The 42,217-nt window shown below is 69.4% G+C and carries 38 protein-coding genes and 1 pseudogene; 13 read left to right on the plus strand and 26 right to left on the minus strand.

Features of this window, described 5'->3' with window-relative positions:
• The first annotated feature begins 1,120 nt into the window (after positions 1-1,120).
• The 3 genes from ACFYWS_RS26005 (at position 1,121) to ACFYWS_RS26015 (ending at position 3,559) form a co-directional block, all read left to right on the plus strand.
• Positions 1,121-2,062 (plus strand): RNA-binding protein, encoded by a 942-nt coding sequence (locus ACFYWS_RS26005; RefSeq protein ID WP_389280505.1) that lies wholly within the window; start codon positions 1,121-1,123, stop codon positions 2,060-2,062.
• Between the two features lie 279 nt (positions 2,063-2,341).
• Positions 2,342-3,133, plus strand: a complete 792-nt coding sequence (locus ACFYWS_RS26010) for a TnsA-like heteromeric transposase endonuclease subunit (RefSeq protein ID WP_389280506.1) — start codon at positions 2,342-2,344, stop codon at positions 3,131-3,133.
• 93 nt (positions 3,134-3,226) lie between these two features.
• Positions 3,227-3,559 carry a hypothetical protein gene (locus ACFYWS_RS26015; protein ID WP_389280507.1) on the plus strand — a complete coding sequence of 111 codons (333 nt, stop codon included), beginning with the start codon at positions 3,227-3,229 and terminating at the stop codon, positions 3,557-3,559.
• 423 nt (positions 3,560-3,982) lie between these two features.
• Here the strand turns inward: ACFYWS_RS26015 and ACFYWS_RS26020 are convergent, their stop codons facing one another.
• The 3 genes from ACFYWS_RS26020 to ACFYWS_RS26030 form a co-directional block, all read right to left on the minus strand.
• Positions 3,983-5,602 (minus strand): glycosyltransferase, encoded by a 1,620-nt coding sequence (locus ACFYWS_RS26020; RefSeq protein WP_389280508.1) that lies wholly within the window; start codon positions 5,600-5,602, stop codon positions 3,983-3,985.
• On the minus strand, positions 5,599-5,769 hold the full coding sequence (locus tag ACFYWS_RS26025; RefSeq protein ID WP_389280509.1) for a hypothetical protein: 171 nt from the start codon (positions 5,767-5,769) through the stop codon (positions 5,599-5,601). The genes ACFYWS_RS26020 and ACFYWS_RS26025 overlap by 4 nt, the downstream gene beginning before the upstream one ends.
• Before the next feature lie 172 nt (positions 5,770-5,941).
• A complete protein-coding gene (locus ACFYWS_RS26030; RefSeq protein ID WP_389280560.1) occupies positions 5,942-7,276 on the minus strand; it encodes a UDP-glucose dehydrogenase family protein in 1,335 nt (444 codons plus the stop codon).
• Positions 7,277-7,960: 684 nt separating this feature from the next.
• Between ACFYWS_RS26030 and ACFYWS_RS26035 the strand changes: the two genes are divergently transcribed.
• Positions 7,961-8,158, plus strand: a complete 198-nt coding sequence (locus ACFYWS_RS26035) for a hypothetical protein (protein ID WP_389280510.1) — start codon at positions 7,961-7,963, stop codon at positions 8,156-8,158.
• Between the two features lie 160 nt (positions 8,159-8,318).
• Positions 8,319-9,212 (plus strand): haloalkane dehalogenase, encoded by an 894-nt coding sequence (locus ACFYWS_RS26040; protein ID WP_389280511.1) that lies wholly within the window; start codon positions 8,319-8,321, stop codon positions 9,210-9,212.
• A gap of 103 nt (positions 9,213-9,315) precedes the next feature.
• Here ACFYWS_RS26040 and ACFYWS_RS26045 read toward each other — a convergent pair whose 3' ends face one another.
• Together ACFYWS_RS26045 and ACFYWS_RS26050 are read right to left on the minus strand one after the other, a co-directional pair.
• Positions 9,316-10,326 (minus strand): esterase/lipase family protein, encoded by a 1,011-nt coding sequence (locus ACFYWS_RS26045; RefSeq protein ID WP_389280512.1) that lies wholly within the window; start codon positions 10,324-10,326, stop codon positions 9,316-9,318.
• Positions 10,327-10,728: 402 nt separating this feature from the next.
• Positions 10,729-12,540, minus strand: a complete 1,812-nt coding sequence (locus ACFYWS_RS26050) for a CocE/NonD family hydrolase (RefSeq protein WP_389280513.1) — start codon at positions 12,538-12,540, stop codon at positions 10,729-10,731.
• A gap of 334 nt (positions 12,541-12,874) precedes the next feature.
• On the opposite strand from ACFYWS_RS26050, the gene ACFYWS_RS26055 reads away from it, so the two are divergent.
• The 3 genes and pseudogenes from ACFYWS_RS26055 to ACFYWS_RS26065 form a co-directional block, all read left to right on the plus strand.
• Positions 12,875-13,114 (plus strand): hypothetical protein, encoded by a 240-nt coding sequence (locus ACFYWS_RS26055; protein ID WP_389280514.1) that lies wholly within the window; start codon positions 12,875-12,877, stop codon positions 13,112-13,114.
• 21 nt (positions 13,115-13,135) lie between these two features.
• A complete protein-coding gene (locus ACFYWS_RS26060; RefSeq protein WP_389280515.1) occupies positions 13,136-13,993 on the plus strand; it encodes a PucR family transcriptional regulator in 858 nt (285 codons plus the stop codon).
• 26 nt (positions 13,994-14,019) lie between these two features.
• Positions 14,020-14,306, plus strand: a pseudogene (locus tag ACFYWS_RS26065) (transposase); the annotation flags it as partial.
• A gap of 296 nt (positions 14,307-14,602) precedes the next feature.
• Here ACFYWS_RS26065 and ACFYWS_RS26070 read toward each other — a convergent pair.
• The 10 genes from ACFYWS_RS26070 to ACFYWS_RS26115 all read right to left on the minus strand — a co-directional run bounded on the left by ACFYWS_RS26070 (position 14,603) and on the right by ACFYWS_RS26115 (position 27,277).
• On the minus strand, positions 14,603-16,198 hold the full coding sequence (locus ACFYWS_RS26070; RefSeq protein ID WP_389280516.1) for a flavin monoamine oxidase family protein: 1,596 nt from the start codon (positions 16,196-16,198) through the stop codon (positions 14,603-14,605).
• A 47-nt stretch (positions 16,199-16,245) separates the two neighbouring features.
• Positions 16,246-17,754: an APC family permease gene (locus ACFYWS_RS26075; RefSeq protein ID WP_389280517.1), complete on the minus strand. Its 1,509-nt coding sequence runs from the start codon at positions 17,752-17,754 to the stop codon at positions 16,246-16,248.
• A 538-nt stretch (positions 17,755-18,292) separates the two neighbouring features.
• Positions 18,293-18,775, minus strand: coding sequence for an RICIN domain-containing protein (locus ACFYWS_RS26080; RefSeq protein WP_389280518.1), 483 nt, complete (start codon positions 18,773-18,775; stop codon positions 18,293-18,295).
• 79 nt (positions 18,776-18,854) lie between these two features.
• Entirely contained in the window at positions 18,855-19,232 is a 378-nt protein-coding gene (locus tag ACFYWS_RS26085) for a family 20 glycosylhydrolase (protein WP_389280519.1), read from the minus strand.
• A gap of 160 nt (positions 19,233-19,392) precedes the next feature.
• Entirely contained in the window at positions 19,393-20,301 is a 909-nt protein-coding gene (locus tag ACFYWS_RS26090; protein ID WP_389280520.1) for an EamA family transporter, read from the minus strand.
• 3 nt (positions 20,302-20,304) lie between these two features.
• Positions 20,305-22,731, minus strand: a complete 2,427-nt coding sequence (locus tag ACFYWS_RS26095; RefSeq protein WP_389280521.1) for an Ig domain-containing protein — start codon at positions 22,729-22,731, stop codon at positions 20,305-20,307.
• Between the two features lie 100 nt (positions 22,732-22,831).
• On the minus strand, positions 22,832-24,151 hold the full coding sequence (locus ACFYWS_RS26100; RefSeq protein WP_389280522.1) for a Gfo/Idh/MocA family protein: 1,320 nt from the start codon (positions 24,149-24,151) through the stop codon (positions 22,832-22,834).
• 14 nt (positions 24,152-24,165) lie between these two features.
• Positions 24,166-25,014, minus strand: coding sequence for a carbohydrate ABC transporter permease (locus ACFYWS_RS26105; RefSeq protein ID WP_389280523.1), 849 nt, complete (start codon positions 25,012-25,014; stop codon positions 24,166-24,168).
• Positions 25,014-25,979: a carbohydrate ABC transporter permease gene (locus ACFYWS_RS26110; protein WP_389280524.1), complete on the minus strand. Its 966-nt coding sequence runs from the start codon at positions 25,977-25,979 to the stop codon at positions 25,014-25,016. Before ACFYWS_RS26110 ends, ACFYWS_RS26105 begins: the two co-directional genes overlap by 1 nt.
• Entirely contained in the window at positions 25,976-27,277 is a 1,302-nt protein-coding gene (locus ACFYWS_RS26115; RefSeq protein ID WP_389280525.1) for an ABC transporter substrate-binding protein, read from the minus strand. Before ACFYWS_RS26115 ends, ACFYWS_RS26110 begins: the two co-directional genes overlap by 4 nt.
• A gap of 187 nt (positions 27,278-27,464) precedes the next feature.
• Here ACFYWS_RS26115 and ACFYWS_RS26120 point away from each other — a divergent pair, with 187 nt between their 5' ends.
• Entirely contained in the window at positions 27,465-28,523 is a 1,059-nt protein-coding gene (locus tag ACFYWS_RS26120) for an ROK family protein (RefSeq protein WP_389280526.1), read from the plus strand.
• A gap of 69 nt (positions 28,524-28,592) precedes the next feature.
• On the opposite strand, the gene ACFYWS_RS26125 is transcribed toward ACFYWS_RS26120, so the two are convergent.
• Together ACFYWS_RS26125 and ACFYWS_RS26130 are read right to left on the minus strand one after the other, a co-directional pair.
• A complete protein-coding gene (locus ACFYWS_RS26125; protein WP_389280527.1) occupies positions 28,593-29,522 on the minus strand; it encodes a D-isomer specific 2-hydroxyacid dehydrogenase family protein in 930 nt (309 codons plus the stop codon).
• Positions 29,523-29,551: 29 nt separating this feature from the next.
• Positions 29,552-30,301: an IclR family transcriptional regulator gene (locus ACFYWS_RS26130; RefSeq protein ID WP_389280528.1), complete on the minus strand. Its 750-nt coding sequence runs from the start codon at positions 30,299-30,301 to the stop codon at positions 29,552-29,554.
• A gap of 137 nt (positions 30,302-30,438) precedes the next feature.
• Between ACFYWS_RS26130 and ACFYWS_RS26135 the strand changes: the two genes are divergently transcribed.
• Positions 30,439-31,803 (plus strand): MFS transporter, encoded by a 1,365-nt coding sequence (locus tag ACFYWS_RS26135; RefSeq protein WP_389280529.1) that lies wholly within the window; start codon positions 30,439-30,441, stop codon positions 31,801-31,803.
• A gap of 259 nt (positions 31,804-32,062) precedes the next feature.
• Here the strand turns inward: ACFYWS_RS26135 and ACFYWS_RS26140 are convergent, their stop codons facing one another.
• From ACFYWS_RS26140 to ACFYWS_RS26160, 5 genes are read right to left on the minus strand one after another with little or no spacing between them, the layout of a single operon-like run.
• Entirely contained in the window at positions 32,063-32,785 is a 723-nt protein-coding gene (locus ACFYWS_RS26140; RefSeq protein ID WP_389280530.1) for a FadR/GntR family transcriptional regulator, read from the minus strand.
• Between the two features lie 37 nt (positions 32,786-32,822).
• Entirely contained in the window at positions 32,823-33,449 is a 627-nt protein-coding gene (locus ACFYWS_RS26145) for a bifunctional 4-hydroxy-2-oxoglutarate aldolase/2-dehydro-3-deoxy-phosphogluconate aldolase (RefSeq protein WP_389280531.1), read from the minus strand.
• Between the two features lie 45 nt (positions 33,450-33,494).
• On the minus strand, positions 33,495-34,439 hold the full coding sequence (locus ACFYWS_RS26150) for a sugar kinase (protein WP_389280532.1): 945 nt from the start codon (positions 34,437-34,439) through the stop codon (positions 33,495-33,497).
• On the minus strand, positions 34,436-35,377 hold the full coding sequence (locus tag ACFYWS_RS26155; protein WP_389280533.1) for a dihydrodipicolinate synthase family protein: 942 nt from the start codon (positions 35,375-35,377) through the stop codon (positions 34,436-34,438). The genes ACFYWS_RS26150 and ACFYWS_RS26155 overlap by 4 nt, the downstream gene beginning before the upstream one ends.
• Before the next feature lie 9 nt (positions 35,378-35,386).
• Positions 35,387-37,144: an IlvD/Edd family dehydratase gene (locus tag ACFYWS_RS26160; protein ID WP_389280534.1), complete on the minus strand. Its 1,758-nt coding sequence runs from the start codon at positions 37,142-37,144 to the stop codon at positions 35,387-35,389.
• Positions 37,145-37,352: 208 nt separating this feature from the next.
• On the opposite strand from ACFYWS_RS26160, the gene ACFYWS_RS26165 reads away from it, so the two are divergent.
• Positions 37,353-38,657, plus strand: coding sequence for an MFS transporter (locus tag ACFYWS_RS26165; protein ID WP_389280535.1), 1,305 nt, complete (start codon positions 37,353-37,355; stop codon positions 38,655-38,657).
• 63 nt (positions 38,658-38,720) lie between these two features.
• Positions 38,721-39,128 carry a helix-turn-helix domain-containing protein gene (locus ACFYWS_RS26170; RefSeq protein WP_389280536.1) on the plus strand — a complete coding sequence of 136 codons (408 nt, stop codon included), beginning with the start codon at positions 38,721-38,723 and terminating at the stop codon, positions 39,126-39,128.
• 189 nt (positions 39,129-39,317) lie between these two features.
• On the opposite strand, the gene ACFYWS_RS26175 is transcribed toward ACFYWS_RS26170, so the two are convergent.
• Together ACFYWS_RS26175 and ACFYWS_RS26180 are read right to left on the minus strand one after the other, a co-directional pair.
• Positions 39,318-39,524: a hypothetical protein gene (locus ACFYWS_RS26175; protein ID WP_389280537.1), complete on the minus strand. Its 207-nt coding sequence runs from the start codon at positions 39,522-39,524 to the stop codon at positions 39,318-39,320.
• A gap of 55 nt (positions 39,525-39,579) precedes the next feature.
• Positions 39,580-40,476, minus strand: coding sequence for a DMT family transporter (locus ACFYWS_RS26180; RefSeq protein WP_389280538.1), 897 nt, complete (start codon positions 40,474-40,476; stop codon positions 39,580-39,582).
• Positions 40,477-40,594: 118 nt separating this feature from the next.
• On the opposite strand from ACFYWS_RS26180, the gene ACFYWS_RS26185 reads away from it, so the two are divergent.
• A complete protein-coding gene (locus ACFYWS_RS26185; protein ID WP_389280539.1) occupies positions 40,595-41,152 on the plus strand; it encodes a CGNR zinc finger domain-containing protein in 558 nt (185 codons plus the stop codon).
• Positions 41,153-41,251: 99 nt separating this feature from the next.
• Here the strand turns inward: ACFYWS_RS26185 and ACFYWS_RS26190 are convergent, their stop codons facing one another.
• Positions 41,252-41,830: an ATP-binding protein gene (locus ACFYWS_RS26190; protein ID WP_389280540.1), complete on the minus strand. Its 579-nt coding sequence runs from the start codon at positions 41,828-41,830 to the stop codon at positions 41,252-41,254.
• Positions 41,827-41,982 carry a hypothetical protein gene (locus tag ACFYWS_RS26195; protein ID WP_389280541.1) on the minus strand — a complete coding sequence of 52 codons (156 nt, stop codon included), beginning with the start codon at positions 41,980-41,982 and terminating at the stop codon, positions 41,827-41,829. Before ACFYWS_RS26195 ends, ACFYWS_RS26190 begins: the two co-directional genes overlap by 4 nt.
• Between the last annotated feature and the right edge of the window lie 235 nt (positions 41,983-42,217).

Consider the following 42,217-nt stretch of genomic DNA (forward strand, 5'->3'; position numbering starts at 1 on the left):
CAACGGCCTCCCCCGCGTGTTGGGGCGGGCGGTCCAAATTTGCACCGCCCCGCACAACCACGAGGGTCAGGCGTTTACAGCGGATCCGACACAACCACTCCCCATAGAACGGCACGGTGGGGAACGTCAGGCTGCAGCTCGGGACTGTCGGGGACAGGACCTGCAAAGGGGGCCCCGCACAGCGAGACCCCCTGCATGATGTTCGGCCGGGCCTGCTGCCACAGACGACCGGCATGTTGTTCGTTGTTCCCTCGGACCATCAGAAGGAACTGCTCAGAGCGCGAGCTTTCCCTCCTTCGAGGAGCCCACACTCACGTTGGCCATGCTGCCCACGCGGATGCTCGTTGAAGCCTGCGTCCAGGAACAATGCGCACGATGCCGGAGAGCGCCTACAACAGGATATCGGTTGTTACCGACGAGTTGTATCAACGTCCCTGGCTGGGGGCATCGCAGTGGAACGGGAGGCCGTCCTGCCAGGCGGCCCCGGACCATCAGGAGCTGTCTATGCGAGTACACCCTCCTCGGGCGCGCGGACACACCCCAGCGCCGCGGCCACCCCGATCGGGCTGGAACACAGCCATCGCAGGGTTCTTCATCGTCACTGCGGCGCTGACCGCTTCCGTCCTCACTCTGGTGCTAGCACCAAGTGAGCCGACGGTTGTTGCGGTGGCCGGCGCAATCGCGACCGCAGGCATCACAGCGGGCGCGGGCATCTTCAACCGAGAGTGACAACAGCCGACTCGGCACTGTCACCTCGAGAGACCGGAGCATCAAGAGCAGGTCCTGCCTTCGCGGCAGGACCTGCATTCATTTGCCATACCTCCAACTCTCCCGACCGGTTCCCAACCAGATGCCTCCGGCTCCGCGGCCACTGCTACCAGAGGGAGGTACCTGAGCCGAAGCTCAGGAGTTGTCACCAGCGGGGCCGGCTGAGCTGGTGAATGGGGACGACCGAGGCAGCCTGGTTGTCACACGCGAGGGATCCGACTTGTCACAGGCGCTCATTCGGCAGTCTTTCTGTCACCAGAAAGAGCTGTCGGGCCGTGCAGCGGAAACCGGGAACCGCGAGTTCGGCTCGGGACCTACGCTGGCGCTACCTTCCATCTTGTCTAGGAGTAGCGTGCCGCCTGCCTTCGTTCACCGGATCACGAAGTATGCCCCCGCCGACCGTGACGAGCACGGCAGCTACCGGGGCGCGGAGGAGGCGGTCAGCGACCACGGGCCGGTCGAGGCCGCTTACCTGGAGGCGATCTCCGCGTTCGCGGAAGCTGCGGGCATCGACCGACTGGAGATCCGTGAGCCCTCCGTCACCGGGCTCGTCCACTTCGGTGCCCAGCCGGCGGTCGAGGGACACGATCTCAGCGGGCTCTTCCCGGCTGACCTCGCCGGTTACCACGACGGGGCCGAGGTTTCCCTGGCGATGGCGCTGGAGCTGATCCGCGTCATGCTCCGTGAACAGGGCGCCTGGTGCCGGCTGGAGGCAGAGGACGTTTTCGCCGTGCACGTCGGATGGGACCAGTACGTGTACGTGGGCAGCGACAAGCCCTGCACAGACGCCGTGGCCCGTACACGAGAACTCGGCCTCTTCGCGGAACGGCTGTCGGCGTCACCTTACGCCGCGGAACCAGAGGTGACAGAAGCCGCCGACGAAGGGTTCTGGGCGTCGGTGTGTACCGAGCTGGTAGCGCGGCAAGGTCTGCTCCTGGAGGAAACCCACATCGTCAACGCCACCCGCTGGCACCGTCTCACCACGAATAACCTCAACGCGGTGCGAGCCCGTCTCGGCCCACGCGCCCTGCTGACCGTCTGGCCCGACCTGCAACCCGATGTCGTCGCGGTCCTGACCGCGCTGCCGTCCGAATGGCACATCGAGTTCGTCTGGGAGACGAAGGACGGAACGATCAGAGACATGATCGTCGATGAGACCCAGTACGAGGAGCTCGCTGCCTTGGTAGCCGACGCGCGAGCGGCCCGCGCTCTTTCCTTCTACGCCGACGAACGCAGTCCACTGCTCCAAGCCGTTCTACCCGATAGCGACGGCGTGTTGCGCGCACGATGGTGACCCGGTTCATGAGCCGAAGCTAAGAAGTTGTCCCGGCACCGGCTGAGCTGGCGAAGGGGACGTCGAGGCAGCCTGGTTGCCACATTCAAGGCATCCGACTTGTCACAGACGCTCATTCAGCAGTCTTTCTGCCAGCAGAAACGAAGATCGGGAGCCTGAGGTTCTCTACGGCGCTTCCATGGGCCCATGGCCGCTACACGTGCTGGGTCGGGAAGGGTAGTCAAAACAGCTGCCACCGGGTCTGTCTGGTCGCATCGGTGCAGGTGGGAGGACCTTTTCGTGGCGACGGACGTCGACGCGGGAAGGTCCGGTCTGAACATGGGCGACGGCTGGACGAGACGGTGGGCGGTCTCGTGGCGGGCCGGCGGGGACGATGCGTCTCGCTCGGTGCACGATCTCGCGCAGGAGCCGGTGCTCACAAGCGGCCCGATGCGGCACTTCACCTGGCGCCGGGACCAACGGCACCGTCCTGGCCTGCAGTTCCTGACCAGTACCGGCCAGCACCACGGCGCGGAGAGCCTGGAGGAGAGCCGGGTTCTGCTGGCCCTGACCTTCGCCGGCGACGTGGTCGACGTCGTCTCGCAGCCACTGAAGATCTCCTTCGCCACCTGCGGGAAGCGCCGCGCCCACACCCCTGACTACCTCACGGTGACCCGCCGCGCCGTCTGGCTGATCGACGTACGCCCCGAGCCGTTGATCAAGGAGGCGGACCGGGAGTCGTTCGCCGCGGCCGCCGAGGTCGCCTGCGGCTGGCGCTACGCGGTGGCTGCTCGCTGGCGGAAGCACACCTTCGCAGGGCTGGACGCGATGGCGTCGCAACGCCGGTTGAGGTCCGATCCGCTGGGGCTTCGGCCGGTGCTGCTCGCCGAGGCCGCGGGCGGGCGAAGGTTCGGTGAGCTCGTGGCGGCGACGGGCTGCGAGCCGGTGGCCCGGGCCCATCCGCTGTACCTGCTGTGGTCGAGGCAGTTGGGCGTCGACCTGGCCGCCCCGCTGCAGGACCGCTCGCTCGTCATGCGCTCCGGTGTGAGGTCCGGGGAGATGCTTGACGGTTTGGTCCTGAGACTTGCTTGACGGTGTCTCGCGTGATGCTTGACGGTTCCAGGTGATGGTTGACGGTCAGCGAGAGTCAGCGACGTAGCGGGTGACGCGGCCACCTTTGCGTGGGTGAGTGGAGATCTCGACCTCGCCATCGAGGACGCGGAAGCAGGTCTCTTCGATGATCACGGTGACGGTCTTGCCCGCGTGCGCGATGCCGGGACGGAGCTTCTGGCGGGCAACGGCGAAGGTGCCGTCGGCTCCGACACGTCGGATTGCCCGCAGCGGCTGAGACGGGGGCGGCGGCAGTGGGGCCGTGGCGATCCGCGCGCCGGTGAGTTTCGCGCGACGCTGGTGCGGGATCGGTGGGGCTCCTGGTCAAGACCCTGCCTGCGTTCTTCGACGCCTTCGGCGGCGCGAGCTTCGACGACTTCCTTCACGCGTACCGCGCGGGCGCCGTGAACCCGCACCTGGACCTGGACCTGGTCACGCAAACCCTCCAGGCACGCGACACCATGCGTGCCGCACGCCCCCACATCCAGCAGCTCCTCGATGAACGCGACTCCTCGCCGGAGCAGCTCATCCGCTGGGGCGGCACCGACAACGCCGACCTGTGCTTCCTCGTCCCCCAGCCCGAACCACAGAACTGGTCCGTCCTGACTGTGATCAGCCGCAGCCAGGAATCCGACTTCCACGAGGACCCATCGAGGGGTACCTGCTGCGGGTGCCGCGCGTCGAACTGGTCAGGGACGTCTTCCCCGATGAAGAGTCCGGCTACGTACCTGACCCCACGGCGTGAGCGGAGGCTCCGCCTCACGCCGACGCACCCCCTGCCCGGTCATCTCGATGCTTCCGCCCCGGCGACAGGTGAGCCGGGGCGAAGGCTCAGGGAGCTGACGCGATGGGTGGCCAGTGCTGTTGAGGCTGCCTCGTACTGGCCTCGTCCCAGACGCCCGGCGTGGGCTGTACAACTGCCAGCGGTGTGCCGGGCGTTGAGACAGACGGTTGCGGCGTCGGGGTGCCTCCTGCGAGGGAGACTTCGGCCCCGTTCTGCCGGGTGCCCCAGCCCGTCTTGGCGCAGGTGACGATCCCATACCAGCGGAGCCAGCGGAACCATGTCCAGGCCATGATGATCGCCAGGGGCATCATCAGCCAGGTCAGCAGGCGGGAGCGGATGCGTTCGTCGGTGCGGATGATGCCGAGGTAGCGCAGTCCCTGGGCCCAGCCGAGCAGGAAGGGGATCCAGAGCATGCTCAGCGGCGGCCTGTTGTCGTAGGCGACGGGCTCCACCACCAGCAGCCAGATGGTGACCAGCTGGGTGAGGACCATCTGGGTCCAGCGCATGGCGTGGAGCCAGAAGGCGGGTCGGGCCATCGACAGGTAGCGCATCCGCCAGATCGAGCGGATCGTCGATCCGCGCATCCAGCGCAGGTACATACGGCCGAAGTGGTTCCAGCGCTCCGGCATGGCCGTGAACACGATGGCGGTGCTCTGCTGGACCGTGAGTCCTCGCTCCTGGGCGTACAGGGTGAGCATGCTGTCGTCGCTGAATGCGACGCCGCGACCCATGAACGTCTCGTTGAGGTAGGAGCCGAGGTTGTCGCGGACCACGGCGGCCCGATAGGCCGCGAGCGGACCGGAGTTGACCATGACGGCGCCGACGGCGGACTGGCCGGAGCGGTCCACCATTTGCGAGGTCACGAACCACAGGTCGGTCGTGCGGGCCAGCAGCTGACTGCTGCGCCAGTACAGAACCGCCCTACGGTGCTCGCGCTTGGCGCGACGGATCGCCTTGCGCGAGCCGCGGCTCCGCGGCGGGGTGAAGACAGGGCGGCTGGGGCCCTTGTTGTTGGTGGCGATGACGATGCCGGCGACCGACTGCACGCGCCGTTTCGAGAACGGTTTGAGGATCTCCTCGACCGCTCGGGGGTCAAGGTAGGAGTCGGAGTCCACGGTGATGTAGACGTCGGCGTGCGGGCTGGCTTCGACTCCGTGGCCCTGGGCGTGGCGCTTGCCTCCGTTGGGCATGCGCTGCCATGTCGTCTCGACGCCGGCCTGGTGGGCGGCCTGGAGCCACCAGTCGCGGACGTCGGCGTAGTCGGTGGTGGTGGAGCCGTCGTCGACCACGTGGACGCTGTCGGGGCGGCGGGTCTGCTGCAGGAAGGACTCGAGGCCGAGTTTCAGGTAGCCGGGGTCCTCGTTGTAGGTGGGCATCAGGATGGACACGTGCAGCCGGTCCAGGCGCTCGCGTGCCTTGGCGGGCACGCGCATGGGACGGTCCAGGTGGTAGAGCGTGACCTGGATGGCGAAGAGTAGGAAGGTGCCGAGCCAGACGAAGGACAGGCGGCCGGTGGTCTTGGAGTCCCAGGTGGAGACCGTGAGGGCGTGGTGGGCGGTCCAGACGGTCAGCAGGGCGAGGCCGCAGATGGCGATCAGGACCGTGCCGGACCGGTGCTGCCTGGCGGACAGCACCGGCACCTGGCTACGGCGGCGTCTGCGGCTCATTCCTCGCCCACGGTCTGACGCCTCCGGAAGCCCACGCGGGTGACGAGGATCCCCGCGAGAACAAGGCCGGCAGCGGCGGCGAACATCCACCAGCCGGTGTAGATGGTGACGCCTGCGACCGTGAGACCACCGGCGCCGGTTGCGGCAAGCTGCTGTCCATCGGACATGACGGAACTCCCCCCAGGAGTACGAGACTGTCTCGGTACGTCGAACAATTGGATGCGGGTGCTGCAGGGTTCTATGCGCGTTGCTCTGCGACGAGGCTCTGCACATAGAGCACCCCGGGGGCAACACAACTACTGGTCGCCCTCGGGAAGTTGGGTTCAGGATTCGCCGGGCTCAGGGGCGGCCGAGAGCGCGGTACTCCCAGCCGGCTTCGCGCCACCGCACCGGGTCCAGCGCGTGACGACCGTCGACCACGCGCCGGTGCGCGACCACGGCCCCCAGGACCTGCGGATCGATGAGCCGGAACTCGTTCCACTCGGTGAGCAGGGCGACGACGTCCGCTCCCGCCGCTGCCGTGAGGGCGTCGGCGCAGTAGGCGAGTTCGGGGTGGCTGCGCCGGGCGTTGTCGAGGGCGGCCGGGTCCACCACGGTCACCTGCGCTCCGAGCCGGTGCAGGCTACTCGCGACATCGAGGGCCGGAGCGTCGCGGATGTCGTCGGAGTTGGGCTTGAAGGACGCGCCCAGCACCGTGATCCGCGCCCCGCGCAGCTCCCCGCCCACCAGCTCGGCGATCAGATCCACAGTGCGCGAGCGCCGCCGCTTGTTGATGTCGTCGACTTCCCGGAGGAAGGAGACGGCCTGGCCGACGCCGAGTTCCTCGGCCCGGTGCGCGAACGCACGGATGTCCTTGGGCAGGCACCCACCGCCGAATCCCAGGCCCGGCTTGAGGAAGCGACCGCCAATCCGTTCGTCGTGGGCCAACGCCTCGGCCAGCCGCGCGACATCGCCGCCTGCCGCCTCGCAGACCTCAGCCATGGCGTTGATGTAGGAAATCTTGGTGGCGAGGAAGGAGTTGGCGGCGACCTTGACCAGCTCGGCGGTCGCCAGGTCGGTGACCACCACCGGTACCCCCTGGGCAATCACCGGCGCGAACGCGGCGCGCAGCCGCGTCTCGGCCCAGTCGGAGGCCACGCCGAAGACGAGCCGGTCGGGACGCAGCGTGTCGTCCACGGCGAATCCCTCGCGAAGAAACTCGGGATTCCAGGCCAGTTCGACGTCGGTGCCGGCGGGGGCAACGCGCTGGACGATCTCGGTGAGCCGTGCAGCGGTGCCTACCGGCACGGTGGACTTGCCGACCACGAGCGCGGGCTGGCGCAGGTGCGCCGCCAGTTCAGTCACGGCACTTTCGACGTAGCGCAGGTCCGCGGCGTCCGACCCCTGCTGCTGGGGCGTGCCGACGCAGATGAAGTGGATGTCACCGAACTCACCGGCCTCATGAAAGCTGGTGGAGAAGCGCAGGCGCCCGGAGTCCAGCGCCTTGCTCAACAGTTCGGGAAGGCCCGGCTCGAAGAAAGGCACCTGGCCCGAGTTCAGCTTGGCGACCTTGACCGCATCCGTGTCCACGCCGAGGACGTCGAAGCCCAAGGCGGCCATGCACACGGCATGAGTTGCGCCAAGGTAACCGGTCCCCACGACCGTGATACGCGGAACCGGATCACTCCGCTCCAACGTCCCCGCTGCCCTCACAGGGCTCAATGCAGCACCGACCTGCACGTGTAACTCCCCCGCCGTCTCCACTGTTTGCAGGAGGGGCCCGGCGACACGACGCCGCGACCACCGTGTAGCACCCAAGCTCCGCGAGCGGATCGGATACCCCGGCAGCCACCCCGTGCGACGCACCCCTATGCGTCGCACGGAAGCCAGACAGCTGCATGCCCGAAACCCGGTAGTCACCCCGGCAGGCAGCACTTGCCCCCCATTGTTGAACGAGTAACAAGGTAGCCCACTCCAGCCTCTTGTGAAGAATTTGCGAACATGCGTGATCAAAATGTAACCATGGAGGTGTGGGCTGCCTCGATCTGCGTTGCCCTGGGTACGGAGGCTTCAGAGCCAGATCGCGATGCCGCCCACCTCTGCAGGTGCGAGCGGGCCATTACCGCTCTTGCCGCAGGCCGAACCGGACTCTTCGAGCATGCGGTAGCACACCCGCCCCCGTTCCAAGCCGACCCAGGTCGAGCTTGCTGGGGAGCGGCGAGCCCTTCGTGCGCCCCCTCCCCCATGCTCGCGGTACTCCAGCAGAACATTCCAGCCCATCAGGCCGTGACGTTTGCGAGGGCACCCCGCGATGCATCCGATCATCCACCCCTACGGGCACGTGGTCTTCCAGGCCGGCCGGGGGACGTGCACACCGCCATGGTGAACGGAAGGGTCGTCAAGTACGACGGCACCCTGCTCGGAGAGCGGCTCGCCGCCGCCCGTACCGCCACCACCGCGACGGTCGAACACTTCCGTTCCGCGATGGGCGAGGAGGAGTGGCGGCAGGTATGGGAGCCCCAGCTCCCGGCCGCCGAGCGGACCCCGAACCCCTACCTCGACGAGGTCTGGGACTGACACCGCCCGGCGCCCGGCAGAGCCTCACCTCAATGGTCGCGCCCGGTACGTCACCCGGCTCTGATCCATTGCAGACAGCCGACGCCAGTGCAAGGGTCCATTCATTCTCAAATGCCAGATATCGACCTCCTGAGCCCCCGGAAAGGAAGGGAAAGCTGACATGTCATCGAACCCGGCCGGAACAGCCGACACCGCCACCGACCCGCACCCCCGCAAGACCATCACGGCTGACGGCGTGAGCATGAGCTACGTCGACACCGACTCCGGTGATCGCGCCGTGGTGTTCCTGCACGGCAATCCGACCTCGTCGTACCTGTGGCGCAACGTCATCTCCAGCCTCGCCCCCACCCACCGCTACCTGGCCCCGGACCTGGCCGGGATGGGAGCCTCCGGTCCCACGCCGAACGGCGCCTACCGGTTCACCGATCATGTCCGCTACCTCGACGCCTGGTTCGACGCGGTCCTGCCCGAGGGGAACGTCACCCTCGTCATGCACGACTGGGGCGCCGCCCTGGGCCTGGACTGGGCGCGGCGCAACCCGGCGCGGGTCGACGGCCTGGCCTACATGGAAGGCGTCATCCAGGGACGCCGCTGGGCGGACTTCCCGCCGGGCGGCGACGCGACGTTTCGTGCCGTGCGCAGCGACCAGGGCGAGGAGATCGTCCTGGACAACAACCTCTTCGTCGAGAAGATGCTCCCGATGGGCACCATGCGTGAACTCGACGAGCGGGAAATGGCCGCCTACCGGGCGCCGTTCACCACTCGCGAGTCGCGGATGCCCATGCTCACCTGGGCGCGGGAAATGCCCTTCGACGGAGAGCCGCAGGACGTCGCGGCGATCGTCAAGGACAACGGGGCATGGGCTTCGCAGAGTCCGGTGCCCAAACTGCTGATCGCAGGAGACCCCGGCGCGGTCATGACCGGGCCCGCCCTGGAGTACGCACGTACCTGGCCCAACCAGCAAGCGGTCAGCGTCAGGGGAGCCCACTTCCTCCCAGAAGACTCCCCCCAGGACATCGGCAAGGCTCTCCAGGAGTTCCTCGACCGGCTGTAGACCGGGATCCCACGGGCGGCCAGGTACGCATGTGCCGCCCTGCGCCTGCACAGCCGTAGCGGCCCGCCGGACAAACCGGCGGGCCGCTACGGCGATTCGGGGGTCACACAGCGGGGCCGTAGTTGGCGCAGACGGGCTTGAAGTCGGGGTCGTTCGGGCCCAGGACGTTCTCGATGTTCTCGAGTGTCGGCCCGTCGAGTGCCACTCCCATATGGCCGACGCTGTTATCGGGGCACTGGTCCTGGAGCAGGATGTTGGTCACGTTGTCGCCGCGCAGGAAGGAGTTCGTGTGCGGCGTGACGACCGTGTCGTGCTTGGTCTGGATCACGACATAGTTGACGCCGCGCACGGTGTCCCCGTCCTTCCACAGCTCTTTCTGGAAGTCCGACTCGACTTCCTGCTGCTTGAGTCCGGCCAGTCCGGCGAAGTCGAGGAAGTTGTTGACGAGCCCGAGCCCGTTCAGACCCTTGAAGAGGGTGACGAGGCCGGAGAGGGTGGTGCCGTGGTTGCTGGGCGCCATGCCCACCAGGGTGTGCACCTTGGCGCCGCCGCCCAGCCGCTTGATGTAGTAGTTCGGCATCATGCCGCCCTCCGAGTGGCCGACCACATCGACCTTCTTGGCATCGGTCGACGCGAGGACCCTGTCGACGAAGGCGCTCATGCTCTTCGCCGACTCACCGATGTCGGTCATCCCGCCACTGCGGCCCAACGACAGAGCGTGCATGCCGTAGTTGAACGCGTAGACGCAGTAGCCCTCGTTGGCGAGCCGGGGGGCCAACGCCGCCCAGTTCGCACCCATGTTGGCGCCGGCCCCGTGGGAGAGCACCACCGGGTAGGGGTGCTTTGCGCTCGGCTTGCAGGTCCAGTCGTTGGCGCCGGCCACGGCGTTCGGGCTGAACAGGTGGTTGTGCACCACTGTGCCGAGGTCGCCCACGGGGTACTTGGTGTCGGCCGACGCTGAGGCCTTTGTCGATGTCTCGTCCGGGGCGGGGGCGGCCTGGGCCGTTGCGGCCGTGGCGAGAGAGCCTGCCCCCAGACACAGCGCCGTGAGGGCTGCCGCGGCCCCGCGATGCGCGGAGGTACGGGACTGGCGGGGGACGCGCTGAATCTTCATTCTCTTCTCCAAGGCAAGTGAGCAGGCCGATCCGGGGGGGATGGCGATCCGTGCCGGGCCGCCTGGTGACGGAGGGGGCGGGTGTGCCTGGTTGGGGTGGTTTACGGGGTGAGTTCCGGTGAGCGGAGGGTGCTCCGGTGGCGCCCTCACCGGGGCCGTCGCGCTGCGGTGTGACAGGGCCCCGGGGCCTGTCCGCCCGTCAGCTCTACGACGGGTTGAGTCACCTGCGAAAGGTGGTGTCGCAGCGCACCGGGCCTTGCTTCCTGGCGGCCGGAGCCGCGCCACCGACCACGCGTCTCCGGCCCTTCGCCCTCGCGGCCTGTTGCGTCCGAGGCATCCCCTGCCGCCTCGGCGCCTCGGCGCCACGAGCGCGAAGTCGCATGCGCTCAGCAGATTCCCGGTTCAGCGCACGGAGCCGCTGACCACCGGGATGCTCAGGACGCCGGTGTCGTTGGGCGTGCTGGTGACGGTGACCGGCTTGACACCCCTGTTGCCGTAGTAGGCGTTGTCGCTCGCCGCGATCACGAAGCTCAGCCGATGGCCCTTCTCGTAGCGGTGGGCGATGCCCGGCAGCTTCACGGTGAAGGGCTTGGTGACGTCGGGGATCCTGGCCGGGGCGACGAGCCGCTGGACCAGCGTCCGGGTGCCGTCCGGCGCCACATCGTAGATCTTGGCGAAGAGGACGAGTTTGTCGGCGCTGTTCCCGGAGTTCTGTACCTTCTCGGTCGCCGGCGAGGTCACCTTCAGGGTGGCCTCGGGCGCCCCGACCACCTCGGCGGGGCCGCTCAGGGGGCGTGAGGTCCAGGCCAGATGGGTTCCGGCGGCGTCGTGGGGCGCACGGTCGGGCAGGCCGATGGCACGGGTCAGCGGGCTCTCGGAGTGACTCGTGGAAAGGAACGGCCGGTTGCGGTACTCCCGGCTGCCGCTCTTGACCGCGGAGCGGCTCCCGACCAGGGCCCCGTCGCCGGACAGGTAGAGCTTCTGGGCCGCGCCTACGGGGAAGGCGCTGGAAGTTCCGTACGTGGAACTGGGCTTGGCCCAGTCGCGGTAGTAGGCGAAGGCCGGGCCTGTGTCGGTGCCGGGGCGGTTTTGGAGGTAGCGGTCGAACCAGGACAGGATGCGCCGGCCGACGTAACTCGTCTCCAGGTTCCCCTTGCCGATGTTCAGCTCACCGGAGGCAGGGTTGCTGATGCCGCCGCTGTGCCCCCAGGACTGCCAGATCATCTTGGTGGGCGTGCCCTGCTTGCGCAGCATCTCGTAGTTCGCGGACGCCTCGTTGAGGTTGAAGAGGCTGTCCGCCTGCCCCTGGACGAACAGCGTCGGCGCCTTGACCCCGGACATGTAGGACGCGGGCGACACGCTGCGGGCGTAGTTGACGGCCGTCTTGGTCTCTGCGGCGGGGTAGCGGTTGGAGGTGAGCAGCCGCATGGTCTGGCAGGGCTTCGCGGCGAAGTGCAGGCAGCCGGCACCACCGATGCGGCTCAGATCGAAGCTGGGGTTGAGGAGCCCCCCGGCCTCGCCCATGAGGAAGAAGCCGCCCGCCCACTGGTACTTGAAGGCGCCCACCGTGTCGGAGCTGACGCCCTGACCGTGGCCGTCCTGCCGCGCCGCGTTGGGGGCCAGTGAGTACGACAGGTCGTTCCAGGTGATGAAGGGCACCAGCGCGTCGACACGGTGGTCGTGGGCAGCCGTGGCCATCTGGATGGATCCGCCGTACGAGGCGCCGATCATGCCCACGCGGGGGTCGTCGCTTCCGTCCTTGGTGACGTAGTCGATCGTCGTGCCGTCGCGGGCGGCCCGGTCGCCGGCCAGGAAGTCGATGAGCTGGCTCGCGGCCTTTCCGTCGACAGCCGGGTCGTTGAGTGAGATCGGGCAGCCCGATCTGCCGAATCCGAGTCCGGAATAGGCCAGAGCGACGTAGCCGCGCGCTGCGAACGCTTTGGCGATCGCGTTGGTGGCGCCGTCGGACTTGCTGCCGCCGAAGCCGTTGGTGGTCAGGACGGCCGGGGCCGGGTTCTTGGCATCGGTTCCGGCGGGCCGGTAGAGATCGGCATCAACGGTGCAGCTGTGGCCGCCCGCGTCGACGGTGAAGGTCAGTGGCGTGACGCTGAAGTCCGGCTGCGTCCCCGATGCGCTCGCGGGACTGGCGAAGAGCAGCGGCGCCAGCAGGGCGGTTCCGGCGGCCAGCGTGCCGGCCTTCCGGTATGGGGGCATCTCGAACTCCGATTCGTGCGCGGTCGCCAGGGCGGTGGATGTCCTCTCCCGCCAGGGCATCCACCGAGCCGCGCGACACGATCGCCGCACGGCCGGATCAGAGAATGTCCGTCGGAGCGGCACGGCGTCGTTGGAACGGCCAACACGACAGCGCCGCGATCTTTGTTCCCTGGCACAAACGGCTAGGGGCTGTCTACGCTCCCGTCATGCCCCCCCCACTTCCCCCAGCCCACTCGAAGCGCCGCTGCCCCCGGAGCTGCGCGAGCCGAGTCTGCGTCTGCTCAAGCGGCTTGATGAGCTCGCGGCGGCGCTCACCGCCCGGGCCAGGGCAGCGGTGAAGGAGTTCGCGGCGCTGGCGGAACTCCCGCTGGAGAATCTGTGCGCGATGTGCACGGCACACCTGTCAGGCATCTACCGCTACCTCGCTGGTCTTGCCCCCTTGGACCTGGAGACCGCGCGGGCCGACGGGCGCCGTCGAGCCGAGCAAGGGATGCCGCTGCCGGTGGTGTTGCATGGCTACCGGATCGGCGCCTTGTTCATCTGGGAGTCGCTGCGTGATGAGGCAGATCTCTAGGAGCCCGGCACCGCCTCGGCGTTGCTCGAACACGTCACCACCATCTGGCTGGCGCTGGACCGGTACGCCGAAGCGGTCCAGAACAGCTATCGCGAGACGGTTGCCGAGCGGGCCCGGGCTCAGGGGCGTGAGCGCGAGCGGTTGCTGGCCATCCTGTTCGGCGAGCATGTCCAGAATCCCGCCCTGCTGCTCGACAGCGCCGACGCCTTGGACCTCCCGCGGCGCGCCACCTTCTGCGTCGTCGCGTCCGACGGCGCTGAGGAAGCCGCCGGAAGCGACGGACGGTACGACCCGCCCAGCGTGCAACTGCGTCTGCGCGAGCAGGGCATCGACTCGGTGTGGCGCAGATCCTCACAGGAATGCCTGGGGATCATCCCGCTGGGACCGGACCGGCTGGCCACCGGCAGCATGGCGGACTGCCTGCAGTCCGCGCTGCTCGGCCGCATCGGCATCAGCCCCGCCTTCGGAGAGATCGTGCACACCGGGCGCGCGGTCCTCAAGGCCCGCCTGGCACGAGCCTGCCTGCCCGCCGATGAGAGCGGGCCGTCCCACTACGGCGACCGGCCACTCGGGCTGCTCATCGCCAACGCACCCGAGACCGCCGACGAGATCGCCACCCGGATCCTGGCGCCCGTCCTGGCCCAGCCACCAGAGGACTGCGCGCTGCTCCTGGACACCGCGCGCGCCTGGTACGGCGCGCGCGGTTCGATCAGGGATGCGGCGCAGACCTTGTACTGCCACCCCAACACTGTGCGCTATCGCCTGAAGCGCCTGGAGTCGCTCACCGGCCTGGCCCTCGACGACCCCCACGCCACCACCAACCTCCTCGTCGCCCTGGAGGCCTTCAGCCTCCGCCCGCCGACGTCAGGCGATGCATAGCGGGCTGGAGCGACGAGGCGTAGGTGGTCGATGCCGAGTCCTGCCCGCAGGACGGCAGGATGACGATCGCCGTGGCCCACCAGTACTGCGACACGTTGGGCGGACAGGACAACTGCCAGGTCCCTGTGAGCGTCCAGGCGGTCACCGGCGCCGCATCCTGTCGGCTGCAGTGGCGGCTGTTCCTCAATGAGGAGTGGGCCCCAGGATGCTGGGCGGCGTCACCGGAGCAAGGTGCCCGAGGAGTTCCGAAATGGGAGAAGTGTCTTCTTGCGCTGGACATCCTGGACGACTGTCGGGATGGGGTCTGGCGCCGGAGCTCCCGCGGGCCGTGAACTCTCACTTTCTGGTCCTACTGGCCACTGGCTCTCCGCCCTGCCCGCAGGCACCTCGATCACCGAACTCGTCCGGCTGGCAAAGATCTGCCGGCGGATGGACTCTTCCTGACCGAGCAGCGACTCTCCGAAAGCCCGTACGTCGGCCTGTCGCTCCAGAAGGTCCAGGACGCCATCCGGGACCTGCTGAACTGCTGGAGGGTCCGATGCACCACCTGTCACCGCCCCTCCCCGCAGCCCTACACCGCCACAAACGCTATCGATCCGGAACGGTGTCCTACGGGGCGAGTTTCCCGATGACCTCCCGGGCGGCGCGCTCCCCTTCGGTCGCGCCGCCCTCCATGAAGCCCTGGAAGTCGTAGCTGCAGTGCTCGCCGCCGATGTGGAGGTTGCCTTGTGGGGTGCCTTCGTAGCCGGCGTAGCGGTGCAGGTAGCCGACGGGCCAGTACGAGTAGGCGCCGAGGGCGTAGGGGTTCTTGTGCCAAGCGGAGAGCTGGGCTCGGCCGGTCCAGGCTGCCTTGGTGCCGGGGAAGACCTGGTCGACCTGTTGCAGGTAACGGCTGGAGAGGTCGCGCACGTAGGGGTCCGTCTCGAAGCCGAACGGGCCTGCGGGGCTGAGGGACTTGGCGAGGGTGCCGCCGCCGTACTGGATGAGGATGCCGCCGGTGCCCGGCTGGATCTTGGTGGTGTCCCACGTCTGCTGGAAGTCGGCGTCGGTGAAGCAGTCGCCCGCGCTCACGCCTGGCCAGGCGCCGGTGCCGCGCCAGGGGCGGCTGCTGAACTGCATGTTGAGCTTGGTGCAGTGGCCCATGCGGGCGTCGCGCAGGAGGTTGGTCATGCGGGGGTCGAGGCCTGCCCTGCTGAGGTCGAGCCGCTGGAGGACCGACAGCGGGACACACAGGATTGTGTGGTCGGCGGTGGCGGTGCGGGTGGCGCCGGCTTCGGTGTAGGTGAGGGTCTGGGTGCCGTCCGCGTTGGCGCGTACGGCGGTCAGGGCACAGCCGTGGCGCAGGGTGCCGTCGGGCAGGAAGTCGGCGATGGTGTGCGGGAGTTGGTCGTTGCCGCCGGTGATGTGGTAGCGCTCGTTGGACAGGCCCCAGATGTTGAAGTGCCCGGGATTGGTCTGGTAGCCCATGAGCAGGACGAGGGCGAGCGCGGACTGGTCGGTGGTGTCGGCGCCGTACTCGACGTTGTAGGCGACGTCGAACCAGCGGCCGAGCGGTGAGCCGTGCCCGCCGGGGACGCGTGATTCGATCCATTCATGGATCGACATGTTGTCGAGCGCTGTGCCGGTGGGGGTGGTCTGGTTCCAGAAGACCTCGCCCGCCTCCGACAGGTCGCGGCGCAGGAGTTGGTAGACGGCCTTGAAGTCGTCGTCGGCCTGGGCGCGCGGGTAGTAGGCGCCGTTGAACCAGAGGATCTCCTGCGCGCCGTTCGGGCCGCCGCCGAGGAAGTCCTCGACGGGGAGGTCGAAGCGGCGGCACAGCTCCAGGATCTTCTTGTGGCTGGTGTCGATCAGCTCGCCGCCGATCTCGGAGCTCTGGCCGTACGCCCAGTGGCCGCGCTGGGTGTACATGCGGCCGCCGACCCGGTCCGGGCTGGCCTCGTAGAGCGTGCAGTTCAGGCCCGCGTCGTGGAGCGTGAGGGCGGCGGTGAGGCCAGAGATGCCGGCTCCTACGACGGCTATGCGGGGTGCGCCCTTGCTGGTCGCTGCGCGGGCGCGGGGCGCGGCAGACAGACCGGCGCCGATCGTGAGGCTCGCGGCGGCCGCCCCTTTGAGTACCGCTCTTCGGCCCGGTGCCGCTGCGGCGGCGCCCAGGAGTTCGGCGACAGGGACTCCGCGTCGCTGGGCCTCGCCATGCTCTGCGGCCAATCGTTGTAAGGCGTGCATGGGATGCGTACGAGACATGGGAGATCCCCTCAGACGGTTGCGGACGATGGCTCGGTTTCGGTCGTGCGCTCGGCCGCGTCCTCCAGGACGATCCGGCCGATGATCGCGTAGCGGTCGGGCCGCCTGCCCTTCAAGTACAGGCCGAGGCCGAGCCCTCCGAAGAAGACCAGGCCGACGATCCAGGGAATGGCCTTGAAGAAGAGGGAGCCCGCTGCCGTGCCCGCCGCGGTGTCCATGTTGATAACGAGCAGGACGACGACGGCGATCATGCCGATGCCGCCGAGCAGCGGTGCGAGGAAGGTCGTGAACCAGTGCCGGTCCTCGGGGTGGTTCTTGCGGAAGTAGCCGATGACGGCGAACGAGCAGAGGGTCTGCACGATGAGGATCGCCATCGTGCCCAGGATCGCGAGCAGCGTGTAGAGGTGGATGTACGGGTCCTGACCCGTCAGCCAGAAGGAGGCGACCAGCGCGACGGCGATCGCGGACTGGACGTAGGAGGCGATGTACGGGGAGCCGTGCCTGGGGTGCGTACGGCCCAGGCCTCGGTGGAGGAATCCCTCGCGCCCGATCGCGTACAGATAACGCGACGCGCACTGGTGGAAGGCCATGCCGCAGGCGAACGAGCCGGTGATCAACAGCCATTGGAAGGTGTCGACCGCCCAGGCGCCGATGAAGCTGTGGGCCGGGTCGAAGAACAGGTCGAGCGGACTCGTGGACTGCGAGACCTTCACCGACCCGGCCAGGCCGTTGCCCGCAATCGTCATCCAGGAGACGTAGATGTAGAACAGGCCGACGCCGACGACCGAGACGAGGGTCGCGCGCGGGATGACCTTCTTCGGGTTACGGGATTCCTCCCCGTACATGGCGGTGGACTCGAAGCCGACCCAGGACCAGAAGGCGAAGAAGAGGCCCAGCCCGGCCGAGGTGCCGGTGAAGGCGTTCCTCGGGTCGATCGGCTCGACGGGAATGCCGTCGGGGCCGCCGCCGTGGATCAGTACGGCGGTGGCGACGGCGAAGAGGACCGCGATCTCGGCAATCAGCATCACGCCGAGCGCCTTCGCGGTGAGGTTGATGTCGAAGTACGACAGGACGGCGGTGGCGGCGAGCATCGCGGCCGCGTAGAGGATCCAGGGCAGGTCGGCACCGAGCTGGTCATGGACGGTGGTCTTCGCGAAGTACGCGAAGACGCCCACGATCGAGGCTTCGAAGACGACATAGGCGAGCACAGCGAGCATTCCCGATGCCATGCCCGCGATGCGGCCCAGACCGTGCGAGATGTAACCGTAGAAGGCGCCCGCGGCAGTGATCCGCTTGGCCATGGCGACGTACCCGACCGAGAACACGGTCAGGACGAGCGTGGCGAACAGATACCCCGCGGGCGCTCCGGTGCCGTTGCCCGCGCCCACGGCAATGGGGAGGTTACCGGTCATCGCCGTGATGGGCGCCGCGGTGGCGACCGCCATGAAGACGACGCCGACGAGGCCGACGGAGTTCGCCTTGAGGCGGTGGACCTCGGGTGTGGTTCGTTGCTCTGGCATGGCGGGCACCCTGCCGCGGAGTGACGCACGCCACAACCCGGCAGAAAGTCGCGCAATTGGTGGGCGGGCACGACGAGTTGTCGGGCCACAGGCAGATGAGATCGTTCCCGTCACCGATTGGAGATGGCTCCGGCACATGTGCGCAAGCAGCGTCCGCCCCATGGAAAGTCAGGGCATGCAGGCGGCATCCACGACGCGACCGGCGAAGCCGACTCGGTGCGCCGATAGATCGGCGGCACCCAACAGTTCGCCGCCGTTGTCAGGCTACTGACCACCGGGGAGGACCTGAGCAAGCACGAGGGCCAGCCCCGAGCTGGCGATCTCCTGCAGCGGTTCGAGCTGACCTCGGCGGTCCGCAAGCACGTCGCTACCTTCTCCGGTGGCATGCGCCGCAAGCTCAGCCGTGCGACGTCCCCTTCGAAGTGCATCCGGATCGCAGCGAGCGGAGCCCCGGGGCGAGTGCCCCAGAGCTCCTTGCTGGTGCTGCTCCCGCCGTGCCGGTGCCCTCAGTCGTGAGTCAGGCACCCGTGGGCAGCCGTCAGGAGCCGAATGACAGCAACTGGGTCTGGTCTGCTCCCTGTGGTGTGGTCATCGGGTTCGCGGAACCCTTGCCTTCGAAGCTCAGCGCGAGGCCGCTGTGGCGATTGACCAGGCGGTACTTGCCGGTGGGCTGGGAGGCGCCGCCCTTGGCAGGGCACTTCACGACCTTCTGGAAGTACCACTGCGCGGCCGGTGAGGGCTTTCCGTGCGCCGGGCCCAGCGTCGCCTGTGCGCCCCAGGCGCGGCCCTTCTTGCCGTCCGCGACGTGCAGCCGCTGCCCGGTCTTGACGGCGGTGCCGTTGCCGGTGTCGCCGCCGGCGACCTCCAGGCACTTGTCTCCGATCGTGACCTTCCCGGCCGCGGGTGCTTCGGCGCCGTTGGCGGTCGGCAGGACCACAAGGCCCGCCGCCGCCACGGTGAGTGCGGACGCGACCGCGCGGCCCGCCCTTCTGCCCGTTCTGCTGCCTGTTCTTCGCTTCACCGTTCCTCCAGGGAAACTCGTGAAATGGGGGGGTGCGTCGAACTGCCCTGCGCGCTCTCGTGTGTGGGGTGGGGGGCGCTCAGATCTTGATGTGGGTCACGAGTCCGTCGATGAACTCGGCCCAGTCAGCGCGGGTCGCCGGCTTGCCGGCGACTCCGGGCCGCGTCTGCCACGGCAACGTACCGCTCTCTCGCCGGTACTCGACGCCGAGAGCGTCGAGCCTGGCCAGGTGCGGGCGCAGCCGAGTAAGGAAGTCGTCGAAGTCCCGTTCGCCCTCGCACCACAGCGCCTCCGCGATCGCGCACAGGCGTGGGAAGACGTAGTAGTCGACGGTGCGGGGCGAGTCCATGTGCTCGGTCCAGACGTTGGCCTGTCCGGCCAGGGCCCCGGCTTCACCCCCGGCACCACCCGCCACGACATCGACATCACGGACATCGCCGCCACCGCCCTCAAGCACGAGGGCGTAGCCGTACCGGACGACCTCGACGGCACCCCGTCGACGAGAATTAGGACGGGTCCGGCCTCCTGACTCGGCGGCGCACCGCCAGGCCCGGATGGGGATCGGTCAGCCGCGTGCAGTCCGGATCTGTGCCGGGACGCGACGCCAGGAGGTCGGGCTACCGCAGGTGCCCGACTCCCGGTGCGGTACGCGGCGGATCTCGGGTCCGGGACGGCATCGTCACCAGGGCGATGCCCACCAACGCGCCGCACAGCAGGGCCAGTTCGGCAAGGCTCGGCGCGTCCCGGTTGCCGAGTGCCCAGTCGCCGAGCCGTACCAGGAACGGCACGGCCAGCTGCACTGCCGCCGTGAACACGGGACCGCGCCGCAGGATCAGCCGGTGCTGGACCACGTAGGCGGGCGCGTACACGACCCCGCCGAGCAGGGCGATGCCCGCCCACTGGCCGGGAGTTGCGGCGGGCACGGTCAGCGCGAAGGGCACGAGCAGCACCGTCGCCGCGCCGAGCAGCGCGGGCAGCGTCACGGCGGGCGGCACCTCGCCGAGCCGCGCGCGGTAGACGAACCCGTACCCGGCGAAGGCCAGCGTCGCCGCCAGTGCCAGGCCGATGCCGAGCGCGTCCGGCCGACCGCCGCCCGTGCCCAGCGCGTAGCCGGCCGCGGCGGCCGTCGCCAGGGCCGCTCCGGCCGCCTGCCGGAGCGTGGCGCGCTGCCCGAACAGCAGCGCGCCGAGCGCCAGTGACAGGCAGGGCAGCAGCGCGACCACGAGGTTGGTCAGCGAGGTGCCGATCCGCTCGATGGCCGTCAGGGTGCCGAGCGCGTACGCGGCGAACCCGAGCAGGGCGAGCACCACCACCAGGGCGATACTCCCCGGAGTGCGGGCGAGCGCGCACAGGCCCGCCCGGTGCGCGGGCCGCAGCGCCGCGCACCCGGCGAGCACCACGGCGCACACCCCCATGCGGCCCGCCGCCACGAGCAGCGGGTCGCTGTGCGTCACCAGCGCCCCGGAGAGCAGCCAGCTGCCGGCGAGCAATACGACGAGCGCCGCCGACAGCAGCACGGGCTTCATGAGTCAGCCGACGCTGAGGCGGTAGTCGCGCTCCGCGTCAGGCTGCCCTTCGGCGCTGTGCGCGGTCACGGTGAAGGAGGACGTGCCGGGACGCTTCGGCGTGCCGGTGATGCCACCGGTGTCCCGGTTCAGGCGCAGCCCGTCCGGCAGGGCGCCCGCCGTGACCTCGTAGCGGACGGTGGCCGGGGTGTTGGTGGTCAGCCGTGTCTCGTACAACTCGCGGACCTGTGCAGTGGGCAGCGCGGTGTCCGAAAGGGCGGGGGTGGGGACGGCGACGCGCTGCGGCACGCCGACCGGGGCGCCGCTCGCGTCGAGCCGCTGCAGGGACCACTCCTTGCCCTCGGTGACCACGCCCAGGTGCCAGTTGGTGGTCTTGTCCCGCAGCAGCGCCCTCTGCTCCTCGGTGAACGCGCCCAGGTTGCGGGCGCTCTCCCACTGCTTGATGGCATCGAGGATCTTCAGGCTCGCTTCGCCGCCGCGGTTCAAGTCGCCGTACGAGGCCTGGAAGCCGACTCCCGCGTTGAGTCCCGCGCCACGGGCGAGCTTGCCCTCGATGCTCATCAGGCCCTCGGTTGACTTGAGACTGACCCAACCGAGCATCCCCGGAAGGAAGTTGTCCTTGTAGAACTGGTTGTTGATGAAGACCTGGTCCATGCTGGTGACGCCGACCTCGCCCCAGCTGGCGCGGGTCAGCGCGTCCCAGGTGTTGGACGTCATGCGGCTGGTCTCGGTGATGAAGCCGTCCTTGCGCCTGGTCTGCTCGTACGTGCCGTTGACTAGGCGGGCCTGCCCGTACGAGCCCCAGCCGGACTGCGATGCGGACTCCACACCGTCGTAGGAGTTGGCGCGCATACTGGTGTTGTTCCAGGCGTCGGCCAGGCGACCGCTGATCTCGTCGATGATGCCGATGCCGCCGATGGCCCCGCCGTAGCCGTTGGCGATGACGCGGGCCGCGCTGTCACCGGAGGTGTGCGCGGCGGCCTTGGAGCCCCACTGCGCGCGGCGCAGGCCGGTCAGCTGCCACTCGTCGCCGACCTTGACGGCGTCGGTGTAGCCGATGAACTCGTCGTCGATCCGCAGGAGTTTGTTGTACAGGCCGGCCGCGAGCAGTGTGTCGTCGTCCAGATACAAGGTGGTGTCGGCGGCGCCGAGCGGGCGGGTCAGGCGGGCCCGGCCGCCGAGGGCGATGCGCCGGTCGGCGGGGGCGGTGACGTAGGCGTCGTCGGTGGAGACGAAGTCGGAGATGGTGTGCACGCCGAGGTGGACGCCGTTGTCCTCGGCCAGCTTCACGGCCGCCGCGGCTCCCGCGTCGCTGCCGCCGAGGCTCCCGTTGAACTGGTAGTGGCCGGTGGTCTTCCAGGGCCCCACCGCGTTCGGCAGGCTGTAGAGGTGGTCGATGCCCGCGGTCTTGGCGAGGCGGGCGGACTGCGGGATGTTGCCGGTGTTCAGGTCGCTCAGGACCAGGAACGACTGACTGCTGGCCTGCGCCGTCTTCTGCCACTGGCCGTTCTGCGTCGGGTACGGCAGCCCTTCGCCCGCGGCGATGTCGGAGAGCACCGTCGGGGTGAGCGCGGGCGCGGCGCCGAACAGGGCGATCCTCGATCCGGTGATCTTCCCCCGGCCGTCGGGGAGCGGGCCGACGGGGATGCGGTAGCCGTCCAGGTTCTGCCGCGTCCGCTCCTTGGTGTAGTCGTAGGTGAAGGCGCGCAGCACCGACCCCCAGGGCGTCTTGCCCGCGGCGCTCCACTCCTCGTGCGGGGCGACCTGGAGGCGGCTGGGGTTGTCGGCGACCTCGCTCTCCCATCCGAAGTCCTGGTACTCCTGGGGCCAGGCGCCCTCGGTACGGTCGGTCAGCGGGCGTAGCCCGATCGCGAAGTCGTCGTCGCGGACCACGCCGACGCTCTCGCCGATGGTCTGCTTCACGTCCGTGGCGAGCGGGCCCCAGAGCAGGGTCTGGACGTCGCCGCCGTCCGGGCCTTTGACGCGGACCGCCTCCAGGGTCGTGTATCCGCCCTTCGCGACCGCCTTGACGTCGACCGCCGTACCGGCATCGGTATTGGTGAAGCGCAGCACGGACTTGTCGGCGCCGACCGCCGCGACGCGGGTGGGACGTATCTGCTGGCCGTCCACGACCAGGCTTACCAGGGAGGCCGCCTTGCCGTCGGCGGCGTGGTCGCGCCCGGTGCGGGCGTCGGTGAGCGAGACGACGGTGCCGGTGCGGTCGAGGCCGATGACGAGATAGCCGGCGTTCAGTACATACGCGGCGTCGGCGGCCTTGTGGGCTGGGTGCACGGCGGTATCGCCGGACGGCACAAGGGTCTTGGCCGGCGTCTCGTCGGCGGCCTGTGCTGGTGCCGTGGCGGTGACTGTCAGGCCAAGAGCGAGCGCGCCGGCGCCGAGGGCGGTGAGGCGGGTGTGGTCGAGTCTCATGGAATGGCTCCCTGATGCACGGGTCGGTGGCGGGACGCCCGTCCGGGCGGGCGGGCGATGGTGCGGGGAGGTACAGGTGGCGGGGTCCGGGGGTGGGGCCTTACAGCCGTACGACCTGTCCCGTGAGCCGGGCCCGTTCCGCCGCGAAGACGACGCGGTGGGTGTCCCGGCTCTCCTCGGCGCCGGTAAGGAGCAGTTCGGGGCGGCCCTCGTGGAGCGCGCGCAGGAACGCGGCGATCAGGCCGTCGTCGCCGCCGCCGTGGCCCTCGGCGGCCGAGGCCCCGCCGTTGTCGGTGTCGATGACGGTGCGTTCGTCGGTGGCGAAGTCGTGGATCTCGATGGTGCGTCCATCGCCGGTGAGCTGGCCGCGGGTGCCGAAGATCTTGGTGTGCCGGTTCTCCTGGGGCGTGAACGCGGTCAGGGTGAACGAGGCGGTGACGCCGCCCGCGTACTCGAGGTTGACCACTTGGTGGTCGACGACGTCGTTGTCGCTGCGGTACACGCACCGCCCGTACGGCCCGTGGGTCAGCGCGTCGACCACGGCTTCCTCGGTCAGTTCGTCGGCGGCGATCCGCGTGAAGTAGCGCTTGACGCCGCCCTCGCGCAGCCCGGTCCGGTAAAGTTTCTGCGCCGCGTACGGGCAGCTGCCAGAGGCGGCGAGCGGGCAGGTGACGCAGCGGTCGGTGGCACCGGCCGGCGCGTTCTCGGGGCGGAAGTGGCTGAGCGAGCCGAAGGAGGAGACGGCTCGCACGGGCCTCCCCACGATGTGGCTGAGCCAGTCGATGTCGTGGCAGGACTTGGTGAGCAGGGTGAACGACGACTCGTCGGTGCGCCGCCAGTTACCGCGGACGAAGGAGTGGGCGAAGTGCCAGTAGCCGATCGGCTCCAGGTGCTGCACGGAGACGATGCCGCCGATCCGTCCGGCGTCGAGCAGCTGCTTGAGGCGGACGGTGTACGGCGTGTAGCGCATCACGTGGCAGACGGTCAGCGTCACGCCCGCCGCCTCGGCTACGGCGGCGATCCGGTCGACGTCCTTGACGGAGGTGGCCATCGGCTTCTCCAGGAGGATGTCGTAGCCGCGTGCGGCGAACGCCTCGGCGGCAGCCAGGTGTTCGGCGTCCTGGACGGCGATGACGACGGCGTCGGCGAGCCGCGGCCGGGCTGCCATCTCCCGCCAGTCGGCGAAAAGACCACCCTCGGGGACCTGGTGCCCTTCGGCCAGGGCCTGGCGGGGGCGCGGGCGAGGCTCGGCGACGGCGGTGATCCGTACAGGGATGTCACCGGCCGCGGCGAGGTCCGCGTATCCGGTACCGCGCGCGCCCGCACCGGCGAGGGCGAGGGTGACGGGGCGGTCGAGCGGACGGCCGACGTGCGTGCGCAGGTTGCTGAACTCGGCAGCACCTACGGGTACTTGAGTCATGGTACGGGTCACGGTCATCCCTTGACGGCACCTCCGGTGAGGCCCTTGACGAAGTGCTTCTGGAGGGCGAGGTAGAAGATCAGGACGGGCAGAGCTGCGAGGAACATCAGGCCGAAGACCTGGCCGTAGTCGGACTGGTGCTCACCGATGGCCCGGTAGACGCCGACGGTCACGGTGGTGCCGCCTGCCGGGCCGAGGATGATCAGCGGGTTGAGGAAGTCGTTCCAGATCCACACGCCGAGGAAGATCAGTACGGAGGCGGTGGCGGGCCGCAGGAGCGGGAAGACCACCTGCCAGAACGTGCGCCAGCGCCCGGCGCCGTCGAGCTGCGCGCTCTCCTCGAGCTCCAGCGGGATGGTGCGGATGAACCCGGAGAAGACGAAGACGCCGAAGGGGACGTAATAGCCCACGTTGAAGGCGACGATTCCCTGAATGGTCGTCATCATCCCGGTCAGCCGCAGCACTTCGGTGACCGGGACGAGGATCACCTGCGGCGGGATCATCAGTCCGGCGAGCAGCACCAGCAGGCAGACGCGGGCGAAGCGGTTGCGGGAACGGGCCAGGTAGTGGCCGAGCAGCGCGGAGACGACGGTCAGTACGACGATCGACAGGAACGTGATGGTGACGGAGTTGATCAGACCGTTCCAGAACAGCTGGTCCGGCCGGTCAAGGGCGGCGGCGAGATTGTCCAGGGTGGGCGGCCACGGCGGCGCCGCCGGGCTGCCGTCGATCTTGTCGCCGGGCTTGAAGACATTGGTGAGGACCAGGTAGAGCGGCAGGAAGAACGCGGCGGTGACGGCGAGCGCCACCACTGGACGTATCCAAGGAGCCCGTTCCGCACGGGAGTTGGCGGTGTCGGACATCAGAAGTCGACCTCCCGGCGCTGCAGGAACTTCAGGGCGAAGCTGGAGATGGCGGCGACGAACACCAGCATGAGCAGGGCCATCGCTGAGGCCTCGCCGGTGCGGTTGGCGGTGAAGCCGGTCTGGATCACGTCGAAGGCGAGGGTGGCGGTGGTGCCGGTGCCGGGTCCGCCGTTGGTGAGGACCTGGATGTGGTCGTACGCCTTGAAACCGGTGATCAGCAGCATGACGGTGTTGATGGTGAGGGCGGGCGCGAGCATCGGCCAGGTGACCTTGCGGAAACGCAGCCAGGCCCCGGCCCCGTCGATCTGCGCGGCCTCGTGCAGCTCCTGCGGCACGCCCTGGAGCCCCGCGAGGTAGACGACCGCGCAGAAGCCGAGCATCTGCCAGCTGATGATGAAGCCCACCGAATACAGGGCGAGGTCGGGGTCGGAGAGCCAGCCGGGCGGCGAGGCGACGCCCAGGGACCGCAGCAGTGTGTTGACGAGCCCGTCGTCGGTGAGCATGGCCTGCCATACGACGGAGACGACGACCGAGGAGAGCACCACCGGCACGAAGAACACGCCCCGCAGCGCCGTGTAGAGGCGCCCGCGCTTGTCGAGGAGCACGGCGACGGCGAGCCCCGCCGCGTTGGGAACGATCACGATGATCAAGGTGAGGACCGTGGTGACCTCGAGCGCGGTCAGGAACGTGTCGTCGGTGAGCAGCCGCGTGTAGTTGTCGAGGCCGACGAAGTCGGTGCCGGGGGCGAACTGGTTGGCGTTGGTGAGGCTGTAGCCGAGGCTGAGCAGCACGGGGGCCGCGACGAAGCAGGCGTAGAACAGCAGGCCGGGCGCGCCGAAGCCGAGGAAGTGGCGCACGGCGGGCCAGGAGGAGCGGCGGGTGGGCGCCGCCCCGGCCGAGGCGCGGTGGGAGGCCGTTCCCGAACCGGCCGCAGGTGCGGGGGACTTGGTGACCGTACTCACTTGGTGTCGGCCTTCGCCCACTCGTCGTCCAGGTCCTTGATGACCTCGGCAGCGCCCTTGCGTCCGGCGATGATGTCCTGGGCGAACGCGTAGGACTTGTCGACCATGCCCGGCAGCAGGGAGTCGTCGCCGGTCTCCACGAGGAAGGCGTTGACGATCCCGTCGGCCTTCACCGCGTCCTCGTAGACCTTGGCGGTGGCCTGGTAGACGGGGCCCATACCGGCGGGGGGTGTGTAGCCCTTCTCCGCGATGATCGCGCCGTCGGCCTTCACCACGGCGTCCAGATTCTTCTTGTCCGCGTTGAAGGCGAGCGCGAACTTCTTGGCCAGGTACACGTGTCGGGACTTGGCGCTCACCGACATGCCGCCGCCGGTGTACGAGGGCACGGCGAGCGAGCCGTCGTCGGTCGGGAACGGGAAGACGCCGATGTCGTCCTTCATGTCGCTCTTGTCGGCGGCCGTGGCGAACCAGGTGCCCATCGGGTACATGGCGCCCTTGCCGGACAGGAACGCCTTCTCCGTGGCGGCGTAGTCCCGCGACAGGCCGCCCTTGTCGACGTAGCCCTTGTCGACGAGCCCGGCGAACTTGGCGGTGGCGTTCTTGAACAGCGGGTCGGAGAACTTCACCTTGCCCGCGCGCCGCTGCGCCATCCAGTCGGGGGTCTTTTTGTAGACGTCGGTTCCCACGAGCGCGGTCCACAGGTACGAGGCCGCGAACGCGTCCTTGCCGCCGCCACCGACGGCGAACGGGTCGATACCGGCCTTCTTCAATCGGGCGGAATCGGCGAGGAGTTCCTTGTAGGTGCGGGGCGGGGCGTCGATGCCCGCCTTCTTGAACTTCGCCTTGCTGTAGTACACGAGGGGCGTCGGCTGCGTGTTGTACGGCAGTTGGTAGACCTTCCCGCCGATGGGGTTGGAGCGCGGGAACGTGTAGTCCTTCAACTCGGCGGCGTTGAACGGGGCGAGCTGCCCGGACTCGGCGAACCCGGAGGGCGACACGGCGATCATCACGTCGGGGAACTGGCCGGATGCGAGCAGCTGCTTGGCGTATCCGGTGCGGTCCGCGCTCGGCGCCACCAGCTTCTTGACGTGGACGCCGGGCACCTTCTTCTCGGCGCGTGCGATCGCGGCGTCCCAGTACGCGGCGTCGAGGTTCGGGGTCTCGAAGGTGAGGAACGTGAGGGTGGCCTTGCCGTCCTTGCCCTCGTCGGAGGAGGAGGCGCTGCCCGCAGGGCTGCACGCCGTGGCGGCGAGCCCAACTACCAGCAAAGGCAGGGTGGTTCGGAAGATACGGTTCACGGCGATGCACGCTCGATTCGGCGGACGTCAAACGACAGGCGGAACACAGCGAGTTATTTTTGCTACCTTCTGAAATAACGCGGCTCGATAGTCCACCCGGGCCACCACCACGTCAAGGGGGTCGTTCACCATCGCTGCGACATCCGGGGGCGACTCGTCCCTGCTCCGGCGCTACAACCAGGCCGCGGTGCTGCGCGCCCTGCACACCGCCGGAGCGCCGGGTCTGACCCTGACCGAGCTGGTCAGGACCACCAAGGTTGCCCGCGCCACCGTCGAGAACGCGCTGGCAGGACTCGTCGAGCAGAACCTGGCAGCGGAGGTCCTGCCCGATGCGGACGCCTCGCGCCAGGTCGGCCGCCCCGCCAAGCGCTACCGCTTCCACGCCGCGGCTGCCCGCGTCCTGGGCCTGGACGTCGGCGTCCACAAGGTCCTGGCCGTGGTGGCCGACCTCAGCGGCACCGTGCTCGGCGTGCGGCGCACCGCGGTCAGCCCGGAACTCTCCCCCGAGCACCGCATCGCCGCCGCCCGCGCCCTGGGTCACCGTGCCCTGCGCGGCGCGGGCGAAGGACCGTTGCGCGCGGTCGGTGTCGGCACCACGGGCATCGTCGCCGCCGACCACACCGTCGCCATCAGCTCACAGTTGCCGGGCTGGGCGGGCACCGATCTGGCCGCACCCTTCCAAGAGGGCTTCGGCGTACCGGTCGTGGCCGGCAACGACTCGAAACTCGCCGCCCTCGGCGAGCGTTGGCGCGGCAGCGCCCGGACCATGCGCGACGTGGTCTACGTCCATGTGGGGCGCCGGATCTCCACCGGGATCGTGCTCGGCGGCACGGTGCTGCACGGCACGCACGGCGCAGCGGGCGAGATCGGCCAGCTGCCAGGCTCCGGCTGGCACAGCGCCCATGAGCGGCTGCTGGCGCGCTGGGGCACGCCGGAGGCGCTGTTCGCGGCGGTCCGGGCGCGCGACACGTCCGCGGCGCAGGCCCTGGACGCGTTCACCGCGGACCTCGTGCAGGGCATCGCGCCGGTGGTGCTCACCGTGGACCCGGAGGCCGTGGTGATCGGTGGCGGCCTGTCCCGTGCGGGCGACCTGCTGCTCGAGCCGCTGCGTGCGCGCCTGGCCGAAGTGTGCCTGTTCCCCGTCGCGGTCGTCGGCTCCGAACTGGGCGACGAGGCGGTGGCTCACGGCGCGGTCCGGCTCGCCCTGGACACCGTCGAGGCGCGGCTGTTCAGGGTGGTGGACTGACGGGCCCGAAGGGGCATCGCCGGGCCCCTTTTCGCGGTCGGGCCGTTGGCCGAGCAGGACGAATGCCCGTCAGAATCCATGACCGGCGCGGACCACGCCCTCCAGTTCTGCTGTCGGCCGCCCCTCGGCCAGCAGCGTCACGTTCGCCGTGACGCGCTCGGCGAGACCGCGCCAGTAGGAGGAGCGCGGGTTGGCGCAGTGGGGGGTGATCAGAACGTTCTCCATGTCCCACAGGGGGTGCCCCGCCGGGAGCGGTTCCGGGTCGGTGACGTCGAGGGCGGCGCCGCCGATCGTGCCGGTCTTCACCGCCTGCACCAGATCGTCGGTTGCCACCAGGCTGCCGCGTGCGACATTGACCAGCCACGCGTCCTGGCGCATCAGCGCGAACTCGTGCGCGCCGAACATGCCGCGTGTGCTGGGCGTCGCCGGGGCAGCTACCACCACGAAGTCCGCCTCGGGCAGCACGTCCCGGAAAGCGGCGCGCGGCACGGTGCGTTCGGCGCCGGTGACCGGGCCGCTGTCGGAGACCGCGAGAATCCGGCAGCCGAACGGCTCAAGCAGCCGGATCAGTGACCGCCCGATGCCGCCGCAGCCGACCAGCGCGACCGTCGAACCAGTGAACTCCTGTGTGAGGTTGGGGCTCCAGGCCCGCGCCCGCGCAAGCCGGTGCAGCCCGCGCGCGGCTGCCAGCATCAGGGCGAGGGCGTGCTCGGCGACTGCCTCGCCGTACGAGCCGGTGGCCGCGGTGAAGACGGCCGGCTCATGGATGACGCCCGCGTCCGCCCAGCGCTCGACGCCCGCGTGCGGCAACTGCACCCACCGGATGCCGTCATGGATCATGTTCCTCACCTCGTCCGGCTCATCGCTGCCGTAGTAGACGATCGCCTCGGCCTGCGCCAGCGGTACGGCATGGCCGCCCCCGCGGCGTACCGCCTCCAGCAGGACGGGAACAGGTTCCGGGCCGACATGCACGGCGACGGGGGTGGTGCGGCTGGTCATGGTGGTTCCTCCGGTGCGTGGATCGCGGATTACGACGTGTAGCCCAGGTCGGCCGAGATCAGCCGGGCGCAATGCCGCACCTCCGGCAGCAGGGCGTGCAGCGTGTCGCGGTCGGCCTGGGCGCGCAGTGCGGTGAGCGAGACGGCGGCGGTCACTTCGCCGAAGGCGTTCCGTACGGGCACGGCGACGCAGTGCACGAAATCCTCGAACTCGCCGTCGTCGGCGGCCCAGCCGCGCTGCCGCACGGCCGCCAGCTCCTGAGCGAGGGCGGCCGGGGTGGTCAGGGTGGTGGCGGTGTGCCGGGTGAACTCCCAGCCGTCCAGCAGCTGCCCGGCGTGTTCCGGAGCCAGGTGGGCCAGGATCGCCTTGCTGACGCCTGCGGTGTGCAGCGGGACGGGCCTGCCGACCCGGGCGTACAGACGGACCGGGCCCGGTGGCGAGATCTTGTCGACGTACACGATCGACGCGTCGGCGTCGCGCAGCGCGGCCAGGTGGACGGTGTGGCCGGTCCTTTCCTGGAGTGCGGCGAGGTGAGTGCGGGCCGTCTCGCGTAGTTCGAACTGGCCGGCCGCGCGAGTCGCGAGTGCGGCAAGGCGCGGGCCCGCGCCCCAGCTTCCGTCGGGCAGGCGGCGTACGAGACCGCCGTCGCGGAGGGTGTGCAGCAGGCGGAGTGCGGTGGTGCGGTGGACGCCGATGTGGTCGGCGATCTCGGCGAGGGGGCGGGGCGACGTGCTCGCGCATTCCAGGATCGCCATGGCACGCTCCACCGTTTGGGACATCCCGAACTCCCGTCGTCGTAAGCGCTCTTGAGCCGGACCGTTGACATGGCCGGTTCCCCTCCCCACCATTGGGCAGATCATAGCACCATTGAGTTGAGGTGTGCGCATGTTGCACACCCCTGGGGAACGGAGGGCCGATGAGCCCTGAGCGAGACACCGCGGTCGGCCGGGACGACGGCGGGCTGGAGCGGGACACCATGGGCCGGGTGGCCCGGCGGCTGATGCCACTGATCATCGTCTGCTACCTCGTCGCGTACATCGACCGCTCCAACGTCTCGGTCGCCGCACTGACGATGAACGAGGCCATCGGGCTGACGAGTGCTCAATTCGGCCTCGGCGCCAGCCTGTTCTTCGTCACGTACGTGATCTTCGAGGTGCCCAGCAATGTGGTCCTTGCCCGGATGGGCGCACGGCGCTGGATCGCCCGCATCATGATCACGTGGGGGCTGGTCTCCGCCTGTATGGCCCTCGTCCAGGGCGAGAAGTCCTTCTATCTGGTGCGGCTGCTGCTCGGCGCCGCCGAGGCCGGCTTCACGCCCGGCATCATCTGGTACCTCTCCCGCTGGTTCCCTGCCAGCCACCGGGGCCGCGCCATGGGCCGGTTCTACGTGGGTGCGGCACTCGCCACGGTCATCGGCGCCCCGATCAGCGGCCTCATCCTGAAGTTGGACGGCATCGCCGGCATCGCGGGCTGGAAGTGGCTGTTCGTGGTCGAGGCGATCCCGGCCGTGCTGCTCGGCATCGTCGTCCTCAAGTACTTCACCGACGACCCGAAGGACGCCGCCTGGCTGCCGGAGCGCAACCGGCAGTGGCTCATCGGCCGCCTCGCGAAGGAGCGCGCCGAGATCGAGGGCCAGCGCGCCATCTCGGTACGGCAGGCACTCACCAGCCCCGGTGTACTGCTGCTCGCACTGTTCTTCTTCCTCTACTCCTTCAACAGCATCGGCCTGACGCTGTGGATGCCGCAGGTCATCCAGGGGGGCTTCGGGGATCCGAGCGACTTCGTGACGACGCTGCTGACCGCCGTGCCGTACGCACTCGCCGTGATAGCGATGGTGATCGTCTCGCGCAGCATCGACCGACGCGGCAAACACGCAGTGCACATGGCGGTGCCGATGGCCCTCTCGGCGGTCCTGCTGACCGCCAGCGTCCTGGCCGGTCCCGATGTCCTCGGCTTCGCCCTGCTCGCCCTGTCCACGGGGGCGGCCTGGTCGGCCGTACCGGCGCTGTGGGGCACCGCGACAGCCTTCATGTCGGGCATCGCGGCGGCGGCAGGTGTCGCCTTCATCAACGCCTTCGCGAACGTGGCCGGCCTGGCGGTCACGCCGCTGATCGGCGTCATCGAGGAGGCCACGGGCTCCTTCGACGCCCCGCTCCTTGTCATCGCGGCGGCGATGCTCCTGGCCGCGGCCGTCGCCCTGCTGGCGGGCCGCTACACGACTCCGGGACGCCTGGCGGCTGAGACGGCGAGGGGCCAGGAGCCCGCAAAGGCGGCGAGCTAGCCGGGGGCGCGGCCTGGAAGGGCGCAGGAGCTGGATCCGGCGGTGTCGGCGGTACGACGGGCGGGGCGGTCCGGGGCGCGGGGCTGTACGGCCCCGCGCCCCGGACCGCAGCGGCCCGCCCCTGCGGTCCGCTGTCCCAGCCGTGTCGGCCTCGCGGCCTGCTGCCTGCTGCCTGCTGCCTGCCGCCTGCCGCCTGCCGCCTGCCGCCTGCCGCCCGAGCCGTACCGGTCCGCCCTTCAGGCAGTTGACCTGGCTCGCTTCAGCCTCCCAGCGTGCAGTGCGGGACGCCCTCCAGGAGGCGCTCCACCTCGCTGCGGGCCGCGTCGACGATCGCACGGACACACTCGGCCGCGTCTGACGGGCGCCCCTCGGCCACCGCCGCCGCCACCTCCAGATGGCGTTGCACCGCAGCCGTGTCGATCTGGTCCGGCATCAGCCGCAGATCCCGCCGCGCCGCCAGCAACTCCTCCGTCACCTCGGAGAGTTGCCCGAACATGCCGTTCCCCGACGCGCTCAGCAGGGCCCGGTGGAACGCCGAGTCCGCCGCGATGAAGCCCTGGCTGTCGCGCTCACGCGCCGCGCTCGCCATCGCCTGCGCGTGGGCGGTCAGGGCCCGGCGGGCCGCTGTGTCCGCGCCCGCCGCCGCAAGCGCCGCCGCCGACGGCTCCACCGCGGCCCGCAGCTCCGCCAGTTCACGCAGCTGCGCCTCGCGGCATGGAGAGGCCAGGCGCCACCGGATGACCTGCGGGTCGTACAGATTCCATGCGGTCATCGGCCGTACGGTGATGCCGATCCGCGGGCGGCTGGTGACCACCTGCTTCGACTCCAGTACGCGTACGGCTTCCCGCGCGACGGTTCGGGAGACGCCGTACCGCTCCTGGACGTCCTCCAGGCGCAGGACTTCACCCGCGCGGATCTCGTCCGCGGCGAGCGACTGGCCGATCCGGTCGACCACCTGCCCATGCAGGCCCTGAAGTTCCACGCCGGCCCTCGTCTTCCGCTCGTCCGAACTGTTCCATTCAATGACCGGCCGCCTGAGCGAGACGGCTCAGCAGTACGGTCACCCGCTCGCCCGCCGCACGCGCTCCGCCCGACGTCAGTGCCGAGCCCATTCCGCAGGCCACGGCACCGGCAGCGATCCACTCCGGTGCATTGTCGATTGTCACACCTCCCGTGGGGATCACGGGCGCCTGCGGCAGCGCGGCCCGCACGTCCCGCAGCCAGGACGGCGAGACGGTCGACGCGGGGAACAGCTTCAGGCCGTCCGCACCCTCCTCCAGGGCCCGCACCATCTCGGTCGGCGTGACGACCCCCGGAAACACCGGTACGCCGTAGCGGTGACCGGTGCGGATCACCTCGGGGTGCAGGCTCGGCGACACGAGGAACCGTGCCCCCGCCTCGACCGCCGCCCGCGCCGCCGCAGCGTCGATGACCGTGCCCGCGCCCACCAGGGCGTCCGGGCGGGTCTCGGTGAGCCGGGCCACGGCGGTGAGGGCGCGCGGCGTGGTCAGCGCGACCTCCACCGCGTTCAGCCCGGCGTCCAGTACGGCCTCGGCGGCCTCGACGGCCGCCTCGGGCCCCGCGGTCCTTACGATGCCGAACACCCGCTGTGCGGTGACGGCCCGGACGATTTCCCATCGGTACATGGCTGCTGTGCTCCTCTGCTTCAGTGGTCAGCGCTGCTTCACTGGTCAGCGGTGGACGGATTCGGCGTCACCCGTGAACGCCTCCAGTGCGCGCTCAAGACCGCGCCGGTCCGGCAGCCCGTCCGTGTCCGTGGCGCATTGCACCACCAGCGCCGCGACAGCCGCCGCCTCCCGCAGGCAGATGTCGTACGGCGCATCCCTCAGCAAGGCGGACAAGAAGCCCGCCGCGAAGGCGTCCCCCGCCCCCACCGGGTCCGTCACCGGCACGCGGAAGGCGGGCTGATGCCAGTTGCTGTCGCCGGTCAGGCAACTGGCCGACTTGTCGCGGTGCTTGACGACGACCGTGTCCACGCCCGCCGCCAGCAACCCTGCCCCCGTCACTCCCAGCACCTGGAGTTCGTCCTCACCCGCCAGGATCAGGTCCGCGCGTTCCAGCAGGGGTGTCACCAGCGAGCGCCACCGCTCCGGCGTGCCCAGCTTCAGCCGGAGATTCGGGTCGAAGGACACCAGGGCACCGGCCTCTCGCGCCAGTTCCAGCAGCCGCAGCGTCGCCCGGTGCGCGGAGTCCGACAGCATGGGGGTGATTCCGGTGACGTGAACCAGCCGCGCCCCGCCGAGCATCTCGGGCTTCAGCTCATCGGGCGTCAGCAGCGATGCCGCCGAGCCCGCCCGGTGGTACTGCACATCGATGGCACGGGCGGGATGACTGTCGCGCATCAGCAGCCCGGTCGGCGCGGACGCGTCCACGGCGGCGTACGAGGTGTCGATGCCGTCCGCGCGCAGCTGGGCCAGGACGGCCCGCCCCGACGGGTCGTCGCCGACCCTGCCCAGCCAGCGCACGCCGTGACCGAGGCGGGCGAGCCCCGCCGCCATGTTGGACTCCGCGCCCGCCACCGAGCGGCGGAACGTCACCGCCCGCTCCAGTGGCACACCCGGCTCGGCCAGCATCAGCAGCATCGCCTCACCGCAGGTGACCACGTCGGAGGTCATCGGGCGAGCTCCGGGATCAGCTCCGCGAACTCCGTGCAGAACCGGTCGATCATGCGTATCTCCTCCTCGTCAAGGCGGTGGCCCGGCGCTCGGCAGTGTGCGGAGCCGAACCAGCCGCGCCGGACCGAGATCTCCTTCTCCGCCGCGACGATCAGCTCGACGCCCTGCATCCAGTACGAGAGGTACGGCACCATCCGTGTGTGCAGAGCGACCGCACCCGCCTCGTCGCCCTGTTCCCAGCGGCGCCACAGCTCGATGTACAGCTCGGTGAAGGAGCAGCCGGGCTGGACCCCGACCGCGCCGCGCCGCAGCGCGTCGGGCAGCTGCAGGCCCGCGTAGCCGACGAGGGCGGGCAACGGCCGCTCGCCCGCAGCCAGCGCCGCGATCAGCCGTCCGGGCGGGGCCGATTCGACCTTCACCCAGCGGAGGTTGGGGTGCTCGGCGGCGAGCTGGTGCAGCGTGGGCGCGTCCAGCGCGGTGCCGGTCTGGGCGGGGGCGTACTGCACGATGACCGGCAGCGGATCGACCGCTGCCAGCACGGCCCGTACATGGGTGAGTACGGCGTCCCGGGACGGGCCGAGGAAGTACGGCGGCAGCAGGTTGAGTGCGTCGGCGCCGCGCTCGGCGGCCAGAGTGGCCTGAGCGACGGCATGGCGCGTCGCGTGGTCGGGGACGGAGACGATCGCGGCCACGTCGGCCCGGTCCCGGGTGCGCTCCAGCAGCAGCCCGGTGAGCAACTGCCGCTCCCCGCCGTCGAGTTTGTGGAACTCGCTCGCGAAGCCGGGGAACATCACGGAGCTCACCCCGGTGGCAAGTACCCGGTCCACGACGACTCCGAAGCCGTCCGGGTCCAGGTCTCCGTTCTCCCGGAAGGGCACCTCCAGGACGGGCGAGACACCCCGCACCAGGGCGCCGGTGCTGTAGTGCGGATGGGACATGTCAGCTCCTCAGAAGGCCTGGCGCGGCGGGGCGGAGTCGGTCGAGCCGACCAGGAAGTCCAGGTCGGCGCCGGTGTCGGCCTGCGTGACGTGTTCGGTGTAGAGGTAGGTCCAGCCGCGCGTCGTGGGCGGCTTCGGCGCCTGCCATTCGGCCCGCCGCCGCTCCAGTTCCGCGTCATCGACCAGCACGTCAAGCCGCCGCCCGGGGACGTCGAGGCAGACGGGATCCCCGGTGCGGACGAACGCCAGCGGGCCGCCGACCGCGGCCTCCGGGGCGACGTGCAGCACACACGTACCGAAGGCCGTCCCGGACATCCGGGCGTCCGAGATCCGCACCAGGTCGCGTACGCCGGCGTCAAGGAGCTTCTTCGGCAGCGGAAGGTTGCCGACCTCCGGCATGCCCGGATAGCCCTTCGGCCCGGTGTTCCGTACGACAAGGACGGTCTCGGCGGTGACGTCGAGCTCCGGGTCCTCGGCGACGGCGAGGTAGTCCTCCAGCGAGTCGAAGACCAGGGCAGGGCCTGTGTGGCTGAGCAGCCGTGGTTCGGCGGCGGACTGCTTGATGACGGCACCGCTCGGGGCGAGGTTGCCGCGCAGCACGGCGGTGCCGGTGCCGGCCGGCTGCACCGGGTTGTCCAGCGGCCGGATCACCTCGCGGTCGTACACCTCGGCGCCCTCGCAGTTGTCGAGGAGCGAGCGGCCGGTGACGGTCACCGTGTCCCGGTGCAGCCGGTCGCGCAGATCATGGATGAGGGCGGGCAGACCGCCCGCGTACGCGAACTCCTCCATCAGGAAGCGGCCCGACGGCATCAGGTCGATCAGCAGCGGGAGTTCGGCGCCCAGCACGTCGAAGTCGTCGAGGGCCAGCGGCACACCGAGGCGTCCGGCGATGGCGAGCAGATGGACGACGGCATTGGTGGAGCCGCCGATCGCCGCGTTGATCCGGATGGCGTTCTCGAAGGCCTTCCGGGTCATGATCCGCCCCGGAGTCAGGTCGCTGCCGGCCAGCTCCACGGCTCGTGCGCCCGTCTCCTCGGCGAGGGTGGTGCGCCGGGCGTCGACGGCGGGCAGTCCGGAGCCGCCCGGCAGCATCATGCCGAGCGCCTCGGTCAGACAGGCCATGGTCGAGGCGGTGCCCATGGTCATGCAGTGACCGGCCGAGCGGTTCAGCGACGACTCGAACTCGGTGAACTCCTCCTGGGTGATCGTTCCGGCCCGCAGTTCCTCGGTCATCCGCCAGATGTCCGTGCCCGAGCCGACATTGCGGCCTCGGAAGCGGCCGTTGAGCATCGGCCCGCCGGTGAAGACCACCGCGGGCACACCCGCGCTGGCCGCGCCCATCAGGGCGGCCGGGGTCGTTTTGTCGCAGCCGGTCAGCAGCACCACGGCATCGATCGGGTTGGCCCGGATCTGCTCCTCGATCTCCATCGCGGCGAGATTGCGGTAGAGCATCGAGGTCGGCCGGAGGAAGGGCTCGCCCAGCGACATCGCGGGGAACTCCAGCGGGAAGCCACCCGCCTGCAGCACCCCGCGCTTGACCGCCTCCGCGATGATCTGGAGGTGGCCGTTGCACGGGGTGAGCTCCGAGAAGGTGTTGCAGATACCGATCACGGGACGGCCGTCGAAGTTGTGGCCGCCGCGTCCCATGGCCCGCAGGTGGTGGCGGGAGATGAAGCCGTTCTTGCCGCCGTCGCCGAACCAGGCGCGGCTGCGCAGTAGCGCGCCTTCCGGGGCGGGGGCGTCAAGCGGCGGGTCGATCGCGGCCATGGTGGTCCTTCCGGTGCGGTGCCGTGGACGGCGCGGAGGCGCAGCAGCGTCGTAACCAAGTCGTGCCTTGCCCTCCAGTTAATGGTGCTATCAAATCACGTTACTGTCTGCTCCTGTCCAGAGGGAGCCGGAGGCAGCGGTCGGGGCCGCCGCCTCCGCCCAGCAGCATCAAGCGCCGCCGTACGGTGGCGCGCATGAGGAGGGCCGCATGGAAACCAAGGTGATGAAAGCGGTGACGTGGCGGCTGATGCCGTTTCTCGTCCTGCTCTATCTCGTCGCCTACATCGACCGGTCCAACGTCGGCTTCGCGAAGCTGACACTCCAGCACGAGCTGGGCCTGTCCAACGCCGCCTTCACCCTCGGGCAGGTGGCGTTCTTCGTCGCGTACGCGATCTTCGAGATCCCCAGCAACATCCTCCTGGAGCGCTACGGCGCGCGACGCTGGTTCACCCGCATCATGATCAGCTGGGGTCTTGTCACCGCGCTCACCGCACTGGTGAGCACCAGCTGGCAGTTCTACGCGGCCCGCTTCCTGCTCGGCGTCGCTGAGGCGGGCTTCTATCCGGGCGTCCTCTACTACATGACGAAGTGGTACCCCTACCGTTACCGGGCCCGCATGGTCGGCTGGTTCATGATGTCGGCGCCGCTGGCGTTCATCATCGGCAACCCGGTCATGGGGGCCTTGAACGGTCTGCACGGTACGTTCGGCCTCGAGGGCTGGAAGTGGATCTTCATCGCCACAGGCCTTCCCGCCGTGCTGCTCGGTCTGGTCACCCTGAAGCTGCTCCCGGACGGACCGGACAACGTGCGCTGGCTGGACGCGGACCAGCGGGGCTGGATCGCCTCCGAGCTCGCCACCGAGGCTGACTCGGTGGGCACCGCACACCCCAGGCCGCTGCGCACCCTCCGTGACCGGCGGGTGGTTCTCATGTCGCTGTACTTCCTGTGCTTCCCGCTGGGCGCTTACGGGCTGAGCTTCTGGTTGCCGACGATCGTCGACGGTTTCGGTGGCCTGAGCGCTCTGGACACCGGCTTCATCACGGCGATCCCGTACGTCTTCGTCGCGCTGGGCCTGTACGTGGTGCCGAAGCTCGCCGACCGCAGTGGCTCGCGCTACCCGTGGATCGCGGGCAGCGCCGCACTCGGTGCGCTCGGCTTGGCCGGCAGTGCCCTCGTCAGCAACCACGTGCTGCAGATGGCGCTCATAAGCCTGGCTGCGATGGGGATCTTTGCAGGTCAGCCGGTCCTCTGGTCACTGCCCTCGCGCTTCCTCACCGGCGTGGAGGCGGCATCGGGGATCGCCATGATCAATGCGGTGGGCAACCTGGGTGGCGGCTTCGGGCCCCTGGGAATCGGGGTGATCGTGGACCGCACCGGATCTCCGACAGCAGGCCTGTGGTTTCTCGTCGCCGCCATGGCCGTGGCGGTCGTCGCCACGTACGGGGTCAAACGGCTGATCGAGAAGGGGCCCGTGGTGGAGCACTCGCCCCGGGACCTGGCAGGGTCCCGCTAGTGACGTGAGTCAGAGGTTCGTCGTCGGTTTGGTGTGAATCGTCGTGGACCGAAGATCCCGCCTGTGTCGTTAACTGATGCCCAGCGGGCCGTACTTGAGGGATGGGTACGGCGCCGCTCGACGGCTCAGGCCCTTCGATCCCGGATCGTGCTGGAGTGCGCCGAGGGACACTCCATCAGGGAAGTGTCACGACGTCTGACCGTCGCGCCTGACACGGTCCGCACCTGGCGCAGGCGTTTCCTCGACCGTGGGCTGGACGGTTTTTCCGACGAGCCCAGGCCGGGCGTCCCCAGGAAGATCTCCGATGCCGATGTGGAAGCTGGTGACCGGCCTCGCGGCCGCCCTACGAGCCGGCGCCCTGACCGCGGACGCGGTCGCGCTGGAAGCCCGCAAGGCCGCCGAGGCCGACGACGCCCCGCCCTCCACAACTGGATCGGAGCCGGACCGGGCGAGGGTGACCTTCCTGACTGAACGGCGGCTGGCCCACCTGCCGCCCGACAACCGGCCACTGCCGTCGGTCGCCGCCTACGACCAGTTGCTGCGACCGCGGCGGCCAAACCGGTCTGCCGCCTCGCCCTCACCCAAGCCAGGGCCGCCGCTCAGGGCACTACCGCAGGCTGACCCGTATGCCTCGCCCTACTGGTGGAGCTCCAGCAAGGGCTACCGACGGTCGACGGAGAGGCTCTTGATCATCTCGCCGTTGACCAGGATGACGAGACAGCCGCAGCCGCCGATGCAGTACTCGACCTCACCTTCAGATGTGCGGTGGTGGGACCTTAGCGTCCACAACTGCGTTTCCGTCGGAGTCGGCTCGTGGCAGACAGGGCAGCGGTCGTCCGACGGCGTGACCTCGGATGCGGGAGTCATGCCACCAACATGGCGTCACTGTCTAAGACACTTCAACCATTACATCGGGTGGGGCTCACACGGGACGAGCACCGGGGCTATCCGCAGGTCCGACACGCCGAGCGGCGCGGCGCACCGACCAGGCGCCCGCCAGGACGACCAGCGCCATGGCACACAGTTGACGTGCCGTGAGCTGCTCGTGCAGCAAAACGAAACCGACCCCCGCCGCCACGGCGGGGCTCAGTGCAAGCAGCACGCCGAAGGCGCGCACATCGATGCGCCGCAGGACCGTCATATCCAGCGAGTACGGGACCAGGGAGGACAGCAGGGCCACCATGAGCCCGGTGCCGAGGACGGCAGGGTGGGCCGCCACCGTGCCACCGTCCGTGACGGCGGTGACCGGAGTCAGCACACAGGCGCCGCAGGCCAGCGCCAGAGTCAGGCCCGTCCAGTCGGGGAACAGGCGCCCGACCCGCTGACTCAGGACCACATACCCGGCCCGGCACAGCGCGGCGGCGCCCCCCAGCAGCAGCCCGGCGGCGGAGAGCGAGGCTCCCGGGGCGGTCAGCAGGAGCACACCCACAAGCGCCAGCAACGCCACCGCGAGGTGCTCAAGCCGACGGGACAGAACGATCGACAAGGTGAGCGGCCCGAGCAGCTCCAAGGTCGCGGCCACCCCGATCGGCAGGCGGCTGATGGCCTGGAAGTACGCCAAGTTCATGGCCGCGAGGACCAGACCAAGTGAGACCGCCGCCCGCCACTGCACAGCGGTGACCTCCCGCAGTCGAGGCCGGACCAGTATCCACAGGATCGTGGCCGAGAAAAACAGCCGCATACCGGCCAGCGCCGTGGGACCGACGGTCCCATAGGTATCCTTCGCCACGGCCGAACCCGCTTGAAGACTGACGATCTGAGCCAGCATCAACGCCGGAGCCGTCGCGGCGCCCTGCCACGGCGCGCGGGGGGTCTTCACCGTCGTGCCCCTCCGGGTCCTCTCCGTGATCAGCGCCGCCAGGCTCTGCCGTGACGGCCACCCGACCTGCCACTGCGCGCCACTACGGCTCGGACCCACACGATGATGTAATCGCCTTATGCATTTCAACCATTACGGCGGGGAGGCCGCCCGGCTGGCCGCAGACCTGGTCAACCTGACCGCGCCACCACCCCCCGAACACCTGGAACCACTACTCGCCACGCACGGCGTGGTGCACCACACCCTCACCGCCGCGCAGACCGAGACGATCTGGACATGGAGCCGGCGCCTGGCCGCGTGCTTCGGGCAGCAGGACCTCGAAGAGCGATGCCAGGCAGTCAATACACTTCTCGCCGACGCCTCCAGTAGTCCCCGGATCTCCCTGCACGACGGCCGACCCCACCTGCACTACAGCGCCACCGGCGCCGACGCAGCCGCACACATCCGCGCCGTCACCGCCGCCGGACTCGCCTACGTCGTGTGCTCGGCCGACGCCGAACGGCTGGGGCGCTGCGCGCGCCACGCCTGCGGTCTGGCATTCGTCGACACCTCCCGCAACGGCCGACGCACCTACTGCTCCGTGCGCTGCGCCAACAACGACGCCGTGGCGCGTCACCGCGAGCGGCGCCAGGGTGACATCCGGCCGTCAACTACACGGAAGACAAGACGAACGTGACTGTCCGTGGCGCCGCCATTTACTTCCCACGGAAACGGGCACCGCTGGCCTCGCTCACCGACAACACACCCCTTCTCGGGCCGGTGGTGTCAGTTCTCATCAACATTTTGTGCTCCGGTGATCGACAAGTGCTGCCCGAAGTCGTCGACAATCGGTGTCGGCTGCCACCTCCAAAGCCACCCACCGGATGCGCGGCGCCGGGCAGGGGAAAGCCACCCATGCCACCTTCACCGCTTCCCGCACGGTGAAGCCCCAGGCTCCGCAGGTCAGTTCATCGACGATGTGCAATCCTCGCCCCCTTTCGCCGAGCAACGCCAGCAACGCGTCGAGGCCGCCGCCCCGCCCGTCAGGATCAGGCTCGTAGGGCGCGGCGGCAGGGAAGTCGGGGAGTTGGGGAACGTGTGGGTCGGTGTCCTCGACCTCGCAGACATACTCGCCAGCCGTGCGGCGCAGCCGGAGGATGTAGGGTCCCGGCGCGTGTTCGGTGGCGTTCGCGACGAGTTCGGAGACGGCGAGTACGACATCGTCGACCTGCCCCTCGCTGAACCGCAGAGGAACCAGAATCCGTCGAAGAGCCGCCCGGGCCAGGGCAGTTGCATCGGCAGTACGGTCGGTCCACTGGCATACGGTCACCGGGCGGCGTCCCACACGGCGCGGCAGTTGCGGCTTGTCGTTCATCGCCGGCCTCCCCGCGCCGCGTGGCGGGCGCCGCCCCTGCGATGACGACCGCTGCCCGGCGTGAAGCACAGCCGCACGTCGGCCAGGGCATACGGCCCGGCCTTGGCGAGCGCGGTGCAGAGCATGAGTGTGGTGAATACGAGTGGTGCCATGAGCAGGCCGCCCCTCCGGCTGATCGCGAATGGAACGCGACCACGACACCGTGGAGCCCGGGAAGAGCGGAACCGTCCTCTTTCAAGAGCTTTGAGGACATGGGTTGTTGGGCTACGAACAGCGGCTGCCCGGTCCCTTAAGACGATGTCTTGATTGGCGCTGGTTCGTTGTCCTGGCATGGAGATAGTTGAACGGCTGGTGCCGGACGAGTTGTGGGAGATCTTCCAGAATGTG

The organism is Streptomyces sp. NPDC002795 (assembly GCF_042888725.1).
Lineage (GTDB): Bacteria > Actinomycetota > Actinomycetes > Streptomycetales > Streptomycetaceae > Streptomyces.

Coding starts and splice junctions, on each gene's coding strand:
- ACFYWS_RS26020 (WP_389280508.1), bottom strand. CDS start 5,602: ATGAGCCGCAGACGCCGCCGTAGCCAGGTGCCGGTGCTGTCCGCCAGG.
- ACFYWS_RS26025 (WP_389280509.1), bottom strand. CDS start 5,769: ATGTCCGATGGACAGCAGCTTGCCGCAACCGGCGCCGGTGGTCTCACG.
- ACFYWS_RS26035 (WP_389280510.1), top strand. CDS start 7,961: ATGGTGAACGGAAGGGTCGTCAAGTACGACGGCACCCTGCTCGGAGAG.
- ACFYWS_RS26040 (WP_389280511.1), top strand. CDS start 8,319: ATGTCATCGAACCCGGCCGGAACAGCCGACACCGCCACCGACCCGCAC.
- ACFYWS_RS26045 (WP_389280512.1), bottom strand. CDS start 10,326: ATGAAGATTCAGCGCGTCCCCCGCCAGTCCCGTACCTCCGCGCATCGC.
- ACFYWS_RS26050 (WP_389280513.1), bottom strand. CDS start 12,540: ATGCCCCCATACCGGAAGGCCGGCACGCTGGCCGCCGGAACCGCCCTG.
- ACFYWS_RS26075 (WP_389280517.1), bottom strand. CDS start 17,754: ATGCCAGAGCAACGAACCACACCCGAGGTCCACCGCCTCAAGGCGAAC.
- ACFYWS_RS26090 (WP_389280520.1), bottom strand. CDS start 20,301: ATGAAGCCCGTGCTGCTGTCGGCGGCGCTCGTCGTATTGCTCGCCGGC.
- ACFYWS_RS26095 (WP_389280521.1), bottom strand. CDS start 22,731: ATGAGACTCGACCACACCCGCCTCACCGCCCTCGGCGCCGGCGCGCTC.
- ACFYWS_RS26100 (WP_389280522.1), bottom strand. CDS start 24,151: ATGACTCAAGTACCCGTAGGTGCTGCCGAGTTCAGCAACCTGCGCACG.
- ACFYWS_RS26105 (WP_389280523.1), bottom strand. CDS start 25,014: ATGTCCGACACCGCCAACTCCCGTGCGGAACGGGCTCCTTGGATACGT.
- ACFYWS_RS26125 (WP_389280527.1), bottom strand. CDS start 29,522: ATGACCAGCCGCACCACCCCCGTCGCCGTGCATGTCGGCCCGGAACCT.
- ACFYWS_RS26130 (WP_389280528.1), bottom strand. CDS start 30,301: ATGTCCCAAACGGTGGAGCGTGCCATGGCGATCCTGGAATGCGCGAGC.
- ACFYWS_RS26135 (WP_389280529.1), top strand. CDS start 30,439: ATGAGCCCTGAGCGAGACACCGCGGTCGGCCGGGACGACGGCGGGCTG.
- ACFYWS_RS26145 (WP_389280531.1), bottom strand. CDS start 33,449: ATGTACCGATGGGAAATCGTCCGGGCCGTCACCGCACAGCGGGTGTTC.
- ACFYWS_RS26150 (WP_389280532.1), bottom strand. CDS start 34,439: ATGACCTCCGACGTGGTCACCTGCGGTGAGGCGATGCTGCTGATGCTG.
- ACFYWS_RS26155 (WP_389280533.1), bottom strand. CDS start 35,377: ATGTCCCATCCGCACTACAGCACCGGCGCCCTGGTGCGGGGTGTCTCG.
- ACFYWS_RS26160 (WP_389280534.1), bottom strand. CDS start 37,144: ATGGCCGCGATCGACCCGCCGCTTGACGCCCCCGCCCCGGAAGGCGCG.
- ACFYWS_RS26165 (WP_389280535.1), top strand. CDS start 37,353: ATGGAAACCAAGGTGATGAAAGCGGTGACGTGGCGGCTGATGCCGTTT.
- ACFYWS_RS26175 (WP_389280537.1), bottom strand. CDS start 39,524: ATGACTCCCGCATCCGAGGTCACGCCGTCGGACGACCGCTGCCCTGTC.
- ACFYWS_RS26185 (WP_389280539.1), top strand. CDS start 40,595: ATGCATTTCAACCATTACGGCGGGGAGGCCGCCCGGCTGGCCGCAGAC.
- ACFYWS_RS26190 (WP_389280540.1), bottom strand. CDS start 41,830: ATGAACGACAAGCCGCAACTGCCGCGCCGTGTGGGACGCCGCCCGGTG.
- ACFYWS_RS26195 (WP_389280541.1), bottom strand. CDS start 41,982: ATGGCACCACTCGTATTCACCACACTCATGCTCTGCACCGCGCTCGCC.